A 54,447-nucleotide genomic window follows, 5' to 3' on the forward strand; every position below is an offset into this window, starting at 1 on the left:
CGATGAATGTGCGCTTCCCCTCCGGCCGCAAGCTCGAAGGCAGCGAATACGAGCGCTTCCGCCGCCAGGTCGAGAAAATCGACGGCGAGATGCGCGGCACGCCTCTGCTGGCCCTGCTCAACCGCGACTGATCAACCCTGGCTGCTTAACCTTGGCCGATCAGCCAGTCGCGTACCGCGCGCAGCAGTGGCCGGCGGAAATGTGCCTCCGGCGCCACCACATGATAGGCCCAGTCGGCGCGCCAGCTCTGCTGCCCCACCCGCACCAGATGGCCGCGCGCCAGCAGGTCGCCGAGATGCGGGCCCCGCCCGAGCGCAACACCCTGTCCAGCCAGGGCGGCCTGCAGCAGGACTGATGAATCCGTGAAGCCTATGCCGGCGGCGGGGTCCGGCGCCTCCAACCCGGCGCGGCGATACCAGCTTGCCCAGTCGAGCCAGGGCTGCGGCGGCAGCGCGGTGCCACCCGCAGCAGTGCCGGCCAGATCGACATCATGAAGCAATTGCCCGGGCGCCAGATCGGCAAGGTCGCGGCCGCCCAGCCGCATTGCCGGACTGGCGACCGGAAACACCTCCTCGTCCATCAGGTGATAGCTGGCGAGCTTCACACTGCCGAAACGCGGCGGCTGGCGTGGCCCGAAGCGGATCACCAGGTCCACGTCCTCACGATTGAAATCGGTCAGCCGCCGGTTGGTATCGAGCTTCAGCGCCACACCGGGGAAGCTGCGGCGGAAATTCTCCAGCCTGGGGATCAGCCAGCCGGACGCCAATGCTGGCAGCAGGCTGATGCTGACACGGCCGCGCCCCGGCGTTGCCACCCGCGCCGTGGCATCGGCCAGACGGTCCAGCCCGTCGCTCAGGCCCGGCAGATAGGCCTGGCCGGCCTCGGTCAGGGTCAGGCCGCTCGGGCTGCGGCGGAACAGTTGGACTTTAAGCTGCGCCTCCAGCGCCTTGACCTGCTGGCTGACAGCGGCGGGCGTGACGTTGAGTTCCTCGGCAGCGGCGACGAAGCCGCTGTTGCGGGCGGCGGCCTCGAAGGCCCGCAGGGCATTCAGCGGCGGCAGGCGGCGCGGCATGGCTCTCTTCCTTTAAAGCATGGCTCCAGGCTTAGAAAATCTAAGCCAGCTTAGGAGAAAGTCTGGTTTGCGCCAAGCCGGGGCATCGGCTACGCCAGCCATGCCCGCCAGAAAGGACCAAGCATGCTGACGCTGTATGATTATCTCGATTCCGGCAATGGCTATAAGTGCCGCCTGCTGCTGGCGCAGTTGGGCCTGCCCTACGCCCGTATCGAACTGGATATCGACAAGGGTGAGACACGTACGCCGGATTTCCTGGCCAAGAATCCCAATGGCCGCATCCCGGCGCTCGGCCTCGAGGATGGCACGGTGCTGGCGGAATCGAACGCCATCCTGTGCTATCTCGCCGATGGCAGCGCCTATCTGCCGGACGACCGGCTGCGCAAGGCGCAGGTGATGCAATGGCTGTTCTTCGAGCAATACAGCCACGAACCCTATGTGGCGACGCCGCGCTATATCATCCGCCACCTTGGCCGCCAGCATGCGCGCATGGCGGAACTGCCCGAGCGCCTGGCCAAGGGCTATGCCGCCTTGCGCGTGATGGAACAGCATCTCGGCGCCACGCCCTTCTTCGTCGGCGGGCAGTATTCCATCGCCGATATCGCACTTTACGCCTATACCCACCGCGCCAACGAAGCCGACATGGATCTCTCGGCTTATCCGGCGATCCGCGCCTGGCTGGCCCGTGTCGCGGCGCAGCCCGGCTACATCAAGATGCTTTAGCAAGAATCGGATGGCGCAGCAGCCGACCTCTTCTTAGAACCATCGTCATGCCCGCCCGAGCCCTTCGGGCCTGTGCGCCCACGAACGCCATTCGGCGTTCGCGCGCTTACAGTGACCCGGGCATCTCTCTCCACTAACGCAAAGCCCCCGGGTCAAGCCCGGGGGTGACGAGCCTTTATTATATGACCAACATCAACCGCCCGATGACAGCGCCGGAATGGGCGCTGCTGGTGATCCTCTCCCTGCTCTGGGGTGGCTCGTTCTTTTTCATCGGCGTGGCGGTGAAGGAGATTCCGCCGCTGACCCTGGTGACGCTGCGGGTGTCGCTCGCCGCTGCTATCCTGCTGCTGATCCTGCGCAGCCTGGGCATTGCCCTGCCGCGCGAAGCCCGGGTCTGGCGCGGCTTCCTGATCATGGGACTGCTCAACAACGCCATTCCCTTTTCGCTGATCGTCTGGGGCCAGAGCCATATCCCGAGCGGGCTGGCAGCGGTATTCAACGCCACCACGCCGCTTTGGGCGGTGCTGCTGGCGCATGTGGTGACCGAGAATGAGAAGCTGACCCTGGCGCGGCTGGCGGGATTGCTCAGCGGCTTGGCTGGTGTCGCCGCCATGATCGGCCCGGCAGCGCTGAAAGGCCTTGGCACGGATGTCTGGGCGCAAGCGGCAATAGTGCTGGCGGCGGTCTCGTATGCTTGCGCCGGGCTCTATGGCCGCCGCTTCGCCGCCTGGGGTGTGCCGCCGATGGCGACGGCCGGCGGACAGGTGATTGGCTCAAGCATACTGCTTACGCCGCTGGCGCTGATCATGGACCAGCCATGGCATCTGCCGCTGCCAAGTATGCACACGATCGCCGCCGTGCTCGGCCTTGCCGGCATTTCCACCGCGCTCGGCTACACGCTGTATTTCCGCATTCTCGCCACCGCTGGCACCACCAACCTGCAACTGGTGACGTTTCTCATCCCGCCCAGCGCCATGCTGATGGGCGTGCTGTGGCTGGATGAATCTGTCAGCGCCAGCCAATGGCTCGGGCTGGCGCTGATCGGTTTCGGACTCGCCTGCATTGATGGCCGGCTGCTGCGTTACTTCAAGGTCGCAAGGTAATCCAGGAACTGCTCGAAAGTGCCGCCCCAGCCCTGCTCCATGCTGGCATGGCCGCCATCGAAGCAAGCCTGCTCGGCCGGCGTCGGCTCATAGGCGCTCCAGTTCACGGTGATGCGGGTCTTGCCGTCCGGCGTTTCCTCGAAAGTGGTGATGCCAAGCGTCTGCAGCGGCCAGTCCGGCCCCATCGGATGCCGCGTCACGCCCTGGTCGGGATCGGAGAAGGACACGATGCATTCCAGCAGATAGGGCGGCTCGATGCGGCGGAAGGTCCACTTGCCCCACATGTCGCCGCCACCGCCCGGAATCTGCAGGCAGTAATGGAACACGCCGCCGACGCGCAGATCCATGGTGCAATGGGTCATCGGAAAGCCCTTCGGGCCCATCCAGTTCTTCAGATGCTCGGCCTGGGTATGCAGGCGCCACACCAGCTCGCGCGGTGCATCGACAACACGGGACATAACGAAAGTGGAACCGGACATGATGTCTCTCTCTCCTGGAAAATGTCTGGGGTGAAATTCAGTCGCGTTCAGCGTTCAGCGTTCGGCTTGCGCCTTGAGGTCGGCGAGGCCCTGGTCGAAAATCTTGTGCATCATGCTGGGGCGGCAGATCAGGCCGATCAGCTTGTGCAGATAGCCGTTGGTGCCGAACATCGCCCAGGTGACGCGGGTGGCATCGCCTTCCGGCGCCAGGGTGAATTCGGCGAAGCTGCTGGCCTTGAAGGGCCGGAGGAAGTCCAGCTTGAGCAGCAGGCGGTCCGGCACGGCCTCGAGGATTTCCATGCGGCCGGCGCCGATCTTGCGGTCGCCATCCCAGGCATAGGCGGCGCCGACGCCGCTTTCCGGCCCGGTGAAGCTGCGCTGCATGTCCGGATCCACCTTCTCCCAGGGCGACCAGGCATCCCAGCGCCGCAATTCGGCCAGATACGGCATGATCACGGCGGGCGCTGCCTTGATGCTGGTGCTGCGCTCAATGCGGAAATCATCCGGCCTTGTGGCAGCATAGAGCAGCACGGCGGCAATCAGGGCACAGAGACCAACGAGAATATAGGTCAGCATCGCTTTGCTCCTTGATGCTTGCTGGGGAGGCTTCTGGGGAAAGGCTTGCAGGCTTGCAGGCTTACTGGCTCACCAGATCGGCGAGGCGTTCCAGGCTCTGGCCGAAGCCCTCTTCCATTCCCATGCGGGCCATGAAGGCGAGATCCTCGGCATTGCCCATGCGCGCCGTCACGGTCTGGCGCGTGCGGTTGCCGCCATCCAGGGCGGCGAAACGGATGATGTGGATGGCCGGGCGCGGCATGGTCTCGATCTCCCATTCGCCGCGGCTGTTATCGGCGCCCATGGTGTAGATCAGGCTTTCGCCAGGAATGGCTTCCAGCACTTCACCCTTGATCGGCAGGCCGACGCCATCCGGTCCCATCATCACGATGTAGATTTCGCCGCCGGGCCGGGCATCGATGCGGCAGACCGGGTTGGTGTAGCCATGCGGCCCCCACCAGCGCGCCAGATGCGCGGCATCGGTCCAGGCGCGGTAGACCAGGGCGGGCGGCGCATCGAACTCGCGCACCAGCACGATGTCGTGGCCCTGCACTGCGTGATGATCGATGGGGTCAGTGCTGCTCATCGGATTTCACCTGCTGCAATTGCTGCAGATAGGTATCGAGACGGTCGAAGCTCTGATCCCAGAAGCGCCGGTAGCCTTCCACCCAGCCCGCCACCTCTTGCAGCGGCGAGGCTTCCAGCCGGCAGGGCCGCCACTGGGCCTCGCGGCCCTTGGCGATCAACCCGGCCTTTTCCAGCACCTTCAGATGCTTCGACACCGCCGGCAGGCTCATGGCGAAGGGCTCGGCAAGCTGTTTCACCGAACACTCGCCCTGGCTCAGCCGCGCCAGGATCGCCCGCCGGGTCGGATCGGCGAGGGCGGCCAGGGTCTGGCTGAGAGGATCGGTCGTCACAATTAAACCTATCGGTTAATTAACTTGATGGTTTAATATAAGCCGAAGCCGCGCCGGTCAACCGGAATCTTGGCCGGTGGCCAAAAGAAAAAGGGCGGCCTCTCAGCCGCCCTTTCCAATCAATGCGTTACGGGATGATTCAGTGCACCACCTGGCCCTGGATCAGCAGGCCGTCGGGACCGGCGGAGACCGCCACGACGCTGCCATCCTGGATCCGGCCTTCCAAGATCAGGCTGGCCAGCGGGTTCTGCAGCTCGCGCTGGATCACCCGCTTTAGCGGCCGGGCGCCATAGACTGGGTCGTAGCCGGCATTGCCGAGCCAGGCCTTGGCCTTGTCATCCAAGTCCAGCGTGATCTTGCGATCCGACAGCAGCCGGTAAAGCCGCTGCAGCTGGATATCGACGATGCCGCTCATATTCTCGCGGCTCAGGCGGCGGAACAGGATCACCTCGTCGAGACGGTTGAGGAATTCGGGCCGGAAATGCCCGCGCACCACTTCCATCACGCGGTGGCGCACCACCTCGTCGATCTCCTCGGCTTCCGCCTGGGCCAGGTATTCGCTGCCCAGATTGGAGGTGAGGATGATCACCGTGTTGCGGAAATCCACCGTGCGGCCCTGGCCATCGGTGAGGCGGCCATCGTCCAGCACCTGCAGCAGCACGTTGAACACGTCCGCATGCGCCTTCTCGACCTCGTCGAACAGGATCACCTGATACGGCCGGCGCCGCACCGCCTCGGTGAGCGAACCGCCATCGTCATAGCCGACATAGCCCGGCGGCGCGCCGATCAGGCGGCTGACCGAATGCTTCTCCATGTATTCCGACATGTCGATACGCACCATGGCGCTGTCGTCATCGAACAGGAATTCCGCCAGCGCCTTGGTCAGTTCGGTCTTGCCGACGCCGGTGGGGCCAAGGAACAGGAAACTGCCGATCGGGCGGTTCGGGTCCTGCAAACCGGCACGCGCCCGGCGCACGGCGTTGGACACCGCCACCAGGGCTTCTTCCTGGCCGACCACGCGGCTGCGCAGCTTGGTCTCCATCGCCAGCAGCTTCTCGCGCTCGCCGGCCAGCATCTTGTCCACCGGAATGCCGGTCCAGCGCGACACCACGCCGGCAATATCGCTTTCGGTGACGGCCTCGCGCACCATGCTCTTGCCGCCGGCGCCTTCTGCTTCGACCAATTGCCGCTCCAGGCCCGGAATCACGCCATAAGACAGCTCTGACGCGCGGTTCCAGTCGGCCTTACGCTGCGCCTGTTCGAGATCGAGGCGGGCGCGGTCGAGTTGCTCCTTGAGGCTCTGGGCCGAGCCGAGCTTGGCCTTCTCGCCCTGCCAGGCGGCCGAGAGCGAGGCCGATTGCTGCTCGAGTTCGGCCAGTTCTTTTTCCAGCTTGGCGAGGCGATCCTTGGAGGCCGCGTCGGTCTCTTTCTTCAGCGCCTCGCGCTCGATCTTGAGCTGCATGATGCGGCGATCGAGTTCGTCCAGCGCTTCGGGCTTGCTGTCCACTTCCATGCGCAGCCGCGAGGCCGCCTCGTCCACCAGGTCGATGGCCTTGTCGGGCAGGAAACGGTCGGTAATGTAGCGGTTGGAGAGCGTGGCGGCGGCAACGATGGCGGCATCGGTGATGCGCACGCCATGATGCACCTCGTACTTCTCCTTCAGGCCGCGCAGGATCGAGATGGTGTCCTCCACCGTCGGCTCGCCAACGAACACCGACTGGAAGCGCCGCGCCAGCGCCGCATCCTTCTCGATATACTTGCGGTATTCATCAAGCGTGGTGGCACCGACGCAATGCAACTCGCCGCGCGCCAGGGCGGGTTTCAGCAGGTTCGAGGCATCCATGGCGCCATCGGCCTTGCCGGCACCGACCAGGGTGTGCAGCTCGTCGATGAACAGCACGATCTGGCCTTCCGCCGAGGTGACTTCGGCCAGCACGGCCTTCAACCGCTCCTCGAATTCGCCCCGGAACTTGGCACCGGCAACCATGGCGCCGAGATCGAGCGCCATCAGCCGCTTGTCCTTGAGGCTTTCCGGCACGTCGCCCTTGGCAATGCGCAAAGCCAGGCCCTCGACGATGGCGGTCTTGCCGACGCCCGGCTCGCCGATCAGCACCGGATTGTTCTTGGTGCGGCGCGACAGCACCTGAATCGTCCGGCGGATTTCCTCATCCCTACCGATCACCGGGTCGAGCTTGCCGCTCTCAGCCGCCTCGGTCAGGTCGCGGGCATATTTCTTCAGGGCGTCATAGGCCTGTTCGGCGGAGGCAGAGTCCGCCTTGCGGCCCTTGCGCAAACCGGTAATCGCCTTCTCCAGGGACGCGACAGTCAGGCCCGCCGCTTTCAGCGCCTCGGCGCCAGGGGTATTGGTCAGCAGGATGGCCTGCAGCAGGCGCTCCACGGCGACGAAGCTGTCGCCGGATTTCTCGCGCAGCTTCTCGGCCTGCTCGAACAGGCGGGCGAGTTCGGGGGCCATGTAGAGCTGCCCGGCGCCCGAGCCTTCAACGCTGGGGATTTTTGCCAGCGCTTCCTCGTTCTTCGTCTTGGCGACCGCCGGCTGGCCGCCGGCAGCCTGGACCAGGCCCGTGGCCATGCCTTCCGGGTCGTCCAGCAGCACCTTCAGCAGATGTTCGGGGGTGAAGCGCTGATGCCCGCGGGCCAGCGCCAGGGTCTGCGCCGCCTGCAGGAAGCCACGGGCGCGCTCGGTGAACTTTTCCAAATCCATTGTCTACTCCTATGCAGCGGCACTTGCCGCATCCCCACCTGGGCAATGCGGGCTCGGCCCCACGGCTCAGATGTGGGGAAGCCGGCACGGCGGAACAAGGGGAGGCGCACGAAAATTTCGCTGGGTTAAGGGCTGTTTTCCCTATAGCCCCGAGGGCTTTACGGTTCGTTGACAGCCCTGGCAGCGGGTTATAGTGTGCAGCGCGAAAAAACATGGCAAGGCCGCCCGCCGGCCAATGCCCAAGCCAATTATGTCAGCAAAATAAGGTTTGACGTCCATGAAGGTTCTGGTCGCGGTCAAGCGCGTGGTGGACTACAACGTCAAGATCCGCGTCAAGGCGGACAAGACGGGAGTCGATCTCGCCAACGTCAAGATGTCGATGAATCCGTTCGATGAAATCGCCGTCGAGGAGGCCGTGCGCCTCAAGGAAGCCGGCATCGCCACCGAGGTGGTGGCCGTCTCCATCGGCCCGACGCAGGCCCAGGAAACCCTCCGTACCGCGCTCGCCATGGGCGCAGACCGCGGCATCCTGGTGAAGACCGACGCCGAAGTGCAGCCGCTGGCCGTGGCCAAGCTGCTGGCCAAGATCGCCGAGGCCGAAGGCCCGCAGCTTTTCATCGTCGGCAAGCAGGCCATCGACGACGATAGCAATCAGACCGGCCAAATGCTCTCCGCCCTGCTCAACTGGAGCCAGGGTACCTTCGCCAACAAGCTGAGCCTCGCCGACGGCAAGGCCAATGTGGTGCGTGAAGTGGACGGCGGCCTCGAGACCGTGGAACTGAAGCTGCCGGCGGTGATCACCACCGACCTGCGCCTGAATGAGCCGCGCTATGCCTCGCTGCCCAACATCATGAAGGCGAAGAAAAAGCCGATTGACGAGAAGACCCCGGAAGACCTGGGCGTGGACATCGCGCCGCGACTCAAGACGCTGAGCGTCGAGGAGCCACCGAAGCGCAAGGCCGGCATAAAGGTGCCGGACGTCGCTACCCTGGTACAGAAGCTGAAGACCGAAGCGGGAGTCATCTGATATGAGCAGCCTGGTCATTGCCGAACACGATAACGCCTCGATCAAGGCCCCGACGCTCAACACCGTGACCGCTGCCAAGGCCATCGACGCCGACGTGCATGTGCTGGTTGCCGGCCATAATGCCGGTGCCGCCGCCGCCGCCGCTGCGAAGATAGCCGGCGTGTCCAAGGTGATCCATGTCGATGCGCCGCATTACGCCAACGGCCTCGCCGAAGCCCTGGCCCCGCTGGTAACCGGCCTGGCCAAGGGTTACGCCGCCGTGCTGGCGCCGGAAACCACCTCCGGCAAGAACGTGCTGCCGCGCGTTGCCGCGCTGCTGGACGTGGCCCAGATCTCGGGCATCATCGAGGTCAAGTCGGCCGATACCTTCGTGCGTCCGATCTATGCCGGCAATGCCATGGCCACCGTGCAGTCGTCTGACGCCATCAAGGTGATCACCGTGCGCGCCACCGGCTTTGCCGCCGCTGCTGCTGAGGGCGGTTCGGCTGCCATCGAGACCGGCGCTGCCGGTGCCGATCCGGCCGTCTCCGCCTTCAAGGGCCAGGATCTGCAGAAGTCCGACCGCCCCGAACTGACCTCGGCCAAGATCATCGTGTCGGGCGGCCGTGGCATGGGCTCGGGCGAGAATTTCAAGCTGATCGAGGCCGTGGCCGACAAGCTCGGCGCCGCCGTGGGCGCCAGCCGTGCCGCCGTCGATGCCGGCTTCGTGCCGAACGACTACCAGGTCGGCCAGACCGGCAAGATCGTCGCGCCGCAGCTTTATGTTGCGGTCGGCATCTCGGGTGCCATCCAGCATCTCGCCGGCATGAAGGACAGCAAGGTGATCGTCGCCATCAACAAGGACGAAGAGGCACCGATCTTCCAGGTCGCCGATTACGGCTTGGTCGGCGACCTGTTCAAGGTGCTGCCGGAGCTTGAAGCCGAGCTTGGCAAGTAACCGGCAATACGGGAAAACCGCATGATCAAGACCATCGGGGTAATCGGCGCAGGGCAAATGGGCAGCGGTATCGCCCATGTCGGCGCGCTGGCCGGCTTCAATGTCCTGCTGCAGGACATCAATCCGGCGCAGCTCGAGAAGGCCGTGCAGACCATCACCGGCAACATGAACCGGCAGGTGGCACGCGGCAAGATCGACGAGGCGACCCGCGATGCGGCGCTGGGGCGGATCAAGACCGCCAGCGACATCAAGGTGTTCGAGGAAGCCGGCATCGTGATCGAGGCGGCAACCGAGAATGAAGCGCTGAAGAAGAAGATCCTGGTCGAACTCTGCCCGGTGCTGCCGAAGCATGTGCTGATCGCGACGAATACTTCGTCGATTTCGGTGACGCGCCTCGGCTCGGTCACCGACCGCCCGGAAAAGTTCATGGGCATGCATTTCATGAACCCGGTGCCGGTGATGCAGCTCGTCGAGCTGATCCGCGGCATCGCCACGGAAGAGGCGACCTTCCGCGAAGTGCGCGAACTGACCGTGAAGCTCGGCAAGACCCCGGCCAATGCCGAGGATTTCCCGGCCTTCATCGTCAACCGCATCCTGCTGCCGATGATCAACGAGGCGATCTACACGCTGTATGAAGGCGTCGGCTCGGTGGAAGCCATCGACACCGGCATGCGGCTGGGCGCCAATCATCCGATGGGGCCGCTGCAGCTTGCCGACTTCATCGGCCTCGACACCTGCCTGTCGATCATGCAGGTGCTCTACGAGGGCCTTGCCGACTCGAAGTACCGCCCCTGCCCGCTGCTGGTGAAGTATGTCGAGGCCGGCTGGCTCGGCCGCAAGACCAACCGCGGCTTCTACGATTATCGCGGCGAGCACCCGACGCCGACGCGCTGAGCAGTCCGCGCATGCGAATAAAAAGCCCGGCAGAGATGCCGGGCTTTTTTTATGGCGCCAGCAGCGCCTTGATCACCGCCACCGCTTCCGGTGCATCCCATTGCGCCTCGCCGACCAGGCGGGCGACCTCGCGGCCATCGCGGCCGATCAGGATCGTGGTGGGCAGGCCATAGGCGCCCCAGGCGCGGCCGGATTTCATGGAAGTGTCGAGATAGGGCTTGATGCCGGGCGTATTGATCTCGGCCAGGAATTTCTCGACCTTCTCGCGCCCGCCGCGATCCTGCGCCACCGCCACCAGGGCGAAGCCGGGGTCGTTCACCAATGTCTGCAACCGCTCCAGCGACGGCATCTCGGCGCGGCAGGGGATGCACCAGGTGGCCCAGAGATTGACCAGCACCACCTTGCCCTTGAAGGCTTCCAGGGTGATCTCGGCGCCCTTTTCATCCTGGAAAGACGCGGCCGCCACTGGTTTCGGCTGGTCCGGCACGATAAGTTTGCGCATATCGCCCTGCAGCGGCGGCAGATTGCCCGCCCAGGCCCCGTGCGGCGCCGAGGCAGCCAGCAGCAGGCATCCGATCAACCAGGCAAGCAAGCGCATTTCTGTCCTCATGGCTCGACGCATCTCCTCAAATAAGACCCCGGCAAAGCCGAAACAAGCCGCCGCCAACGATTTATGGGGCGGGCGTTTTGCCGCAGGCCCGGCGGCAATCATGCTGGAGATCAATGCCTCCATCGGCTTCGATCAGCGCCTCTATGCCCAGGACATCGCCGGCTCCAAAGCGCATTGCCAGATGCTGGTGAAGCAGGGCCTGATCACGCCCCGGGAAGGCAAGGCCATCCTCAAGGGCCTGGATACCATCAAGGCCGAGATCGAAGCCGGCAGGTTCAAGATCGACCCCAGGCTGGAAGACATCCACATGCATGTGGAGACCCGGCTGAAGGAACTGATCGGCAATGCTGCCGGACGCCTGCATACCGCGCGTTCGCGCAACGACCAGGTGGCGACCGATTTCCGCCTCTGGGTGCGCGATGCCATCGACCGCACTGACGCCGGCCTCGCCGACCTGCAGCGCCGCCTGCTGGCCCGCGCCGAGGAATACGTTGACACCGTGATGCCGGGCATGACGCATCTGCAGGCCGCCCAGCCGGTGACGCTGGGCCATCATCTGCTGGCCTATGTCGAGATGCTGGGTCGCGACCGTGGCCGCTTCCAGGATGCGCGCAAGCGGCTGAATTTCAGCCCGCTGGGTGCGGCAGCCCTGGCCGGCACCTCGCTGCCCATCGACCGCCACATGACCGCCAAGGCGCTCGGCTTCTCTGGCCCCGTGCCGAATTCGCTCGATGCCGTGTCGGATCGCGATTTCGCGCTGGAATTCCTTTCGGCGGCCAGCACCTGCGCGGTGCATCTCTCGCGCTTCGCGGAAGAGATCGTGCTGTGGTGCTCGGCGCAATTCCGCTTCATATCCTTGAGCGATGCCTTCACCACCGGCTCCTCGATCATGCCGCAGAAGCGCAATCCCGATGCCGCCGAACTGGTGCGCGGCAAGGTCGGCCGCATCATCGGCGCCCATAACGCGCTGCTGATCACGCTGAAGGGTCTGGCGCTGACCTATGGCAAGGACATGCAGGAGGACAAGGAGCCGACCTTCGACGCGGCTGACAGTCTTGAACTCTGCATCGCAGCCACGGCCGGCATGGTCAGCGATTTCAAGGCCAACAAGCCGCGCCTGGAGCAGAGCGCCGGCGAGGGTTACACCACCGCCACCGACCTGGCCGATTGGTGCGTGCGCAAGCTGGACATGCCGTTCCGCAACGCACATCACGTCGCCGGTTCTCTGGTGAAACTGGCGGAAAGCCAGGACAAGCCTCTGGAAGAACTGACGCTGGCCGAAATGCAGAGTGTGGAGAAGCGCATCACCAAGGAAGTGTTCGCCGTGCTCGGTGTGCAGAATTCGGTGAAAAGCCGCGTCTCCTATGGCGGCACCGCGCCGAAGAATGTGCGCAAGGAAATCGCGCGCTGGCGCAAACAGCTTGGGGTGAAGTGATGCGACGCACCGTTTCGCTGCTGCTGCTGTTTGCCTGCCTTGGTGTGATCGCCGCCGGCTGTGGCCGCAAGGACATACCGGATTATCCGCAGGATGCCTCCGAGCGCCCGGCCAACCTGCCGCGGCGCGGCACGCCCGTTCCTTACAATTAAAGAGTCCGCCATGACCGGCCAGCCTTGGTTTTCATATCGCGACGGCGTGCTGCATGCCGAAGGCGTCAGCCTCAAGACCATCGCCGAACAGGTCGGCACGCCGGTCTATGTCTACTCAACGGAAGCGTTGGAAAGCAGCTACCGGGCGCTCTCGGAAGCCTTCGCCGGCCTGCCGGCGCTGATCGCCTATGCCGTGAAGGCCAATGGCAACTTGGCTTTGCTGCGCCATCTTGGTGCGCTGGGTGCCGGCGCCGATGTGGTCTCGGCCGGCGAGATGCAGCTTGCCATCAAGGCCGGCATCGCGCCGAGCAAGATTATCTTCGCAGGCGTCGGCAAGACCAAGGCCGAGATGGCCCAGGCGCTGAAGGCCGGCAATACCGGCATCCTGCAGTTCAACGTCGAGTCCGAGCCGGAATTGCGCGCGCTCTCAGAAGTCGCCACCTCGCTCGGCGTCACCGCGCCAGTCGCGATCCGCGTCAATCCCGATGTGGATGCCAAGACGCACAAGAAGATCACCACCGGCAAGGCCGAGAACAAGTTCGGCATCCCGATCGAGCGGGCGCGCGAAATCTATGCCGAGGCCGCCAAGCTGCCGGGCATCAAGCCGGTTGGCGTGCATGCCCATATCGGCAGCCAGCTCACCGATCTTGATCCCTATGATGCCACCTTCGAGCGCCTGGCCGAGCTGGTGCGCGACCTGCGTGCTGCCGGCATCAACCTCACCCGCGTCGATCTCGGCGGTGGCCTCGGCATCCGCTACAACGACGAGACGCCGCCCGATCCCAAGGCCTATGCCGACCTGGTGCGCAAGCATATCGCGCCGCTGGGCTGCGAGCTGGCGCTGGAACCGGGCCGCTTCATCGTCGGCAATGCCGGCCTGCTGCTCAGCACGGTGACGTATGTGAAGCCGGCGGAAGGCAAGCGGTTCCTGATTCTCGATGCCGGCATGAACGACCTGATCCGCCCAGCTTTGTATGAGGCTTATCACGGCATCGTGACAGTGGATGAACCCACGGACGCGGCGCGGTTTCCCGCCGATATCGTCGGCCCGGTCTGCGAGAGCGGCGATACCTTCGCCGAAGAACGGCCGATGCCCGAGGTGAAGGATGGGGATTTGCTCGCCATTCTTTCCGCCGGTGCGTATAGTGCTGCCATGGCATCGACGTACAATGCGCGCCCGCTGGCGCCCGAGGTGATGGTGAAAGGCAGCCAGTTTGCCGTGGTCCGCCGCCGCCCTACCCTTGAGGACATGACGGCGCTGGAAAGCCCTGCCCTATGGCGAGACCCGACGACAGCCTGACGCAATCGTCCGCCCCAAGCCCCGAGACAATCCAAGCCTCGGGGACCGACCCGCTCGCCTCGCTCAATTCTCGCCTGCGCCTCAGCCTGTGGGCCGTGTTCTGGGAAAATGTCTGGCCCCGGCTGTTTCCGGCCGGCTTGGTGCTGGCCGGCTTCCTGATCCTGGTCGGCTTCGATATCTGGCGCTACACGCCGCTGTGGCTGCATTGGCTGCTGTTGCCAGCCTTCGCCATCGGCTTCGGTGTTGCACTCTACCTGCCCTTCCGCGGCTGGCGCCGCCCCGGCGATGCCGAGGCCCTGCGCCGGCTGGAAACCACCAACGGCCTGGAGCACCGCCCGCTCGGCCAGCTTGCCGACAAGCTCGCCGCCGGGCAGCAGGACCCGATTGCCGAGGCGTTGTGGCAGGCGCATCGCCGCCGCCTGGCCGCCCGCATCGGGCAGCTCACCGTCACGCCACCGCAGGCCGGCTGGTGGCGTATCGATCATTGGGGCCTGCGCGTGGCGCTCGGCCTGCTGCTGGTGGTGGCCTGGGCAAGCCCTGGCGAGCCGCTGCAGCAGCGCTTCCGCGATGCGCTGCAGCCCGGCACGGCGACGCCGCCCGGCGCCACCCTGGCGCTGGATGCCTGGATCACGCCGCCGCTCTATACTGGCCGGCCGCCGATTTTCCTCAGCCGCGACGGCAAACCGGTGGCCAGCGCCGAAGGCCTGAACGTGCCGACCGGTAGCCTGCTCAAGCTGCGCCTGCAGGCCAGCCAGCCGATCTACGGCCTCAAGCTCGGCAATCAGGTGCATGCGCTGAAGCAGATCGACGAGCGCAATGCCGAGGTCGACCTGACGCTGAACCTCAATGAAATCGGCGGCCAGGTCACGCTGTCGCTGCTCCGCCGCGACCACAGCGTGGCCGACTGGGCGCTGAAGGTGCTGCCTGATACGGCGCCGAAGATCGCCTTCGCCGATCCGCCCAAGACCGTGGCGCCGGATCGCCGCCAGCCGCAGCTCGAGATCGCGCTGAACGCCGAGGATGATTACGGCGTGCAGAAGATCGAGGTGGAGATCCGCCACGCCAACAGCGAGGAAAGCTGGCTCGCCGACTGGCCGGCGCCGCCTGCTCTGGCCGGCGGTTTCTCCGACAAGCGGCCATTCGATTTCGTCGATCATCCGCTCGCCGGCCAGGTGGTGACGCTCAACCTGATCGCCACCGATGCGCTGGGCCAGCAGGGCCGCAGCGAGCCGGTGCAGGCGACCCTGCCGGCGCGGCGCTTCACCCATCCGGTCGCCAAGGCGCTGATCGAGCAGCGCCGCCTGCTGGCGCTGAAGCCTTCTGACGCACCACGCGTCGCCACCGCCTTGCGCGCCCTGAGCCTGGCACCGGAAAGCTACCGCGACGACACCGCCGTGCATCTCGGCCTGCGCATGGGTGCTGCCCGTTTAGGCCTCAACCGCACGCCGGAAGGCCGCGCCGAGGTTTCCGCCCTGCTGTGGCAGACCGCGTTGCGCATCGAGGACGGCAAGTCGAATCTCGCCGAACGCGATTTCCAGGCCGCCTATGACCGGCTGCAGGACGCCATGGAGCGCGGCGCCGAGGACAATGAAATCCTGCGCAAGATGCAGGAACTGCGCGAGGCGATGGAACGCCTGATGGAAGAGAAGATGCGCGAGGCGATGGAGCGTCTGGCGCGCGGCGAGGAGCCGGAGGAGTTGTCCGAGGAAGACGAGGCGATGTCGTCCGAGGATTTCCAGGACATGATGGATCAGGCCGAGCAGATGGCGCGCCAGGGTGACCGCCAGAGTGCGCAGGAAATGCTTGAGCAGATGCAGCGCATGATGGAAGCGATGAAGAACATGCGCATTGGCCGCGCGCCGCAGAACGGCAAGCAGGGCCAGCAGCAGGGGCGCCAGCAGGGCCGCCGTGGCAACGGCATGGGCCAGCAGCAGATGGGCGAACTGAACGACATGATGCGGCAGCAGCAACAGTTGCTCGACCGCTCGTTCCGCCGCAGCCAGCAATTCGGCCGTAATGGTCAGCCGGGCCAGCCCGGCGGCGACAACGAGGCCGATGCGCGCCAGCAGGAAGACCTGCGCCGCCGGCTGGGCGAAATGATGAATCGCTTCGGCGAGCGCGGCCAGCCGATCCCGGATGCGCTGGGCCGCGCCGATCGCGCCATGCGCGATGCCCGCGAGGCGCTGCGCCGGGGCGAGCCGGGGGATGCCATGCAGGGCCAGAATGATGCGCTGGACCAGATGCGCCAGGGCATGCGCGACATGCAGAATGCCAATCGCGGCGAACCCGGCGGCCAGGCCGATGCCGCTGACAGCCGCCAGAATAATCGCAACCGCGACAGCCGCGATCCCTTTGGCCGCCCCACCGGCGGCATCGAGAATCCGGGCGAGTCGACCCGCGTGCCGGAAGCTGGCATGACCGCCATCGAACGCGCCCGCCGCATCCTCGAGGAATTGCAGCGCCGCGCCGGCGACCGCGACCGCCCGGCGCTGGAGCGCGAATATCTCGACCGCCTGCTGCGCCGCTTCTAGGCGCCGGCCGCTCCTGTCTGGTCAGGCCGCCCGTTGCGTCAGCCCACCGGCTGGCCCAGTGCCTTATCCACGCCGGCGGAGAGATCGACCATGCTGAAGGGTTTCTGCAGCATGCCCCTGGAGAGATCGGCTAAGTCGGCGGCGCGGCGGCGTTCGACGGCATAGCCCGACATCATAAGCACCGGCAGATCGGGATAGTCGCGCGCCACTTTCAGGGCCAGCTCGAAGCCATCCATGTTCGGCATGCTGATATCGGTGAGCAGTAGGTCGAAGCGCGCCCTGCCGAGCTTGACCAGGGCCTCGGCGCCATCGCTGACGGTGACGACTTCGTGGCCGCGCAGCTCCAGCACGCGGCGAACGAATTCCCGCACCGGCACTTCATCTTCGGCCACCAGAATACGCGCCATCTTTCCTCGCCGCCGGGCCCCTCCCTACTAGCACTTACTGGGCTAGCACCTACTGGGCGTCGGGGCGCCACTCCCGGCTGCTCGCCGCCGGGGCTTTCTGAAAACAGCGTGGGCGCGCGGCTTTTTGCGGGTTTTCAGGCCCGATTCGGCTGCGCGCCAAGCTGATGCAGGCTAGCACCCGAGACTCGCGAATCAAGAAAAAATATTTCAATTAATGACAGCAGGCCGCAATTTACGGGCACCGGGCCCGGTTCCGTGGCTGGAACCCGGAACCTGCTGCTGTGCCGGCCCGATCTAATGCCCCGGAAGCGGCGCGAAGGCGACTTCGAGGTCGAGCACTTCTTCCTTCTGGCCCGGCAGCTTCACCGAGAAGGTGAGGCGCGCGCCGGCGGCGACCTTGTCGTCCTCCAGCGTGAGCGTATAGGCGTTGAGTTCCTTGCCCGCCGCGCCACGCATCGAAACCCGGATCGGCGGCACCGGCCGGGTGCGGTCGGAGACGTTCACCACCTCGCCAGATACCTCGATCTTGCTCTCGCCACTATCCAGCACCACGGCGGATTTCAGGCTGTGCAATTCCACGCCCAGCCACTGCGCCGGCTCTACATGGATGCCGACCTTCTCATAGATCTTGGCCAGCGGCGGATACATCCCGACCAGTTCGGTGCGCGCGGCATAGCCACCGCCCAGCACGGCACCGAGCAGGATCAGCAGCAGCAGCCAGCCGACCCACAGCATCGGGCGCCGCTGCTTCTTCTGCGCCGAGGCGCCACGGCCCAGGCCCTGTTCGGCCAGACGGGCACGGCGGCGTTCGATGGCGGCTTCCGCCGCATCGGGCTCGCCTTCGGCATCGTCGAAGGGCGAACGGATCGGCGGCGGCTCCGGGTCCGGCTCGCTTTCCGGCAGCGCGAAGGTATCCGACGGGAACATCTGCTCCGGCGTCGGTGGCGGCGGTGGGGGTGGCGGCGGAGGCGGCGGGGGTGGTGGTGGCGGTGGGGGCGGCGGCGGTTCCGGCGGCGGCGGGGGTGCCGGCGGCTCCGGCTCAGGCAACGGCTCCTGGCGCCAGATGTGGCGGCAGACGCTGCACCTCACCTTGCGTTCCATGCCCCCGAAGGAGGCCGCATCGACGCTGAAACGCGTGGCGCAGTTTGGGCAGGTGAGGATCATGCCATACAACTGGCCGCTTGTGCTGCGCCGTTGCCCTTTTGCGTTTTGCTATTTTCCCTTATAGGACGGACAGGTCTGCGCTTGCAAGCATAGGACCTGACCGGGTTTTTTCTGGAGATGCGGGCGCCGTGGTGCGGTTTCAGAATGTCGGGATGCGGTATGGGCCCGGGCCGGAGGTGCTGCGCGACGTCAGCTTTGACCTCGCGCCCGGCTCGTTCCACTTCCTGACCGGCCCCAGCGGCGCCGGCAAAACCTCGCTGCTGAAGCTGATGTATCTGGCCCACCGCCCGAGTCGCGGCCTGATAACCATGTTCGGCCAGGATGTGGCGGCAGCCGGCCGCGACACCCTGCCGCTGCTGCGCCGCCGCATCGGCGTGGTGTTTCAGGATTTCCGTCTGCTTGATCATCTGAGCGCCCTGGACAACGTGGCGTTGCCGCTGCGCATCGCCGGGGTGCCGGAAAACCGGGTTGTTGAGCATTGCACCGAGCTTTTGGCCTGGGTCGGCCTGGGCGACCGGCTGGAGGCCCGCCCGGCCACGCTTTCGGGCGGCGAGAAGCAGCGCGTCGCCATCGCCCGGGCGGTTATTGCCAGGCCAAGCCTGCTCCTGGCCGACGAGCCAACCGGCAATGTCGATCCCGACATGGCGCAGCGCCTGATGTATCTGTTCGTCGAATTGAACAAGAGCGGCACGGCGGTGGTGCTGGCGACCCACGATATTCACCTGCTGGACCGTTTCCGCTTCCCGATCCTGAAGCTGCACGGCGGCCAGGTGCAGGTGCAGCCGGTGGGGGCGGTGGCATGAACCAGGCCACGCCCAAACCCGCACCGATCAAGACCGGACGGCCGCCTTCCGATCTGCAGCTTGCAGCCGATGCCTCGGCGCGCTTCCTGCCCTGGGCCCTGGCGGTGATGGTGTTCCTGGCTGCCCTGGCCCTGGCCGGCGCTCTGGCGCTGGACGGCACGGTGTCGTCCTGGCGCCAGGGGGTATCCAGCCGCCTCACGGTGCAGCTTGCCGACCGCCCCGGCGGTACGGCCATGGCGCAGCGCGTGGAGGCGGCGCTGGCCGCTTTGCGGGCGACGCCGGGCGTGCGCCGCGCCGAGGCCCTTGGCCGCAGCGACGTGGAAGCCCTGCTGCGCCCCTGGCTCGGCGAAGCGGCCGCCGGCGCCGGGCTGCCGCTGCCCGGCGTGATCGATGTCGAACTCGACCCCAATGCCTCGCTCTCGGTATCGGCCCTGGCCGCCCAGCTTGAGCGCGCCGCCCCCGGCGCGCGGCTCGACGACCCGAAGCCCTGGCTGGATCAACTGGTGCGGCTGGCGCGGCTGCTGCAGGGCCTGGGCCTCAGCATCGTGCTGCTGGTCGGCCTGGCGATGGCGGCCATGGTGATCTTCGCCACCCGTGCGGGCCTGGCGGCACGGCGCGGCACCATCGAACTGCTGCACCTGATCGGCGCCGAGGATGCCTATGTGGCGCGGCAATTCCAGCGCCATGTCTCGCGCCTGGCCTTCCTGGGCGGCAGCGGCGGCTGGCTGGCGGCGGCGGTGATATTGCTGCTGATCCAGGTGCTGGCGGCGAATGTCGGCAGCGGCCTGCTGCCCGGCTTCTCGCTCGCCTGGTGGCATTGGTTCCTGCTGCTGCTGCTGCCTTTGAGCGCCCAGGTGCTGGCGGTGATCACCGCGCGCCTGACCGTGCTGGGCGATTTGAAACGGATGCTGTGAGATGCTGATTCTGCTCGACCGCGATGGGGTGCTGAACGAGGACCGCGCGGACTACGTGAAGTCACCCGCCGAATTCGTGCCGATTGTCGGCATCGGCCCGGCCATCGCCAGCTTCAATGCGCGCGGCTGGCCGGTGGTGCTGTGCACCAACCAGGCCTGCATCGGCAAGGGCATCATCGACGAAGCGATGCTGGGCCGCATCCACGATCATCTGCGCGACCACATTGCCCGGGATGGCGCGCGCATCGACCATATCCTGTTCGCGCCGGATCCGCCCTGGGCGCAGACCGAGCGGCGCAAGCCCGGTCCCGGCATGCCGCGCGAAGCGATGGCGATGTTCCGCCACGCTGCCGCCGACACCGTGTTCATCGGCGACACCGATACCGACATGCAGGCCGCCAAGGCCGCCGGTTGCCGCCGCATCCTGGTGCGCAGCGGCAAGGGCGCCGCGACGTTGGCCAAGGGCCTGAGCGACAGCGTGCTGCCAGTGGCGGTGTTCGACAATCTGGCAGAGGCGGCGGAACGGCTGCTGGCCGAGGGAATCGAGGTGGCCCCGCTATGACCTTGATGCGCCGGCTGCTGCTTGTTGTCCTGGTGCTAGGCCTGCTGCTGGTCGGCGGCCTGATGCGCTTCGTCGATACGGTGGCCAAGCTGCCCGAACCGCCGCTGGACCAGCGCACCGATGGCATCGTGGTACTGACCGGCGGCAGCGCGCGGCTCAGCACCGCCATCCGGCTGCTTGATGCCGGCCTGGCCGAAAGGCTGCTGATTTCCGGCGTCAGCACTGGCGCCAGCAAGGCCAGTCTGGCGCAATCCTTGAGCCAGAGCCTGCCGGAGCATCTGCTGGCGCGGCCCGACCGCCCCGGCATCGACGTGCCGGCGCTGTTCGAATGCTGCGTCGATCTCGGCTTCGAGGCCACCGACACGGCCGGCAACGCGGTGGAGGCCCTGGCCTGGGCGATGGGCCGCGACATGCATTCGCTGCGGCTGGTGACGGCGAATTACCACATGCCCCGTGCCCTGGTGGAGTTCCGCCGCCTGGCCGGCAACACCACTATCCTGCCGCATCCGGTGCGCCCGGATTTCCTGCGCGTGGAAGCCTGGTGGCGCCGCCGCGCCGACGGCCTGTTCCTGCTTGGCGAATACAGCAAATATGTCGCTGCCCTGATCCGCATGCGCATCGAGGATCAGATCGACGACTGGCTGAAGGCGGATTCCTGATGCTGCTGCTGATCCGCTCGCTGCTGTTCCAGGCCAGCTTCCTGCTGTTCACCGCCACCGTGGCGATCCTCAGCATGCCGCTGCTGGCGTTGCGCTGGCAGAGCATGGTCAAGCCGATCAGCCGGTTCTGGGCGCATGGCGTGAATGTGCTGCTCAAAATCATCGCCGGTATCGATTGCCGCTTCGAGGGCCGCGAGAACCTGCCCCAGGGGCCGTTCATCCTGGCGGCCAAGCACCAGTCGCTGTGGGATACCTCCGTGGTTCTGGCGCTGTTCGACAATCCCTGCATCGTCATCAAGCAGGAATTGCTGCGCATCCCGGTCTATGGCTGGTTCACCAAGGTGCTGGGCATGGTGCCGGTGGACCGCGATGGCGGCGGCGCAGCCCTGAAGCAAATGCTGCGCGCCTGCCGTGCGGCTGCCGAAGCGGGCCGAGTATTGATCATCTTCCCCCAGGGCACCCGCACCCTGCCGGGCGAGGCAGCGCCCTACCAGCCCGGCGTGGTGGCGATCTACCGCGAAACCGGTTTGCCGGTGGTGCCGGCGGCGCTGAATTCCGGCTTCTTCTGGCCGAAACATGGCTGGCGCCGGCCGCCCGGCGTGATCCGGCTGCAATTCCTGGAACCGATCCCGCCCGGCCTCAAGCGCGAGGCCTTCATGGCTGAACTGACCGGCCGGATCGAGACCGCCAATGCCCGGCTGGAAGCCGAGACGCGGGAATCGTTACAGAAACAATAATAGAACATTCTGTTGACTCGAGGCGCCCGGGCGGTACCATATCCCCATGCCGCTGACCGCACCAATTTCCCAGCAGATCTGGGACATGAAATATCGCCTGAAAGGCCCGGACGGGCATCCTCTGGATCACACCATCGAGGATACCTTGCGGCGTATTGCGGCTGCCCTGGCGGTGCCGGAAGCCGATCCCAAGGCCTGGGAAGGCAGCTTCTATGAGGCGCTGTCCGATTTTCGCTTCCTGCCGGCCGGGCGCATCGTCGCCGGGGCCGGCACCGGGCGCAAGGTGACGCTGTTCAACTGTTTCGTCATGGGCAGCATCCCGGACGACATGAGCGGCATCTTCGAGCATCTGAAGGAAGCCGCGCTGACCATGCAGCAGGGCGGTGGCATCGGCTACGATTTCTCGACGCTCAGGCCGCGCGGCGCGCTGGTCAAGGGCGTCGGTGCCGATGCCTCGGGTCCGTTGAGCTTCATGGATGTGTGGGACGCCATGTGCCGCACCATCATGTCCGCAGGTCATCGCCGCGGCGCCATGATGGCGACGATGCGCTGCGACCATCCCGATATCGAGGCCTTCATCGCCGCCAAGCAGGAGCCGGGCCGGCTGCGCATGTTCAATCTCTCGGTGCTGGTGACCGATGCCTTCATGCAGGCGGTGCGGCAGAACCAGCCCTGGGAACTGCGTTTCAACGGCACCACCTATAAAACCGTGCAGGCCCGCGATCTGTGGGAGCGCATCATGCGCGCCACCTACGCCTATGCCGAGCCGGGCGTGATCTTCATCGACCGCATCAACCGGCGCAACAACCTGCATTACTGCGAGACCATCAGCGCCACCAATCCCTGCGGCGAGCAGCCTTTGCCGCCCTATGGCGCCTGCCTGCTCGGCTCGCTGAACCTGGCACGCCTGGTGCGGCAACCCTTCGAGGAAGACGCTGCGCTGGATCTCGACGAGCTGCGCCGCCTGACGGCGATTGCCGTGCGCATGATGGACAACACCATCGACGTGTCGAACTTTCCGCTCGAAGCCCAGGCCGCCGAGGCGCGGATGAAGCGCCGCATCGGGCTTGGCGTCACCGGGCTTGCCGATGCGCTGATCCTCTGCGGCGCGCGCTATGGCTCGCCAAAGTCACTGGCGCTGATCGAGACCTGGCTTCGCGAAATCCGCGATGCCGCCTACCGTGCCTCGGTGGAACTGGCGCGCGAGAAAGGCCCCTTCCCGCTATTCGATGCCGAGGCCTATCTCGCCGGCGAGACGGTGAGCGAACTGCCCGACGACATCCGCGCCGGCATTCGCGCGCATGGTATTCGCAACGCGCTGCTGACCTCGATCGCGCCGACCGGCACCATCTCGCTGTTCGCCGACAACATCTCTTCGGGCCTTGAGCCGGTTTTTGCCTTCAGCTACAGCCGCAATGTGCTGATGCCGGATGGCAGCCGCCGCGAGGAGGAAGTAAGCGACTATGCCTTGCGCCTCTACCGCCAGATCAAGGGCGAGGATGCGCCGCTGACCGAAGCCTTCGTCGATGCCCAGGTGCTGCAACCCGCCGACCATGTGCGGGTGCAGGCTGTGGTGCAGAAATACATCGACAGCTCGATTTCCAAGACCATCAACCTGCCGGAAGACATCGCCTTCGAGGCGTTCAAGGATGTCTACGCGCTGGCCTATGACAGCGGCTGCAAGGGCTGCACCACCTATCGCCCGAATGAAGTGACCGGGTCGGTGCTGAGCGTGAAGAAGGCAACCGGCAAGGTAGCAACGAAAGCACAGCAGGCGGAACTGCCGCTGGTCCCGGCGCAGCGCCCAGCCGCCGTGGCGGCCAGCAATGCGACGCCGCCTACTGCCCTGAGCGGCAGTGGCGTGGTCTACATGACACGGCCGCTGGACCGCCCCGAGGCGCTCCCCGGCAAGACCTACAAGATCACCTGGCCGGATTCCGAGCACGCCATGTACATCACGGTGAACGACATCGTGCAGGATGGCCGCCGGCGGCCTTTCGAGATGTTCATCAATTCCAAGAATACCGAGCATTACGCCTGGACCGTGGCGTTGACCCGCATGATCTCGGCGGTGTTCCGGCGTGGCGGCGATGTCAGCTTTGTGGTCGAGGAACTGAAGGCGGTGTTCGATCCGCGCGGCGGCCACTGGATGGGCGGGCGCTACATCCCCTCGCTGCTGGCCGCCATCGGCGAGGTGATCGAGCGCCACCTGATCGATATCGGCTTCATCAGCGGCCCGGAACAGCCGGCCGGCGACATGGTGGTGATCCCGCTGGTGGCGCAAAACACCGGCGAAGCAGCGCCGCGTTCTATGGCCGGGCTGCGGCAATGCCCAAAATGCGGCCAGCCCAGCCTGATCAAGGCCGAGGGCTGCGACACCTGCACCGCCTGCGGCTATAGCAAGTGCGGCTGACCTCGCTATAGTTGGGGCCGAGGAAACCCCAGCTTTGCCTGAAATAAGCAATCGTGCCTGAGATACAACGCCGCCATTTCCTGCCCGGAACGCCGATCTTCACGCAAGGGGATGAGGGCGACTGCCTTTATTTCGTCGAGGAAGGCCGCGTGCGCATCTGGCGCAGCGAGGGCGGCAAGACCGTGGTGCTGGCGGAAGTGGAGCGCGGCGGCCTGTTTGGCGAGATGGCGCTGATCGACGATCAGCCGCGTTCGGCCAATGCCACCGCCATGGACGAGACCTTCGTGCAGATGGTGCCTGGCGTGCTGCTGAAGGTGAAGCTGGAACGCGCCGATCCGTTCCTGCGCAAGCTGATCAACATCCTGACCCGCAACCTGCGCCAGACCACTGAGCCGCTGCCCCGGCTGCTGCCACAGGACACCTTCTATTTCGACGTTTCCGGTAAGGACAAACAGGCATGACTATCCGGGCAGGCATGAGCGCGAACATCCGGGCGGTGTTGTGGGATTTCGGCGGCGTGATCCTGAGCAGCCCGTTCGAGGCCTTCCGCCGCTTCGAAGCCGAACGCGGCCTGCCCAGGGATTTCATCCGCGGCGTCAATAGCCGCAATCCCGACAGCAATGCCTGGGCCCGTTTCGAACGCGGCGAGACTGATGCCGCCGGCTTCGGTGAATTATTCCTGGCCGAGAGCACCGCCTTGGGCCACGCCCTGCATGGCAGCGAGATCCTGCCGCTGATCTCCGGCGACTTGCGCCCACGCATGGTGGCGGCGCTGAAGCAGGTGAAAACCCGCTTCAAGGTCGCCTGCCTGACCAATAACATGCCGCTGGGCCATGGCCCCGGCATGGCCTTGCGTGCCGACCGCGCCGCTGCGATTGCCGAGGTGATGACCCTGTTCGATGCCGTGGTGGAATCGAGCAAGATTGGCGTCCGCAAGCCCGAGCCGGCCTTCTACCAGGCGGCCTGCGACCTACTCGGCATCCAGCCCACGGAAGCGGTATTCCTCGACGATCTCGGTATCAACCTGAAACCGGCGGCGGCCATGGGCATGCGCACCATCAAGGTGGGCGACCCGGATGTGGCATTGCAGGAACTCAGCCGCCATATCGGCATGGAGTTTCCATGAGCAGCGCCCTCGACCAGCTTAGCCGTGATTACGGCACCGTCACCGACCTGATCCGCGCCCATGCCACCGAGCGGCCGCAGCGCATCGCGCTGATCGAAGGCGAGCGGCAACTGGATTTCGCCGCGCTGGATGCACTGATGGACCGCATCGCCGCCGCGCTGCAGCGCGATGGCATCGGCCCAGGTGGCGCCATCGCCATTGCTGCCGGCACGTCGATTGAATATGCCGCCGTGTTCCTCGGTGCGCTGCGCGCTGGCGCGGCCGTGGCGCCGCTGGCGCCGTCTTCCACGCCTGAGAGTCTGGCGGCGATGACCGCCGATGCCGATGCGGCGATCCTGTTCCTTGATGGCGCCAATGAGGCAGCCATGTCTGGCGTGATGCCTCAGGTGAAGGCACGCCGCGTGCGCCTGGATACGGCTGCATTCGAGGCCTGGCTGGCACCTTTGGGCGCAAAGCCTGCAGCCGTGGACGTGCATCCCGATGCACCGTTCAACATCATCTATTCTTCCGGCACCACCGGCACGCCGAAAGGCATCATCCAGCCGCACAAGATGCGCTGGTCGCATGTGCAGCGCGCTGCGATCAACGGCTACAATACCGAGCGTACAGTGGCGCTGCTGTCCACGCCGCTCTATTCCAATACCACGCTGGTGATCTTCTTCCCGGCGCTCGGCTGGGGCGGCACCGTGGTGCTGATGCCGAAATTCGAGGTGAAGGCCTATCTCGATTTGGCGCAGCAGCATCGCGTCACCCACACCATGCTGGTGCCGGTGCAATACAGCCGCCTGATGCAGCATCCGGATTTCGACCGCTACGATCTTTCCAGCTTCGAGGCCAAGTTCTGCACCAGCGCGCCGTTCAATGCCGCGCTGAAGGCCGATGTGGTGAAACGCTGGCCGGGCAAGCTGATCGAGTATTACGGCATGACCGAAGGCGGTGGCACCTGCATCCTGCAGGCCCATGCCTTTCCCGACAAGCTGCACACCGTCGGCCAGCCGGCGCCGGGCCACGATATCCGCCTGATCGACGAACAGGGCAACGAAGTCGCTCCCGGCGAAGTCGGCGAGATTGTCGGCCATTCCGGCACGGTCATGGTCGGCTACCACAAGCAGCCGGGCAAGACCGCCGAAGCCGAATGGTATGACAGCCAGGGCCGCCGCTTCATCCGCACCGGCGATATGGGCCGCTTCGATGCCGATGGCTTCCTGACGCTGATGGACCGCAAGAAGGACATGATCATTTCCGGCGGCTTCAACGTCTATCCGAGCGACCTTGAACTGGTGCTGCGCAGCCACGCCGATGTGGCGGAAGCCGCCGTGGTCGGCATGCCATCGGAACGCTGGGGCGAAACGCCGGTGGCCTTCGTGGTGCTGAAGCCCGGCGCCACCGCCAGCGCCGATCAGTTGCTTGCCCATGCCAATGCGCAGCTCGGCAAGACGCAGCGGCTGGCAGCGGTGGAAATCCTCGACAGCCTGCCGCGCAGTGCTATCGGCAAGGTGCTGAAGCGCGAATTGCGCGACAGCTTCAGCCGTAAACTGGCCTAGACCATCCCCGCCCTTCGGGCTGCTGCTGCCGGCATTTTGCCGGGCAAAGCTGCATACGCCCATACTATCGTAATATAATATAATTTCTCTTTAAACACACCAAATACTAGTGTCTACTGGTTGTGTATCCATTTTCTTGGCAACTTTTCATCCATTACGGGAGGAATCCATGTCCACCAGCCCCACCGGCACCGGCAAACCCTCTTCCGGCTTCGGCGCCCTGCCGCCGGTTCCCGTGCCGATCATCAACCGCCCGCTGTCCAACCTCGCGGCCGATACTGCCGCCGCCAAGGCAATGGCCCAGGCGGCAATCAATGTCGAACTGTTCACCATCCCGCTCTATATGGCGGCGATGACCTCGCTGCAGGGCGTGCATGAGATCAATGCCAGCGGCATTTCCTACTACGAAGGCCGCGCCTGGCCGGGCATGAGCACGTCGGCCACCGCCACGACGCCAAACCAGCAGGCCTATAATGCCATCTTCGCGGTGTTCATCGAGGAGATGCTGCATCTCCAGCTCGCCGCCAATATCGCTTCCGCGCTCGGCGTGCAGCCGAGTTTCACCAGCGCGGCTTTGCAGACCAGCAATGGCGGCTGGACCTGCTATGGCGCCAGCAACACCGTGATTCCGCATATCGTGAACCTCACCGACCTGGTGGCGCCCTATAACACCCTGGCGGTGAATCTGGCGGCGCTGACCGTGCCGCAGACGCAGCTTTTCGAACTGATCGAGCAGGATCACGCGACGGCGCTGAACAATATCCAGCCGGCGGCGCGCACGAAGTATTTCCCCACCGCGCCTTTCGCCGGCTGGACCGCGACGATGACCGAGCAGGACCTGCCGCTCTTCGGCACCATCGGCTGGATGTACTACTGCTACATGCAGTACATCACCATGGTCTATACCGATGGCCAGACGCTGTTCGAGAAGATGTTCGTGGCCGGCAGCGTGCAGCAGGACATGTTCAACAGCACCAGCACGTCGCATCACGCGGAATATCCGCTGATGTCGGCCACGGTGAGCGCCTCTCAGCCGCTCGCCGCGCTGGCCCAGGCGGTGGACATGATCCTGGGCATCACCAGCCAGGGCGAAGGTGCCGGCCAGAGCGGCGCCAGCCTGGCCCGCCTGCTGCCACCGAAGGCGCGCGCCGCGCTACGCAGCGTGAAGGCGCCGCAGGATGATGGCGGCGTCGATCCGGTATTCCAGCCCGACGAACAGAACCTCGCCTTCGACTATCCGTCCTACAATTCCGATGGCAGCCAGGCACCGCAATCGGCCGATGCCACGGCGCGCGGCACCTGGGGCGCCACCACGCATTTCGAAATCTTCACCCAGTTGCAGAGTCTGGTGGCGGCCGGCGGCGTGGTCACCTTCCCGGCCTGGTTCGCCGCCGGCAATAGCTGGACAGCGGCCTTGCTCACCACCACACCGCCCAATCCCAGCCCGCCGACCAATATCCCGAGCACGCAACAGGTGGCCGATGCGCTGAACGCGCTGAGCGGCGAGGCCAGCCTGCTCAATACCGTGGTCACCGGCGCCATCGCCGGCGTTACCATGGGCCTGAACCTCTACTGGCAGAGCCAGTCCGCTGGCTTCCCCTATCCGGCGATGGTCGGCGCCGGCGACCGCATGACCATGTGCTGGGCGGCAAACAGCGAGCCTAATCTCTCGCAGGGCCTGACGCCGACGCCCGAACCGGGCCGCTCGCCCAGCGCCTGCCAGGGCCTCAACTACCAGAGCCCGCCGGCCAACCCGAGCTGCGGCACTGTCTCGGTGTTCCATTCCTGTCGCGGCACCAATGCCTGTTCCGGCCAGGGCGGCTGTGGCTTCGCGCAGCCGGATACCGGCAGCCCGCAGACCTGTTCCGCCGTGGCGGCGCGGCGTGTGCGCAAGCCGCGCATGTCGGCACGGCCTGCTGCCTGCGGCAGCCCGGTGGGCGGCACCTGTGGCGGCCCGACACCGCCACCGCCAGGACCGACGGTGTATTCAGCGCCGGGCGACAATGCCTGCCAGACACTGGGCGGCTGCGCCGTGCCGATCTCGGCCTCGCAGCTCTATCCGGAATCCGGCACCATGCAGGTCTACAACCTGTTTGGCGACACGCCGCAGAAGCTCGGCACGATTCCCTTCGCGTTGGGCGACGCGGTGTTCGACATCGCCTGGGAAGCCTATTCCCAGGTGATGCAGACCAAGGGCATCACACCGACCAAGCCGGCGCCCTCGAACCTGCGTGTGGCGCTGCCTCCCTCGACCTGATGCGGGCTGTCTCTCCCAGACTGGGCCTGCCGCAGCTCGGCTATGGCCTCGGCCTGCGCCAGGAGCATCTACCGGCCATCATGGCCAAGGGTGCCCGGGTCGACTGGTTCGAGGTCATCACCGAGAATCTGCTCGGGCATCGCGGCTATCTCCGCCAGGCGGTCAACCGCCTGGCGGAGACCACGCCGATTGTGCTGCATGGCGTGACGCTGTCGATCGGCGGCAGCGATCCACTCGATCTCGAATACCTGCGCGACGTGAAACGGCTGGCGGCCGAACTGCACGCACCATGGGTTTCCGATCATCTCTGCTGGACCAGCCTGGGCGGCCATAACAGCCATGACCTGCTGCCACTCCCGCTCACCGAAGCCTCGCTGCGCCATGTCACCGCGCGGGTAGCCGAAGCTCAGGATGTGCTGGGCCAGCGCCTGGTGCTTGAGAATCCCAGCAGCTACCTGCGTTTCCGCCAGGACAGCATGCCGGAATGGGAATTTCTTGCCCGGCTGGCGGAAGCCGCCGATTGCGGCCTGCTGCTGGATGTCAACAACGTCTATGTCTCGGGCCGCAATCATGGCTTCGATCCAGAAGGTTACATCCGTGCCCTGCCGTCGGCGCGCATCGTGCAACTGCATCTCGCCGGCGCCACCGATTGCGGCACGCATCTGATCGATACCCATGACCATCCGGTGCGCGATGAGGTCTGGACGCTCTACCGCCTGGCGCAACAGCTTACCGGCGGCGTCGCCACCTTGCTGGAATGGGATGCGCAGCTGCCGAGCTATGACGACCTGCTGGCGGAACTCGCCAAGGCCTGGGCGGCCTGAATGACACCGGATCTGGCCCAGCTTCAGCATTGGTTCCTGCTGCGGCTGCTGCGGCCCGACATCACGCTGCAGCCAGACACCGCCGAGATCGTGGCACCGCCACCGGCTGGTGATGCCGAGACACGCCTGGAAATCTATGTCGATGCCTACCGGCTGCGGCTGCTGCAATGCCTGCAAGCGGATCATCCCGGCCTGGCGCGGCTGCTGGGCGAGGCATTGTTCAACCAGCTTGCCGAAGCCTATATCCGCAGCATGCCGCCGCGCGCCCATAGCCTCTATGCGCTCGGCGCCGCTTTCCCCGGCTTCCTGCGCAAGACGCAGCGTGGCCAGCGGCGCGATGCCTCCCTCACGCTGGCGCTCGACCTCGCCCGTTTCGAGCGGCACTGGAACGAAGCTATGCGTGCCGAGGGCCTGGAGGATATCCGGGCGAAAACCATCACCGCGCATCCCGCCATGCTGCTGCATCTACCGCCCAGCACGCGACCGCTGCTGCTGCGCCAGCCGCTGGCAGTGCTGCAAAGCTGGATCGCCGCCGCGCCGGATGGCGACAGCCGCATTGCCACCTCACATAACGCGCCGCTGCATTACGCCATGATCGCGCGCCGCGACTGGCGGCTGGCGGCGCATGAGATCGAGGATTGGGCTTTCCATGCCCTGCGTGCCGCGCAAAGCGGGCCGCGCAGCCTGCATGATTGTGCCGTGATCGCCGGCCGCCGGCTCAGGCGCGAGCCGGCCGCGATCCTGGCGAAGCTGCTGCTGTGGGCGCCGCTGGCGCAGCAGGCGCAGATACTGGCCCTGCGCGATTAGAACGTCGCGCTTACCAGCGCAGCAGGTCGAAGCGCACCAGGCGGTAGGGCATCGGGGCTAGGCCGTTCTTCAGCCGCAGTGGATGTTCAATCATCTGCACCAGGGCCATCGCGGCGAAAGCGCCGATGAATGACAGTGCCAGATTGGCCAGCATGGCGATGGAGGTCCAGAAGCTGGCAAGGTCTTCCGGCAGATAGGCCGGCAGCGCCCCGGCGACACCCTGGCCCAGGCCGAAGCCGCAGACCAGCGCCAGCACGTTGCAGCCATAGCGCGCCAGCCGGCGGCCCTCGCTGGGGCCGGTTTCATAGCGCACCGCCGTGATGGCGCCGAACAGCGAGAACAGCAATGTGCCGGCCAGCAGTGCGAGATTCACTTCCTGCATTATAGACGCTCCCGCTTCGGCATCACGAATGCCCCAGCACCGGGTGCGGCTTGTACGGCTCTTCCAGGAAGGCCATCTCATCAGCGCTCAAGGTGATTTTCAGCGCCGCCAGCGCATCGTCGAAATGGCCCGGCTTGCTGGCGCCGATGATCGGCGCGGTGACGCCGGGCCTGCCCAGCAGCCAGGCCAGAGCCACCGATGCCGGCTTGGCGCCGCGCTTCTGCGCCAGTTCCGACACGCGCTCGGCGATGGTGAAATCACCCGGCTGGTAATACATGCGCTGCGCGATGTCGTCGGTCTTGGCGCGTTCGGTATCACCCCAGCCCTGCTTCAGGCGGTTGCCGGCGAGGAAGCCGCGCGCCAGCGGCGACCACGGAATGACGCCGATACCGTTGGCGCGGCAGAGCGGCAGCATCTCGCGCTCCTCCTCGCGGTAGACCAGATTGTAATGGTTCTGCATCGCCACGAACCGCGCCCAGCCATTCGCCTTCTGGCGATGCAGTGCATCCATGAACTGCCAAGCATACATCGAGGAGGCGCCGATATAGAGCGCCTTGCCGGCGCGCACCACATCGTTTAGCGCCTCCAGCGTCTCGTCGATCGGCGTGTTTGGATCGTAGCGGTGGATCTGGTAGAGATCGACATAATCGGTGCCAAGCCGTTTCAGCGAGGCATCGATGGCCGCCATGATATGCTTGCGCGACAGGCCGCGGCGGTTCGGGCCGGAGCCCATCGGGTTATACACCTTTGTCGCCAGCACGGTTTCGCTGCGCTTGGTGAATTTCTTCAGCATGCGGCCGGTGATTTCCTCCGACACACCGATGGAATAGACATCCGCCGTATCGAAGAAATTGATGCCGGCTTCCACCGCCTGGCGGAAGAACGGCTCGCTTTCCGCCTCCGGCAATACCCAGGAGCGCCATTTCGGATCGCCATAGGTCATGCAGCCGAGGCAGAGGCGCGACACCATCATGCCGGTGGTTCCAAGGCGCAGCATATCCATCGGTCAGGTTCCCTTCGTTTTCGCCAGATTCGTTTTAGTCTGGCGGGCGCAGAGCTTCTGCACATCCTGCTGCAGTAAATGCAGCGGCCCGTCATTTATGCCCAGCGCATCGAGATGCGCCACGGTGTTGCGCAGGTAATCGGCATTGGGGCCGCGCTGGCCGCAGGATTGCGCGATGACGCGTGCCGCCTGTTTCTCGCTTAAGCGCCCGGCATATTGCACATGGTGCGGATCGGCGACAAAGGCCAGCACGCGGCGGCGCTCGCCATTGATTGCCGCATTATGGAAGCCGGGCCGGTAGACGCCGGTGAGCATCTCGCGGCGGTAGAGATAGTCGATCACCGGGGCCTCGTCGGCCTTGCGCACGCGAAAGGCACGGCCGACACAGGAGCCGCCGGGCTTCAGCCCCAGCACCAGGCCCGGCGCTTCCGGCGTGCCGCGATAGCGGTGCGACCAGACGCAGAAGGCGCGGTGATAACCCCAGAGCCGCGCCGTCACCGCATCGAGATGCGGAAAGCCTGGATCCCACATCAGCGAGCCATAGCCGAACACCCACAGGGCCTCGCCCTTCGGCACGCTGACACGCGGAAAGGCCGGCGCCGTTTCGCCCGGCAGCGGCGGTTCGGCATCGAAGGGGATGGCAGGACGTTTCGGCATCAGCGTTTCAGATTCACCAGAGCGACGCCGAGCATGGTAACGCCCATGCCGAACAGGGCCAACAGGCTGAGCGTCTCACCGAACAGGAAATATGCCACCACCGCCGTGCAGGGCGGCACCAGGAAGAACAGGCTGGAGACCTGGGCGGCGGCACCGCGCCGGATCAGCACAAACAGCAGCGAAATGGCGCCGAGCGACAGCACGATGCAGAGCCAGCCGAGCGCGAACAGGAATTCTCCGCTCCAGATCACCTGCCGCGTCTCGAAGGCCAGCGCGAACGGCGCCAGCGCCAGGGTGGTGACGGCATACTGGATGGCATTGCCGCTACGCAGGTCGAGCCGCGGGCAGAAGCGTTTCTGATACAGCGTGCCGAGCGTGATACCCAGCAGGCCCAGTACCGAGAGGCCGTAGCCGAGCGCGCTGCCGACCCCAAGATCGAGCTTGGTCCAGACCACCAGCACCACGCCACCCAAGCCCAGCACCAGGCCGGCCCATTGCCGCGCCGTCACCTGCTCACCCAGGAACGGCCCTGCGGCGGCGGCCACCAGCAGCGGCTGGATACCGACAATCAGCGCCGAAATACCGGCCGGCACGCCGTGATGGATCGAGGCAAAAACGCCGCCGAGATAGACCGCCTGCAGCAGCAGCCCGGCCAGCGCGATATGGCCGGCCTCGGCCCAGCTTTTCGGCCAGGGCGCGCGGGTGACAGCCGCGAACAAGGCCAGCAGCACGGTGACGCTGGCGAAACGGATGATCAGGAACGTGATCGGCTCGGCATAGGGCAGACCGAGCTTGGCGCCGATGAAACCGGTGGACCACAGCAGCACGAACACGGCAGGCATGGCGGCAAGCGCCAAGGTAGCAACAGACCCGGTGGCGACCGTGCCATTTGTACGGGAACTGGTCATGAGGGCGAGGCGTTTCCTTGAGTTTTGCCGGATCATCGCGCCGATATGCCGCGCCCGCAAGCCATGGAGGCAGCAGGGCAGCGCGGCTATACTGCGACCATGCGCCTACGCTTCGTTTTCCTCGCCGGTGCCATCCTTGGCGGCCTGCTCGGCTATTACGCGGTCTGGAGCCTGCTGATCGGCCGCGTCGAGGCCGGCGTGCAGGCTTTCCAGGCGGCACAGCGCGCCCAGGGCCGCGATTTCACCTATGCCTCGATGCAGCGCGGCGGCTTCCCCTATCGCCTCAGCCTGCGGCTGGATGGCATCAGCTTGACCGAGCCAAAGCCGGCGGGCTGGCGCGTCGAAGCGGAAACGCTAGTGGCGCATCAGCAATTGTGGAGCAGCCAGCATATCGTGTTCGAGTTGTTCGGCCGCCAGGCTTTCACCTGGCGTGACGGCAGCGGCAGCCATGTGCTGAGCCTGGTGCCGGAGCGCGGCCGCGCCAGCCTGGTGCTGGATGGCGCCGACCGCTGGCTGCGTTTCGCCGCCGACATCCAGGGCGCGCGTTTCGGCGATGCCTTGCAGGGTTTCGAGGCACAGCGGCTGCAGGTGCATCTGCGCCAGGCCGGCAATGTGCCGCCAATGCAGGATGTGGCGTTGCAGGTCAACGGCCTGACGCTGCCGGCAAGCTTCGATGGCCCGCTTGGCCGCAGCGTGCAGGAACTCAATCTGGTAGGCCGCCAGACCGGCCCCTGGGTCGGCAACAGCCTGGAAGATACCCTGGCCGGCTGGCGCGATGCCGGCGGCGTCATCGAGTTCAACACCGTGGTGCTGAACTGGAATGCCGTGAAGCTGAGCGGCGACGGCTCGCTGACCATCGACAAGCAATTCCGTCCGCTCGGCGCCATGGGCGGCAAGCTGCTGGGCGCCCCCGCCGGCATCGACGCGCTGGTGGCCGCAGGCAAGATGCAGCCGCGCGAGGCAGCCGCGGCCAAGGCCGCCCTGGTGGCTTTGCACAAGCGGGACCCGGCGGGCACCGAGCCTTATCTGCCGCTGCCGCTGACCGCACAGGACGGCAGATTGAGCATTGCCAATGTGCCGCTGTTTCCGCTGGAGCCGCTTCTCAATACGAAGAAATAGCCTACTTCTTGTCCGCTGAACCGGTGCGGCCGAAATCTGGCGCGTTGGTTTCCTGGCCGGCATCGATGATGGCGCGGCGGATGGCGCGGGTGCGGCTGAACAGCTTGAACAGCGTATCGCCATCATCCCAGCGGATCGCGCGCTGCAGCGCGGTGAGATCCTCGGTGAAGCGTTGCAGCATGTCGAGCACCGCTTCCTTGTTGTTGAGGAAGACGTCGCGCCACATGGTGGGATCGGACGCCGCGATGCGGGTGAAGTCGCGGAAGCCGCCGGCGGAATATTTGATCACTTCCGACTGCGTCACCATCTGCAGGTCATCGGCGGTGCCGACGATATTGTAGGCGATCAGATGCGGCACATGGCTGGTGATCGCCAGCACCAGGTCATGGTGCCGCGCATCCATCACTTCCACCTTGCTGCCGAAGGCCGACCAGAAACTGGAGAGCCTGGCCAGCGCCGCCGCGTCGCTGCCCTCTGGCGGCGTCAGGATGCACCAGCGGCCCTTGAACAGGGCGGCGAAACCGGCGGCGGGACCGGAATGCTCGGTGCCAGCCACCGGATGGCCGGGAATGAACTGCACGCCGGCGGGCAGATGCGGCGCTACATCGCGGATCACCGACTGCTTCGAGGAACCGACATCGGAAACGATGCAGCCGGCAGAGAGGCCCGGCGCCATCGCTTGCGCCACGCCGGCATAGGCGCCAAGCGGCACGCAGATGATCACCAGATCGGCGCCGCGCACCGCTTCCGCCGCATCGGCATAAGCCTCGTCGACCACGCCAAGCTGCAGTGCCTGCTCGCGATGTTGCGCCGATTGATCGGCGGTGACGATGCGCTCGGCCTGGCCAAACTCACGCGCCGCGCGGGCAATGGAGGAACCGATCAGGCCGATGCCGATGATCGCGAGACGCTTGAACGGCAGAGCAGCCTGGCTCATTTCACGAAATCGGCCAGCGCCGCCAGCACGCGGTCATTCTCTTCCACGGTGCCGAGCGTGAGGCGCAGGCAATCGGCCAGGCCATAGCCGGCCATGGCGCGCAGGATCAGGCCACGGCCGCGCAGGAATTCATCCGCCTGCTTGGCTTGCTCCACGCCCTTGGGGAAACGCATCAGCAGGAAGTTGCCGACGCTCGGCACCACCTTGAGGCCAATGGCTTCCAGACCCTTGGTGACGCGCGGCAATTCGGTGTCGTTATGGGCACGGGCCTTGTCGATATGCGCCATATCGGAGAGCGCGGCGGCGCCGGCGGCCTGGGCCGGGGCGTTGACGTTGAACGGGCCGCGCACCCGGTTCAGCACCGAGATGATGCTTTCCGGCGCATAGGCCCAGCCGAGCCGCAGAGCGGCAAGGCCGTAGATCTTCGAGAAGGTGCGGGTCATGATGGTGTCATCGCGCTCGCGCACCAGTTCCTCGCCCGAGGAATAGTCGTTGCGGCTGACATATTCGGCATAGGCCGCATCCACCACCAGCAGCACACCATCGGGCAGCCCTTCGCGCAGGCGGCGCAGTTCGGCCGCCGAGATATAGGTGCCGGTCGGGTTGTTCGGATTGGCGAGGAAGACGATGCGGGTGCGCGGGCTGACCTTGGCGAGCAGCGCATCGACATTGGTGGTGAGGTTGGTTTCCTCTGCCGTCACCGGCGTGGCGCCGCGCGCCATGGCGGCAATCGGATACATCAGGAAGCCGTGGCGGGAATACAGAACCTCGTCGCCCGGGCCGCAATAGGCATTGCAGATCAGCGCGATCAGCTCGTCCGAACCATTCGAGCAGATGATATTATCGGCCGGCAGGCCATGATGCTGCGCAATCGCCTGGCGCAGCTTGTCGACGGCGCCATCGGGATAGCGGTGCAGTTCATCGGCCACCGCCTTGTAGGCGGCAATCGCCTTCGGGCTCGGCCCGAGCGGGGTTTCGTTGGACGACAGCTTGCGCACATCGGTCACGCCCGCCACGGCGGCTTCGCCGCCCTTGTAGGGGGTGATATTGAGGATGCCGGCATTGGGCTTGGGCGCGGTCACGGGCTCACTCCTTCACGCAACTGGTTCCGCCATCGGCACCGCATAGGCGCCGATCACGGTGAGATCCTGGATCATATCCGGCGCGGCGGCACGCAAGCCCGCCAGCGCCGTGCTGGTTTCATCGTGGAATCCGGCGATATCCAGCAGCAGGCGGGCATCCTGGCCGCCGCTGGTCTGCTGCGCCAGCACCTGGCCGGCAATGCCAGCCTGGGTCAGCAGACTGCCGAGCCGCGCCAGGCTGAGGCCGGCGCCAATCATCTGCAACACCACCAGGCTGCGGTCGTCGCCCGAAGCCTCCGGCGGACAGCGGCCAATCACCAGCGCCTTGAGGTCTGCCAGCCGGCCGCGCGGATTGGGCAGGAAGGGCAGCTTGGCCAGCACGCGCGGGGTTTCGGCGCCATTGTTGGCCAGCATCGGCCACCACGGGTCCTTTTCGCCATCTTCCGGCAGCGGCATCACGCCAATGGTGGCGGCCTGGGCGGAAATCTCGCGCATCGCCGAGGTGGCGGTGGCGCAAAGCAGCATCGGCACGGTGGAGCCGTAATGGTCGCGGGCGAGATCCCAGCGCGCCACCGACTTGTTCGGCGCCAGCACCGCCACGCGCACCGCCGCCTGCAGGTCGTAGAGCGCGCCGATCAATTCGCGGTTGATGCGCACCAGGGCCTGACCGGGCAACGGCCCATGCTGGCGTGCCAGCAGCCGGCGCAGAATCTGCGCCTCGCGGCCGCAACGCAGGAAGAAGCGGTTGTCGCCGCCGCTGGCCCGCTTGGTCACCGCCACCTTCTCAACGGCTTCGGCGCGGCGCCGCAACAGGTCCTGGATCTGGTCGTCCAGGACATCGATCTCGTGCCTCAGGTCGGCGAGGCTGGCGATATGCTCGGTCATAGGGAAACTTTGGTGAACAACATGGGGGGTCAAAAAGCCGGATAGTCTTATTCGCTGCCCGCCCCAAATGCAAAGAAAACATTGACAGTACATGCCATTGTTCTTAAGCATCCCCCTCCGCGCCGACCGTGGCGCGGTCCCCTGGAATTTCCAGCACTTATTGGTTGGAAGGCGATGACGGCGGAAGCTTCCCAGATTACCAGGCCCGACCCGGTCGGCCCTGGTCACCAGGTGTCGCTTGGCGAGACGCTGCCACTCAAGCTCGATTGCGGTATCGAGCTGGGGCCGTTCACGCTCGCCTACACCACCTATGGCCGGCTGAATGCCGACAAGTCGAATGCCATCCTGATCTGCCACGCGCTGACCGGCGACCAGCATGTCGCCAACACGCACCCGATCACCGGCAAGCCCGGCTGGTGGCTGACACTGGTCGGCCCCGGCAAGGTGATCGATACCGACCGCTTTTTCGTCATCTGCTCCAACGTGCTTGGCGGCTGCATCGGCTCGTCCGGGCCGGCCGAGATCGATCCCGCGACCGGCAAGCCCTGGGGCCTGCGCTTCCCGCTGATCACCATCCGCGACATGGTGAATGCCCAGGCGATGCTGATCGACCATCTCGGCATCCGCGACCTGTTCGCGGTGATCGGCGGCTCGATGGGCGGCATGCAGGTGCTGCAATGGGCTGCGAGCTACCCCGACCGCGTGTTCGCGGCGTTGCCGATCGCCTGTGCCGCGCGCCATTCGGCGCAGAACATCGCCTTCCACGAAGTCGGCCGCCAGGCGATCTATTCCGACCCCGACTGGCGCAACGGCGCCTATCACGACCATGGCACCACGCCGGCCGCCGGCCTGGCGGTGGCGCGCATGGCAGCGCATATCACCTATCTCTCGGAAGCAGCTTTGCACCGCAAGTTCGGCCGCAACCTGCAGAACCGCGAGCAGATCACCTATGGCTTCGAGGCCGAGTTCCAGGTGGAAAGCTACCTGCGCCACCAGGGCTCGACTTTCGTGGAGCGTTTCGACGCCAATTCCTATCTCTACATCACCCGAGCGATGGATTATTTCGACCTCGCGGCCCAGGCCGGCGGCAACCTCGCCGCCGTCTACCAGGGCAGCAAGACGCGCTTCTGCGTTGTCTCCTTCACCTCCGACTGGCTGTTCCCGACCTCCGAGAACAAGGAAATCGTGCGCGCGCTCAATGCCGCCGCCGCCAATGTCAGCTTTGTCGAGATCGAGACCGACAAGGGCCACGATGCCTTCCTGCTGGATGAGCCGGAGATGTTCCGCACGCTCAAGGGCTTCATCGATGGCTGCGCCGAGACACGCGGCCTCAACGGGGTACGGTCATGAGCGCCGCGCCTGACAAGGCGATTCCCGCCGCCCGCACCCGCGATATCCGCCGCGACCTGCTGCTGATCGCCGAGATGGTGGCACCGCAGAGCCGCGTGCTCGATGTCGGCTGCGGCGATGGCATGCTGCTGGAATATCTCTCGCGCGAAAAGAAGGTGGATGCGCGCGGCATCGAGGTGCGGCAATCGGGCGTCAATGCCTGCGTGGCGCGCGGCCTGTCGGTGATCCAGGGCGATGCCGATACGGATCTCGGCGACTATCCTGATGCCGCCTTCGACTATGCCATCCTCAGCCTGACCCTGCAGGCGACGCGCAACCCGCGCCGGGTGCTGCGCGAATTGCTGCGCATCGGCAAGCATGCCATCGTGTCCTTCCCGAATTTCGCCTATTGGCGCGTGCGGCTGCAATTGCTGCTGGATGGCCGCATGCCGATGACGGCGGCGCTGGACGATCCCTGGTACGAGACGCAGAACATCCATCTCTGCACCATCCGCGACTTCGACGAGCTGTGCCAGCGCGACGGCATCGTGGTGGAACAGCGCATTGCCGTGGATGGCCAGGGCAACCGCGAAGGCTGGCGCCTGCAGGGCGCTGCCGCCAACGTGTTCGGCGCCCAGGCGGTGTATCTGCTGCGCCGCCGCGCCGGATGAGCAGCGCGCATAACCAAGCGCTGGCTCAAGCCCTGGCGCTGCATCAGGCCGGGCGCCTGACCGAAGCCGAAACTGCCTACCGCGCAGCACTCGAACAGCCCGGCGTGCCGCGCACCGAGGCGCTGAAGAATTACGGCTTCCTGCTGCACCGCCTGCACCGCTTCCGCGAGGCGGTGGCGATTTTAAGCGAAGCCGTGAAGCTGAACCCCCAGGATGCCCCCCAGGATCCCGACGTACTGCTGGCCTTGGGCCATTGCGCCCGAGAAGCCAACGACCACCGCACGGCAATGACTGCCTTGCGCGCGGCGGCGAAAGTGGCGCCGGAACGGCAGGATATCGCCGAGGCGCTCTCGGCTTACTTGAGCCGCCTGATCCCGGCCTGGCATTTTCCGATGCTGGCCGACACGGCACGCAACCAGGCTTACGAAAAGGCCATCGCGAAAGCCGCGAGCGGGGCGGAACGCGTGCTGGATATCGGCACCGGCTCCAGCCTGTTGAGCCTGTTCGCGGCCCGCGCCGGCGCGAAAAGCGTCACCGCCTGCGAAGCGCATCCGATGATCGCCGAAACGGCGGCCGAGATCGTGGCACGCAACAACCTCGCCGACCGTATCCGCATCATCGCCAAGCGCTCCACTGAACTGGATGCCGTGCGCGACCTCGGCGGCATGGCCGATCTGGTCGTCTCGGAAGTACTCGATGCCGGCTTGCTCGGCGAAGGCGTGCTGGCGACACTCCGCGATGCGCTGAAGCGCCTGGCCAAACCCGGCGCCAAGGTGATCCCGGCCTATGCCGATGTGCATGTCCAGGCACTCGAGATTCCGCAGCAGCGGACCGTGCAGCCGCTGCGCTCCATTGCCGGCTTCGATCTTTCGCCCTTCGACCGTTTCCGCAACCGCGCCGGCCATAGCACGCTGCGGCTGGAGCAGGTGGCGCATGGCGCGCTCAGCGCGCCGGCGACACTGACGCGCGTCGATTTCCGCACTCCGCCCGATTGGTCAACGCCGGATATACGCCGCGTGACGCTGCCGATCACCGCGCCGGGCAAGCTGCAGGCCTTCGCGCTGTGGTTCACGCTGTGGGTGGATGAGGAAACCCCGGTCTCGACAGGGCCGGCGCATCTGAGCAACGGTCTGCCCTGCATGGATCACTGGGGCCAGGCGATCCTGTGGCAGGCGGAAGACCGTGCGGTGACGGCTGGCGACAGCATCGAAGCCGACTTCACCTGCGCCGATACGTTTTTCGATCTAAAGCTCGTCTAGCGTCTGGCGAGCGGTAGATGGCTGCGGCTGCAGCACAAAGCTGCGCTGGCGCACGCGCTGCCTTTTCAGCATCGCCGGCAGGATCACCTGCTTTTCGGCTTCCAGCAACAGCACGCCGGAAAACCGCGACCACAGCCATTCTCCGGTCGCTTCCCAAGCTGGCACGGTACGCAGCATGAAGCTGCGTTCGGAGGGCGGGAACCATAGCGCGCCCCGGCTTTGCAGCGGCGAGAATTGCGCATCGCGCATCAGCCGGGTGAGCTGCGGCGGTGTGTAGGGATGGCCATGGCCGAACGGCGTGGCATCGATATGCGCCCACAGCCCGCGCCGGTTCGGCACCACCACCAGCAGCCTGCCCTGCGGTGTCAGCACGCGCCACACCTCGCGCAGCATGGCGCCGACATTGTCGGCATTCTCCAGCGCATGCACCAGCAGGATGCGGTCGACGCTGGCATCGGGCAGCGGCAACTCCTCCTCATCCACCAGCATGACACGGCCGGGTGTCGGCTGGCCGGGCAGGCCGCGCGGCCAGCGCACCACGCCCTGCGGACCCGGCATTGCCGCCAATACACGTTCGGCCTCGGCCTCGAACAGCCGCAGATACGGCGTGGCATAGCCCAGACCGAGCAGCCGCAAACCGCGAATATCTGGCCACAGCGCCCGCAGGCGCTGACGCAGCAGGCGGCGCACCGCCTGGCCGAGCCGGCTGCCATAGAATTCGCGCAGGTCGATCACATCGGGGCGCAGCATGAAGGCACTTTAGCACGAAGGCACTTCAGCACGGGAGCCTTCCGGCATAGAATGGCATCATGACACTCGAAATCGTGCAAATTCCCGTCCTTAACGACAATTACGTTTACCTGCTGCGCGACAACGCCAGCGGCAAGACCGCCGTTGTCGATCCCGCCGTGCCGGAACCGGTGCTGGCGGCACTGCAACAGCGCGGCTGGACGCTCGATGTGGTGCTGAACACGCATCACCACGGCGATCATGTCGGCGGCAACCTGGCTTTGCAGGCGGCTACCGGCTGCGCCATCGTCGGGCCGCGCGCCGAAGCACCGCGCATCCCCGGCATCGCCTTGCAGCTTGGCGAGGGTGACAGCTATGCGCTCGGCGACAGCGTGGCGCAGGTATTCGATGTGCCGGGCCACACTGCCGGCCATATCGCCTATTGGTTCACGGCAGCCGGCGCGCTGTTCTGCGGCGACACGCTGTTCGCGCTCGGCTGCGGCCGGCTGTTCGAGGGCACCGCGGCGCAGATGTGGACCAGCCTGTCGAAATTCCTCAGTCTCCCGGATGCGACGCGGATCTATTGCGCGCATGAATACACCGAGAGCAATGCGCGCTTCGCCGTCACCGTGGAACCGGGCAACGGCGCCCTGCTGGCGCGCTATGATGCGATCAAGGCCACGCGCGCCAAGGGATTGCCGACCGTGCCATCGACCTTGGGCGAGGAGCGCGCCACCAATCCCTTCCTGCGGCCGATGAGTGCCAATCTGCGCACCACCCTGGGCCTTGAAAGTGCCGACGACGTGGCGGTGTTCGCCGAGACACGCAAGCGCAAGGACGGATTCCGCGGCTGAACACTGGCGCGGCTAAGCCGGCTATTCCAGGTATTTCGGCAGCAGCCGGGCATAGCTGGCATCGCGCATAGTCGTCATGCGGTGCCACAGGGCCTCCACCTTGTCGCTATGGCGCGCATAATATGCTGGCGCCACCGGCATGTAGAAATCTGCTTCTTCCAAGGCAGGCTGCAGCTTTTCGATGCGGCGGCCGTTGACGTTGCCGGCGAAACTGTCGCCGATCACATCCAGCGTCGCCACGGCGCTGAAACGGCCAGCCGCCAACATGCTGAAAAGCTGCTTCGTCGTGGAAAATTCCAACACCTCGGCGCCGAGATCGCGCAGCAGACTGCCCATCGCCATGCCACTCGGCATACCCACCGTGGCGCCAGCCGGACTCAGGCGCCGACCATCCCATTGCAGCGCACCGCCTTCGAGGCGATAGAAGGACTGCGTCAGCCGCACCAGCCAGCGATCCGGATCGATGGCGCCATTGCGCATCGGGAAACGCAGATCGGCCAGGCGTTCCGGCGTCACGCGCATGCCAAGGATGACATCGGCGCGGCCGAAACGCACTTCGTCGATGATGCGCCGCGCGGTGATGCGGCGGAAGCTGAGTTGGAAATCATTCCCGGCGGCTTCGCGCAACAGGTCAATGACAAGGCCGGGCGGCTTTGCCATCTCTGATCCGCTGCCCATCAGATAGGGTGGTGCGCTGGTGTCGAGATAGACAGCACGCAATTCCTCTGCCACCGCCGGCCCGATGCCAAGGCAAAACAGAAAAGCAGAAAGAATAAAAAACAGCCGCTGCATTGCCGTCCGTGCGTTTCACCCCGGCTGTGAGTGTAGAACCGGCAGCAGGTAAATTAAAGCGGGCGGCGCCCATGAGCTTCACAGCGGGCAGCGCAGCGCCCCCCGGGCGTCACAATGGGCGACGCGCTTTCAGCGCGGCGCCCAGGGTTCCATCATCGAGATAGTCGAGTTCGCCACCCACCGGCACGCCATGGGCGAGCCGGGTAACAGAAACACCCGCCGGCACCAGGCGGTCGGTGAGATAATGCGCCGTGGTCTGACCTTCCACCGTCGCATTGGTGGCAATGATCACCTCGCGCACCCGGCTTGAGCCGCCGACGCGGGCCAGCAGGCCATCGATATTGAGATCATTGGGGCCGCGGCCATCCAGCGCCGAGAGGGTGCCGCCGAGTACATGATAGCGGCCGCGAAACACGCCGGAGCGTTCCAGCGCCCAGAGATCGGCGACGCTTTCGACAACACAAAGCAAAGCCTCGTCGCGGCGCTGATCGTTGCAGATGGCACAAGGGTCGTGGCTATCGAGATTGCCGCAGACCGAGCAGGCCTTCACGCTCTCGGATACTGCCTGCATCGCCTGGGTCAGCGGTCGCAGCAGGGCATCAGGCTTGTTCAGCATGTGCAGGGCAGCACGGCGGGCAGAGCGCGGCCCCAATCCAGGCAGGCGCGCCAGAAGCTGAATCAGCCGCTCGATTTCCGCGCCAGCCATACAGAAGTGTTAGCCGAAAGGCAGCTTGAAGCCCGGCGGCAGCGGCAGGCCGGCGGTGAGCTTCTGCATCTGCTCCTGGGTCTCGCGCTCGACCCGCGCCTTGGCATCGGCATGGGCGGCTTTCAGCAGATCTTCCAGCACTTCGGCCTCATCCGGCACCAGCAGGCTGGGGTCGATCTTGACGCCGCGCAGCTCGCCCTTGCCGTTCAGCACCAGGCTGACCATGCCGCCGCCGGCCGAGCCGGAAACCTCGCGGCGCTCCAGTTCGGCTTGCATTTCCGCCATGCGGCCTTGCATTTCCTGCGCCTGCTTCAGCATCTGGCCGAGATTTTTCATAGCGTCGCCTTAATCCAGCTCATCCCTAATCCAGCTCATCAAGCGGATCGATATCGTTGTCACTCATATAGGCCGGACCGTCCGCTTCACCAGGGGTGTCAGCCACGACTTCCTGCACCGGCGGCCGGGCCAGACTGACTTTCAGTTCCGCGCCCGGAAACGCCGCCAGCACTGCCTGCACCAGCGGATGCGCCTCGGCCTGGGCACGGCGCGCGGAAGCGGCATGCGATGCCTTCTCCGCCAGAGTCGGTTCGCCGGGCTGGTTCGACAACGCGATGATCCAGCGTTCGCCGGTCCAATATTGCAGCTTCTCGGCCACCTGGGCGGCGAGATTGCGCGCGGCCAGCGGCTGCTGGCGCCATTCAATGCGGCCCGGCTCGAAATGCACCGGATGCACATAGTTTTCCAGTTCGGCGCCAAGCAGGCCTTCACGCATCTCGCCGAACAGGGCGACCAGGGCGGCGAAAGTCTGCGGCATCGCCGCCAGGGCAACACTCTGATTCTGCTGCGCCTGCGCCAGCGGGCCGGTCACCGGGTTGGGTTGGGCCGCTGGCGACACGGCCTGTGCCGCCATCGCCGAGGCGCCGCCGCCATTGGCTCCGCCGCGCGAAACCGGCGTCATGCCGGCACCGCCCCCGGAACCACCCCCGGCGCCACCCTTGTCGCGCCATTCCTTCACCAGCTCGCCGGGGCTTGGCAGGTCGGCGGCATAGCCAAGCCGCACCAGCACCATTTCGGCGGCAGCCAAAGGTGCGGGTGCACCGCGCACTTCCTGCAAACCCTTCAACAGCATCTGCCAGGTGCGCGCCAGCACCGGCATGCCGAGCTTGGCCGCCAGTTCCTTGCCGCGTCGGCGCTGTTCCTCCGGCAGGGTGATGTCATCGGCGGATTCGCCAACCACTTTAAGCCGCGTCAGCCAATGGCTGAGTTCGAGTAGATCCTGGATCACCACCGCCGGATCGGCACCAAGCGCGTATTGCTGCGCCAGATTCTCCAGGGCGTCGGGCAGCCGGCCGTGCAGCAGATGCTCCAGCAGCACGAAAACCTGGCCACGATCGGCAAGGCCCAGCATGTCGCGCACCAAGGCGGCATCGGCCTGGCCGGCGCCATGGGCTATCGCCTGATCGAGCAGCGAGAGGCCGTCGCGCACCGAGCCTTCGGCGGCGCGCGAGATCAGCGTCAGCGCCTCGTCGGTGAGGCTGGCTTCTTCCTTCGCCGCAATGCCCTTGAAATGCTCGGCCAGCACCGCGATTTCGACGCGCTTCAAGTCGAAACGCTGGCAGCGCGACAGCACCGTTACCGGCACCTTGCGGATCTCGGTGGTGGCAAAGACGAATTTCACATGCGGCGGCGGCTCCTCCAGGGTCTTGAGCAGGCCATTGAAGGCCGCCGTGGAGAGCATGTGGACTTCGTCGATGATGTAGACCTTGTAGCGCGCCATGGCCGGCGCGTAGCGCACCGCCTCGATGATCTCGCGGATATCGCCGATGCCGGTGCGCGAGGCGGCGTCCATTTCCAGGATATCGGGGTGGCGGTCCTCGGCGATGGCGCGGCAATTGTCGCAGACGCCGCAGGGGTTCACCGTCGGGCCGCCCTGGCCGTCCGGCCCGGTGCAGTTCAGCGCACGGGCGATGATGCGGGCGGTGGTGGTCTTGCCGACACCGCGCACGCCGGTGAGGATGAAGGCCTGGGCGATGCGGCCGGTGGCGATGGCGTTGGAAAGGGTGCGGACCAGGGCATCCTGGCCGATCATCTCGGCGAAGTTGCTGGGCCGGTATTTCCGCGCCAGCACGCGATAGGGGGCCGGATTGCTCGACATGCGTGCCTGGACTATGGCGGAGGGTGGGAGGCTGGACAACGACCCGAGCGGAAACTCGTTGCGGCTGCTTCCTTCCGGACCTGACCGGGTTGGCGAGGCGCCCGTCCGCCGCCAACCTCCCGCGCCCCTTATCCCGCATCAGGCCGCGTAACGCAACAGGCAGGAAATCCTAGATCATTTGGGCGTGTAGCGGCGCCGGGGCGATTGCCGGTTCCAGGCTGATATGCCAACCTGCGCAGATGGTTAGCTCTATCATTCCGTTCTCCGGCTCAGCCCTCGACCGTGCCGGCAACCACCGCCGCGATTCAGACTGGCTCAAGGCACAGCTTGGGGCCGAGAACAGCCGCTTCCTGCTGCTGCATGAGCTCAAGCCGCTGATCGCGCTGGAGGGCGGCGCCCGGCTGGCCTGGTTCCCGCAGCGCTATGCCGCCGCGCTGGCGGATTGCCCGACCCTGCTGCTGGGCCTGGAGAACGGCGTGGCGCATTTCGCCATCGACGTGGATGCGGTGCCTGGCATCGAGGGCCTGGCCGACGAGCAGAACAAATTCATCGACGTGCGCTCCATCGCGCCGCAGCTCAGCCTGCCCGAAGCCGCCATCCTGGCCCAGGCGCGCAGCATGACCGACTGGCACCGCCGCCACCGCTTCTGCGCCCAATGCGGCGCACCGAGCGTGGCGGAAGATGCCGGCTATAGCCGCCGCTGCAGCAACGAGGCCTGCAAGGCGCAGCATTTCCCCCGCACCGATCCGGTGGTGATCATGCTGGGCGTGATGGGCGACCGCATCCTGCTCGGCCGCCAGCGCCAGTTTCTGCCCGGAGTCTATTCCGCGCTCGCCGGTTTCATGGAACCCGGCGAGACCATCGAGGAAGCGGTGCGGCGCGAACTGGCCGAGGAAGCCGGCCTGGCCACCGCCGAGGTGCGCTACATCGCCTCGCAGCCCTGGCCGTTCCCCTCTTCACTGATGATCGGCTGTGTCGCTGAGGCAACTTCCGATGCGTTGACCGTGGATCTTCACGAACTTGAAGACGCGCGCTGGTTCCATCGCGATGAAGTGGCGGTGATGCTGCGCGCCAGCACCGACATGAACGCGCCGTTGCGCATGCCGCCACCGCTCAGCCTGGCGCATCAGATCACCAAGCGGTTCCTCGCCGGCGCCTAAGCAGCACTCGCATTCCGTGCAGGAGTTCCAGCGTTATTCCCGATGAAATTTCTGAAATCTGTTTTTTTGTGACTTCCGCTGCGCTGACACTGCATTACACTCTCGGCAATATTATTGCCGCGCCCGATCTTGGGTTTACGCATCAGGGGATTAGTGTCATTGCCCGATAGCAACACCTCGCATACCGCGCTGGTCGCGCGGCTGGCGGAGGACGACGATAGTCTGCTTGAGAATCCCTCGCCGCTGATCGATGCCATGCTCATCGAGCGGCTGTTCCAGTATAGCTGGCCGACGCGTTATCTGCCCTATGTGGTGCTGTTCGCCGGCTTTGCTGCCTTTCGCCAGGAAGTCGACTGGATCGAGGCGGTTGGCATCACCCTGCTCTACACGCTCGGCACGTGGTGGCTGGACCATCAGCGCTATGGCTTTGCCGAGGATACCAACCGCCAGCAACGCTGGCAGTATTGGGCACAGCGCTTCACCATCGGTTCCAGCGTCACCGGCGCCGCCTGGGGCATCTTCTTCTGGCTGCATGCCGGCACCCAGGATTATGCCCAGCAGGCGGTGCTCTGCGTCATGTGGTCGGGTCTGGCCTTGTCGAATTCCAACACCCGCGCGCCGCATCTGCCGGCTTTCTACGCCTTCTTCGTCATGCTGGCGCTACCGCTCTTCGCCCGTGTGCTAATTGATGGCGGCACGCCGCAATATGTCATGGGGCTGTTCGGCATCGTGCTTGCCATCACGTTCTGTATCCGCGCCCATTCGACCCATCGCCAGGAACGCGTTTCCCTGGCGCTGCGGCTGCGCAATGCCGAACTGGTGGCGGATATAGACCGTGCCCGCGCCGAGGCCACCGCCGCCCATGTCGCTGCCGAGCAAGCCCTGGCGGCACGCGCCCAGAGCTACGCCACTGCCGAGCGGCTGGCCGGTTTCGGCAGTTGGGAATGGACGCTGGAAGACGATCACCTGATGTGGTCCGACAACATGTTCCGCATGCTCAACCTGTCGCCTTCGGCGGCGCCGGCGGCGGTGGACGTGCTGGTCGACTCGACGCATTTCGCCGACCGCCAGTTGGTGACGCAGTTCTTCACCACCTTGCGCCGCGAGGGCCGCCCGGCAGAAGTGGAATTCCGCGTCGGCGATCAGGAAGGGCAATATGGGCCGCGCACCTGGCGCAAGATGCGCCTGATGGGCATTGCGCGGCGCGACAGCACCGGGCGGATCGTGGCGCTTTGCGGCACGCTGCGCGACCTGCGCGAGGAAGCATCACGCCAGCCGCCGGAAAAGGCGCCCCCTGCTGTTTCGTAACGAGCCGGCTGTTTCCTGATCAGTCGCCTGATCAGTCGATAGCGTAGACGCTGAGCCGCACCTGATTGGCCAGGCGCTGCCCCTTGCCATAGGCGAGCGTGCGTACCAGCCATTGCAGTTCCGGCGCCGCGCTCTCGAAACGCAGGGAGGTGCGGAAGTAATACAGCGCCGGATCCACCGGCTCGCCCGCCGCAAGTTGCGCCATCACACCGGGCGGGCCATGGCGCAGACCACGGCTCCACACCTCGATGCCGGCACCCGTTTCAGTCTGCAGCAGGTAACGTGCATCGATATCGGCCACGCCGTCGCCGCGCAGCCATTGCCAATCGGCACCGCCGGCCAGCACTGCGCCCTTGACGCGGCCGCTGAAGCGCCCGCCGACGATCGGCACGCAGCGGCGCTCGCCGCCGCCTGGCAAATGCCCGATGCTCTGCGGCGCGGCAAGATCGATTTCAAGCGTCAGGATCGGTGCATTGGTCATGCGCCATCATGGCGTCGAGGCTGCGTGATGTTCAAGCCTTCACATCAACACCGATGCCGCCGAGATCAAGCGCAGCACCGCCGCTGGGCAGCGAGGCGGCATTCAGCGCCGCCAGCGCCTGCTCGGCCTCGTTGAAGGCCCTGTCGGCCTTGGCTGCATCCTTCTTGTCGGCAAGCGGATTGAACAGCGCCAACCGCGCCTTTTCCAGCAGCTTCTTGAGCTGCTTCATCAGGCCGCGCGCCTCGGCCTTGATGCTGTCGAGCGCCTGCCGCTCGGCCTGGGCTTCCTTGGCATCCTGTAGGGCGGGATCGCTAGCCGCCGCGCTCAGCGCCTCCTTGATCATCGCGGCGGCCTGATCGGCAGCCATTTCCGGCCGGCCTTCGGCAAGCGTGCCGGTCTTGGCGGCAGGATCGAGTTTTTCCGTGTCCTTGGGCTGTTGTGCCATGGCAATGGCACCACTACCCTGGCCGGCCTCGCGCAGCGCGCCGGCAAGATCGCGCGCCAACTGCTTCACTTCGTTGGCAATCGCCTTGGCCGCCTTGGCATCGCCGCGCGCGGCAGCAGAGGCCGCCGCCATTTCCAGCGCCTTGAGCCGGGCCTTGAGCTGCTCCAGCTTGCGCCGTGCCGCATCCAGCTTGGAGGATTTGCTGGCGCGCTTCATCGCCTGCAGCACTTCCTCGAGCTTGGTCTCGGCTTCCGAACGCGCGCGCGGCTGGCGCAGCTTTTCCAGCGCGGCTTTGCCGGCGGCGAGAACAGGGTTTTGTTCAGCAGGAGCATTCTGGGGAGCGCCACTGCTGTTGCTGGCGCTCTTGAATGCCGGGAGTTTCGATGCAGCGCCCTGCTTCCATGCTGAAGCCTGGGTGCTGCCGGTGCCGTCGACCATTCTGGCCTCCATCATCCGGTTAGCAGTGTTATGGTCCCGCTGCTTTCTGGCGGCAGGACCGGACTCCAGTCTGCAACTGGAGCGTTAAGGATAGCTTAGCGCGGATTTACCCTTCGGCGACAAAAAAATGGCGTGGCCGGGGTTGCCGGGCCACGCCTAGTCTGGGGGAAGAGAAACTAGAGGAACGCGTACTAACTCTGGGGGAAAACTGGCTCTGGGGGAAAAGTCAGAAGGGGACCTCTGACGGGAACGCTACTGGGTGATCTTCCAGGTGCCGTCCGGCTGGCGGCAGGCGGTGCCATAGCCCTGCTGGCTCTGGCCACCGACGCTGATCGTCTGCTGGAACTCACGGCAATAATCGCCGCTGGCGGTCTGGTAAGCGGGCTGCGGCACCACGGTGCCGTAATTGCCGCTATCGGGGTTGCGCCAGGTCACGGCGGTGCCGGAACGGGCGGTTTCAAAGGCGCGCTGGTTGGCTTGGCCAAGATACTGGCGATCCGCGTTATCGAGCGACTTGCCGACCTCGGAGCCGAGCAGCGCGCCAAGCATGGTGCCGGCGGCAACGCCGACCAGACGGCCGGTGCCCTTGCCGAACTGCGCACCGGCTACCGCGCCGCCAACACCGCCAAGCACGGCACCGGCATTCTGTTTCGGACCCTGGTCGGCACAGCCAGCGGCCAGCACCGCGACGAGGCCGAGCGCCACCCACTTGCCGGCGCGACCACCTGCACGCAATGCCGGGCGGCCCGGCTGGGCGACAGCAATGGCGGGAAGGGTGGTATGGGCGGTCATGGCTTCAGGGTCCTTTGATTTCGTTGCCCGGGGTGTTGAGTTCCGATGGGAACCGCCCTCGGGATGGCTAGGAGGTTCGGCCCGGAATACGGCGGGATTGCGGCGGGGGTTGGGAATTGTTGCGGCATGCGCTACATAAGCCACATGGGACTTCCGGGGGCGGAAAAGCCACTTTTTTGAGGCCAGCATGGACGCGTTCACCGACCCGATTGCACATTTTGAAACCTGGTTTGCCGAAGCCAAGCTTTCCGAGCCGAACGATCCCAGTGCCATGGCGCTGGCGAGTGTGGATCAGGATGGGCTGCCGAACCTGCGCATGGTGCTGTTGAAGGATGTCGGTGCCGATGGCGTGGTGTTCTACACCAACTTCGAAAGCGCCAAGGGCCGCGAACTGCTCGAGCATCCCAAGGCGGCTGCCCTGTTTCACTGGAAAAGCCTGCGCCGCCAGGTGCGGTTCCGCGGCCCCATAAGCGTGGTGAGCGATGCCGAGGCCGATGCCTATTTCGCCTCGCGCCCGCGCGACAGCCGCATCGGCGCCTGGGCCTCGGCGCAGTCGCGGCCTTTACAGGGCCGCTTCGAACTGGAGGCTGCCGTGGCAAAATATGCCGCCAAGTTCGCCATCGGCGAGGTTCCCCGTCCGCCGCATTGGTCCGGGTTCCGCCTGGCGCCGCAGAGTATCGAATTCTGGGCCGACCGGCCGTTCCGACTGCATGACCGGCTGGTCTATCACCGCGACGGCAATAATGGCTGGCGCACCGAACGGCTGTATCCCTGATGAGCAACGCCGCCAATCAGCGGCTGCTGCGGCTGGCGACCTACGCCTCTTTCAGCGTCGCACTGATCCTGGTGGCGGCGAAGGCTTTCGCCTGGTGGCAATCGGGCTCGCTGGCCTTGCTGTCCAGCCTGCTCGATTCCGGCCTCGATGCCCTGGCCTCGCTGCTGAACCTGCTGGCCGTGCGCACGGCCCTCACCCCTGCCGATCATGAACACCGCTTCGGCCACGGCAAGGCGGAAGCCTTGGCCGGTCTCGGCCAGGCAACGCTGATCGGTGGCTCTGCCTTGTACTTGGTGAGTGAAGCCGTGCAAAAACTGCGCACACCTTCGCCGCCGGAACATTCCGAAATCGGCATCGCAGTCATGGTCGGTTCTATCCTGCTGACTGCCGCACTGGTGCTGTTCCAGCGCCATGTGGTGCGCCGTACCGGCTCCCTGGCGGTAACCGCCGACCGGCTGCATTACGTCAGCGACCTGCTCACCAACCTCACCGTCATCGCCGCTTTGGCGCTGGCCTCGCGGCCCGGTTTAGACTGGGTGGATCCCGCCGGTGCGCTGCTGGTGGCCATGGTGATCTTCAAGAGCGCCGCCGATATCGTGCGCCAGGCGCTGGATCAGTTGATGGACCGCGAACTGACCGATGCCGAGCGCGCCAGCATTCGCGACACCGTGCTGCGGCATCCGGAAGCCAAGGCGATGCACGACCTGCGCACCCGCGCCTCGGGCCAGCACACCTTCATCCAATTCCATCTTGAACTCGATCCCGATCTCACCTTGCGCGCGGCACACCGCATCTCCGAGGAAATCATCGCCGAATTGCAGCAACTGTTTCCCGGCGCCGAGGTGATCCTGCGCCAGGACCCGGCCGGTGTGATCGAGGACAGGCCGCATTTTGCCGGCAGCTAGGCCCCGCTCCTAAAGGTTGAGCCGGGCTGCCGGGGCCGTTACGCTACCGGCCAAATCCTTGGGGGAAATCTGATGCCGTACCGCCTGTTCCGCGCCGCGCCGCTGTTGCTGCTGGCCGTCACGCTCCTGTTTGCAGCCGCACCGGCGCAAGCCGCCGCCATCGATGCGCGAGGCATGAGCATCCTGTGGGTGCTGCCTTTTGCCGGCATCCTGCTTTCCATCGCGCTGCTGCCACTGCTGACGCCCAGCCTGTGGCATCATCATTTCGGCAAGATCTCCGCCTTCTGGGCGCTCTGCTTCATCCTGCCCTTCGCCTTGCGCGACGGCAGCGGCGCCACCGCCCATGTGTTGCTGGAAGTGGCCCTGCATGAATACATCCCCTTCATCATCCTGCTGCTGGCCTTGTTCACCGTGGCCGGCGGCGTGCGCATCACCGGCAACCTCAACGGCTCGCCGAGCCTCAACACCGCCATGCTGCTGGTCGGCACCGTGATCGCGAGCTGGATGGGCACCACCGGCGCTTCGATGCTGCTGATCCGGCCGCTGATCCGCGCCAACGACAACCGCAAGCATAATGTGCATGTGGTGGTGTTCTTCATCTTCCTGGTTTCGAATATCGGCGGCTCGCTCACGCCGCTTGGCGATCCGCCGCTGTTCCTCGGCTTCCTCAAGGGCGTCGATTTCTTCTGGACCACCTCGCATCTGTTCATGCCGACCCTGGTCAGCACCGTGGTGCTGCTCGGCCTGTTCTACGTCATCGACAGCTACTATTTCCGCAAGGAAGGCATCGTGCCGGCGGACCCGACACCCGACAGCCCGATCGGCATGCAGGGCGGCGTCAATCTGGTGCTGCTGGCAGCCATCGTGCTGGCGGTGCTGATGTCCGGCACCTGGAAACCCGGCGTGACCTTCAGCATCTTCGGCGTCGACGTCGAATTGCAGAACCTGGCACGCGACATCGCCCTGCTGGCCATCACCTTCGCCTCGCTGAAACTCACCGAGGCCGAAACGCGCAGCGGCAACGGTTTCTCCTGGGGCCCGATCCTGGAAGTAGCCAAGCTGTTCGCCGGCATCTTCATCACCATCATTCCAGCCATCGCCATCCTGCGCGCCGGCAAGGATGGCGCCCTGGCCGGACTGGTGGCGCTGGCCTCCAACCCGGACGGCACGCCGAACAACGCGATGTATTTCTGGCTCGCCGGCTCACTGTCCAGCTTCCTCGACAACGCGCCGACCTATCTGGTGTTCTTCAACATGGCGAGCGGCGACGCCGCCACGCTGATGGGGCCGCTTGGCGCCACGTTGGCGGCGATCTCGGCCGGCGCGGTGTTCATGGGTGCCAACAGCTACATCGGCAACGCGCCGAATTTCATGGTCAAGGCCATCGCGGAAGAGATGAACGTGAAAATGCCGAGTTTCTTCGGCTACATGGCCTGGAGCTGCTGTATCCTGCTGCCGCTCTTCGGGCTGCTTACCCTGCTGTTTTTCCGGTCTTGAAATGGGGATATAAATTTCCCATATACAGGGGACAAGCATAGACCAGCAAAGCGGGGGGCCGATGCGCATCCGAATCACCACGGGCATCGGCCTTTCTGCCTTCAGCCTGTTCCTGGCAATGCCGGCTCAGGCGGCGGCCATTGATGGCAGCAGCCTCAGCCTGCTCTGGGGCCTGCCTTTCGCCGGCATCCTGCTTTCCATCGCCTTGCTGCCGCTGCTGGCCAGTCATTTCTGGCATCACCATTACGGCAAGATCGCCGCCTTCTGGGCGCTGGCCTTCCTGATTCCCTTCGGCCTGCGCGAAGGCATCGGCCCTGCGATGCATGCCGTGCTGGAAGTGGCCCTGCATGAATACATTCCCTTCGTGGTGCTGCTGCTCAGCCTCTTCACCATCGCTGGCGGCGTGCGCATCACCGGTAATCTTCACGGCTCACCGGCCTTGAATACAGGCATCCTGGCGCTGGGTACCCTGCTGGCAAGCTGGATGGGCACCACCGGCGCCGC

57 protein-coding genes, 1 other RNA gene and 1 pseudogene (2 of these 59 only partly in view) are annotated in these 54,447 nt (G+C 65.5%); 33 read left to right on the forward strand and 26 right to left on the reverse strand.

Annotation, left to right across the window (positions count from 1 at the left end; translation table 11 throughout):
* On the forward strand, positions 1 to 131 hold the 3' end of the coding sequence (locus V6B08_RS01770) for a peptidoglycan DD-metalloendopeptidase family protein (RefSeq protein WP_341977482.1). Its footprint begins 1,324 nt before the window's first position; 131 of the gene's 1,455 nt are visible here — the last part of the coding sequence; its start codon lies off the left edge, out of view; it ends in the stop codon at positions 129 to 131.
* 14 nt (positions 132 to 145) lie between these two features.
* Here the strand turns inward: V6B08_RS01770 and V6B08_RS01775 are convergent, their stop codons facing one another.
* Positions 146 to 1,072, reverse strand: a complete 927-nt coding sequence (locus V6B08_RS01775) for a LysR substrate-binding domain-containing protein (protein WP_341977484.1) — start codon at positions 1,070 to 1,072, stop codon at positions 146 to 148.
* A gap of 123 nt (positions 1,073 to 1,195) precedes the next feature.
* On the opposite strand from V6B08_RS01775, the gene V6B08_RS01780 reads away from it, so the two are divergent.
* Both V6B08_RS01780 and V6B08_RS01785 read left to right on the forward strand, forming a co-directional pair.
* On the forward strand, positions 1,196 to 1,795 hold the full coding sequence (locus V6B08_RS01780; protein WP_341977486.1) for a glutathione S-transferase family protein: 600 nt from the start codon (positions 1,196 to 1,198) through the stop codon (positions 1,793 to 1,795).
* Between the two features lie 182 nt (positions 1,796 to 1,977).
* Positions 1,978 to 2,898 carry a DMT family transporter gene (locus tag V6B08_RS01785; RefSeq protein ID WP_341977488.1) on the forward strand — a complete coding sequence of 307 codons (921 nt, stop codon included), beginning with the start codon at positions 1,978 to 1,980 and terminating at the stop codon, positions 2,896 to 2,898.
* On the opposite strand, the gene V6B08_RS01790 is transcribed toward V6B08_RS01785, so the two are convergent.
* The 5 genes from V6B08_RS01790 to clpB all read right to left on the reverse strand — a co-directional run bounded on the left by V6B08_RS01790 (position 2,877) and on the right by clpB (position 7,571).
* Positions 2,877 to 3,377 carry an SRPBCC family protein gene (locus V6B08_RS01790; RefSeq protein ID WP_341977490.1) on the reverse strand — a complete coding sequence of 167 codons (501 nt, stop codon included), beginning with the start codon at positions 3,375 to 3,377 and terminating at the stop codon, positions 2,877 to 2,879. The genes V6B08_RS01785 and V6B08_RS01790 overlap by 22 nt on opposite strands.
* 54 nt (positions 3,378 to 3,431) lie before the next feature.
* A complete protein-coding gene (locus V6B08_RS01795) occupies positions 3,432 to 3,953 on the reverse strand; it encodes an SRPBCC family protein (protein ID WP_341977492.1) in 522 nt (173 codons plus the stop codon).
* A 61-nt stretch (positions 3,954 to 4,014) separates the two neighbouring features.
* Positions 4,015 to 4,518, reverse strand: coding sequence for an SRPBCC family protein (locus tag V6B08_RS01800; RefSeq protein WP_341977494.1), 504 nt, complete (start codon positions 4,516 to 4,518; stop codon positions 4,015 to 4,017).
* Positions 4,505 to 4,849, reverse strand: coding sequence for an ArsR/SmtB family transcription factor (locus tag V6B08_RS01805; RefSeq protein WP_341977496.1), 345 nt, complete (start codon positions 4,847 to 4,849; stop codon positions 4,505 to 4,507). Before V6B08_RS01805 ends, V6B08_RS01800 begins: the two co-directional genes overlap by 14 nt.
* Before the next feature lie 139 nt (positions 4,850 to 4,988).
* Entirely contained in the window at positions 4,989 to 7,571 is a 2,583-nt protein-coding gene (clpB, locus tag V6B08_RS01810; protein WP_341977498.1) for an ATP-dependent chaperone ClpB, read from the reverse strand.
* Between the two features lie 277 nt (positions 7,572 to 7,848).
* Here clpB and V6B08_RS01815 point away from each other — a divergent pair, with 277 nt between their 5' ends.
* From V6B08_RS01815 to V6B08_RS01825, 3 genes are read left to right on the forward strand one after another with little or no spacing between them, the layout of a single operon-like run.
* Positions 7,849 to 8,598, forward strand: a complete 750-nt coding sequence (locus tag V6B08_RS01815; protein WP_341977500.1) for an electron transfer flavoprotein subunit beta/FixA family protein — start codon at positions 7,849 to 7,851, stop codon at positions 8,596 to 8,598.
* 1 nt (position 8,599) lies between these two features.
* A complete protein-coding gene (locus V6B08_RS01820) occupies positions 8,600 to 9,535 on the forward strand; it encodes an electron transfer flavoprotein subunit alpha/FixB family protein (RefSeq protein ID WP_341977502.1) in 936 nt (311 codons plus the stop codon).
* Positions 9,536 to 9,556: 21 nt separating this feature from the next.
* Positions 9,557 to 10,429: a 3-hydroxybutyryl-CoA dehydrogenase gene (locus V6B08_RS01825; RefSeq protein WP_341977504.1), complete on the forward strand. Its 873-nt coding sequence runs from the start codon at positions 9,557 to 9,559 to the stop codon at positions 10,427 to 10,429.
* A 49-nt stretch (positions 10,430 to 10,478) separates the two neighbouring features.
* Here the strand turns inward: V6B08_RS01825 and V6B08_RS01830 are convergent, their stop codons facing one another.
* A complete protein-coding gene (locus V6B08_RS01830; protein ID WP_341977506.1) occupies positions 10,479 to 11,027 on the reverse strand; it encodes a TlpA family protein disulfide reductase in 549 nt (182 codons plus the stop codon).
* Between the two features lie 10 nt (positions 11,028 to 11,037).
* On the opposite strand from V6B08_RS01830, the gene argH reads away from it, so the two are divergent.
* The 4 genes from argH to V6B08_RS01850 are packed head-to-tail and all read left to right on the forward strand — an operon-like array spanning position 11,038 to position 16,457.
* A complete protein-coding gene (gene argH / locus V6B08_RS01835; protein WP_341977508.1) occupies positions 11,038 to 12,474 on the forward strand; it encodes an argininosuccinate lyase in 1,437 nt (478 codons plus the stop codon).
* Positions 12,474 to 12,626: a hypothetical protein gene (locus V6B08_RS01840; protein ID WP_341977511.1), complete on the forward strand. Its 153-nt coding sequence runs from the start codon at positions 12,474 to 12,476 to the stop codon at positions 12,624 to 12,626. Before argH ends, V6B08_RS01840 begins: the two co-directional genes overlap by 1 nt.
* A gap of 10 nt (positions 12,627 to 12,636) precedes the next feature.
* Positions 12,637 to 13,926, forward strand: coding sequence for a diaminopimelate decarboxylase (lysA, locus tag V6B08_RS01845; protein WP_341977513.1), 1,290 nt, complete (start codon positions 12,637 to 12,639; stop codon positions 13,924 to 13,926).
* The gene (locus tag V6B08_RS01850; protein WP_341977515.1) at positions 13,902 to 16,457 is read left to right on the forward strand and encodes a TIGR02302 family protein; all 2,556 of its coding nucleotides are present in this window, start codon (positions 13,902 to 13,904) and stop codon (positions 16,455 to 16,457) included. Before lysA ends, V6B08_RS01850 begins: the two co-directional genes overlap by 25 nt.
* A gap of 38 nt (positions 16,458 to 16,495) precedes the next feature.
* Here the strand turns inward: V6B08_RS01850 and V6B08_RS01855 are convergent, their stop codons facing one another.
* From V6B08_RS01855 to V6B08_RS21925, 3 genes and pseudogenes are all read right to left on the reverse strand, one after another.
* On the reverse strand, positions 16,496 to 16,864 hold the full coding sequence (locus tag V6B08_RS01855; RefSeq protein WP_341977517.1) for a response regulator: 369 nt from the start codon (positions 16,862 to 16,864) through the stop codon (positions 16,496 to 16,498).
* Between the two features lie 294 nt (positions 16,865 to 17,158).
* Positions 17,159 to 17,791 (reverse strand): hypothetical protein, encoded by a 633-nt coding sequence (locus V6B08_RS01860; RefSeq protein WP_341977519.1) that lies wholly within the window; start codon positions 17,789 to 17,791, stop codon positions 17,159 to 17,161.
* 141 nt (positions 17,792 to 17,932) lie between these two features.
* A pseudogene (locus tag V6B08_RS21925) lies at positions 17,933 to 18,028 on the reverse strand (MJ0042-type zinc finger domain-containing protein); the annotation flags it as partial.
* A 128-nt stretch (positions 18,029 to 18,156) separates the two neighbouring features.
* Between V6B08_RS21925 and ftsE the strand changes: the two are divergent.
* From ftsE to V6B08_RS01920, 12 genes are all read left to right on the forward strand, one after another.
* On the forward strand, positions 18,157 to 18,831 hold the full coding sequence (gene ftsE, locus V6B08_RS01865; RefSeq protein ID WP_341977521.1) for a cell division ATP-binding protein FtsE: 675 nt from the start codon (positions 18,157 to 18,159) through the stop codon (positions 18,829 to 18,831).
* Positions 18,828 to 19,745, forward strand: a complete 918-nt coding sequence (locus tag V6B08_RS01870; RefSeq protein WP_341977523.1) for a cell division protein FtsX — start codon at positions 18,828 to 18,830, stop codon at positions 19,743 to 19,745. The genes ftsE and V6B08_RS01870 overlap by 4 nt, the downstream gene beginning before the upstream one ends.
* A gap of 1 nt (position 19,746) precedes the next feature.
* Positions 19,747 to 20,307: a D-glycero-alpha-D-manno-heptose-1,7-bisphosphate 7-phosphatase gene (locus V6B08_RS01875; protein WP_341977526.1), complete on the forward strand. Its 561-nt coding sequence runs from the start codon at positions 19,747 to 19,749 to the stop codon at positions 20,305 to 20,307.
* Positions 20,304 to 20,966 (forward strand): YdcF family protein, encoded by a 663-nt coding sequence (locus tag V6B08_RS01880; RefSeq protein ID WP_341977528.1) that lies wholly within the window; start codon positions 20,304 to 20,306, stop codon positions 20,964 to 20,966. The genes V6B08_RS01875 and V6B08_RS01880 overlap by 4 nt, the downstream gene beginning before the upstream one ends.
* The gene (locus V6B08_RS01885) at positions 20,966 to 21,703 is read left to right on the forward strand and encodes a lysophospholipid acyltransferase family protein (protein WP_341977530.1); all 738 of its coding nucleotides are present in this window, start codon (positions 20,966 to 20,968) and stop codon (positions 21,701 to 21,703) included. The genes V6B08_RS01880 and V6B08_RS01885 overlap by 1 nt, the downstream gene beginning before the upstream one ends.
* 85 nt (positions 21,704 to 21,788) lie before the next feature.
* Positions 21,789 to 24,116 carry an adenosylcobalamin-dependent ribonucleoside-diphosphate reductase gene (locus V6B08_RS01890; protein WP_440588785.1) on the forward strand — a complete coding sequence of 776 codons (2,328 nt, stop codon included), beginning with the start codon at positions 21,789 to 21,791 and terminating at the stop codon, positions 24,114 to 24,116.
* A 53-nt stretch (positions 24,117 to 24,169) separates the two neighbouring features.
* Positions 24,170 to 24,577, forward strand: coding sequence for a cyclic nucleotide-binding domain-containing protein (locus tag V6B08_RS01895; protein WP_341977535.1), 408 nt, complete (start codon positions 24,170 to 24,172; stop codon positions 24,575 to 24,577).
* A gap of 14 nt (positions 24,578 to 24,591) precedes the next feature.
* Positions 24,592 to 25,242: an HAD-IA family hydrolase gene (locus V6B08_RS01900; protein ID WP_341977537.1), complete on the forward strand. Its 651-nt coding sequence runs from the start codon at positions 24,592 to 24,594 to the stop codon at positions 25,240 to 25,242.
* A complete protein-coding gene (locus V6B08_RS01905; RefSeq protein ID WP_341977539.1) occupies positions 25,239 to 26,786 on the forward strand; it encodes a class I adenylate-forming enzyme family protein in 1,548 nt (515 codons plus the stop codon). Before V6B08_RS01900 ends, V6B08_RS01905 begins: the two co-directional genes overlap by 4 nt.
* Positions 26,787 to 26,955: 169 nt before the next feature.
* Positions 26,956 to 29,043 (forward strand): ferritin-like domain-containing protein, encoded by a 2,088-nt coding sequence (locus V6B08_RS01910; protein ID WP_341977541.1) that lies wholly within the window; start codon positions 26,956 to 26,958, stop codon positions 29,041 to 29,043.
* Positions 29,043 to 29,867: an MNIO family bufferin maturase gene (bufB, locus tag V6B08_RS01915; protein ID WP_341977543.1), complete on the forward strand. Its 825-nt coding sequence runs from the start codon at positions 29,043 to 29,045 to the stop codon at positions 29,865 to 29,867. The genes V6B08_RS01910 and bufB overlap by 1 nt, the downstream gene beginning before the upstream one ends.
* On the forward strand, positions 29,868 to 30,674 hold the full coding sequence (locus tag V6B08_RS01920) for an HvfC/BufC family peptide modification chaperone (protein WP_341977545.1): 807 nt from the start codon (positions 29,868 to 29,870) through the stop codon (positions 30,672 to 30,674). It begins immediately after the preceding gene.
* Between the two features lie 10 nt (positions 30,675 to 30,684).
* Here the strand turns inward: V6B08_RS01920 and V6B08_RS01925 are convergent, their stop codons facing one another.
* From V6B08_RS01925 to V6B08_RS01940, 4 genes are read right to left on the reverse strand one after another with little or no spacing between them, the layout of a single operon-like run.
* A complete protein-coding gene (locus V6B08_RS01925) occupies positions 30,685 to 31,056 on the reverse strand; it encodes a hypothetical protein (protein ID WP_341977547.1) in 372 nt (123 codons plus the stop codon).
* Positions 31,057 to 31,078: 22 nt separating this feature from the next.
* A complete protein-coding gene (locus V6B08_RS01930) occupies positions 31,079 to 32,059 on the reverse strand; it encodes an aldo/keto reductase (RefSeq protein WP_341977549.1) in 981 nt (326 codons plus the stop codon).
* A 3-nt stretch (positions 32,060 to 32,062) separates the two neighbouring features.
* On the reverse strand, positions 32,063 to 32,716 hold the full coding sequence (locus V6B08_RS01935) for a gamma-glutamylcyclotransferase (protein WP_341977552.1): 654 nt from the start codon (positions 32,714 to 32,716) through the stop codon (positions 32,063 to 32,065).
* Positions 32,716 to 33,624, reverse strand: coding sequence for a DMT family transporter (locus V6B08_RS01940; protein ID WP_440588786.1), 909 nt, complete (start codon positions 33,622 to 33,624; stop codon positions 32,716 to 32,718). The genes V6B08_RS01935 and V6B08_RS01940 overlap by 1 nt, the downstream gene beginning before the upstream one ends.
* Positions 33,625 to 33,669: 45 nt before the next feature.
* On the opposite strand from V6B08_RS01940, the gene V6B08_RS01945 reads away from it, so the two are divergent.
* Positions 33,670 to 34,743 (forward strand): DUF2125 domain-containing protein, encoded by a 1,074-nt coding sequence (locus V6B08_RS01945; protein ID WP_341977554.1) that lies wholly within the window; start codon positions 33,670 to 33,672, stop codon positions 34,741 to 34,743.
* 1 nt (position 34,744) lies between these two features.
* On the opposite strand, the gene V6B08_RS01950 is transcribed toward V6B08_RS01945, so the two are convergent.
* Genes V6B08_RS01950 through V6B08_RS01960 form a run of 3 tightly spaced genes read right to left on the reverse strand, consistent with a single transcriptional unit; the run spans position 34,745 to position 37,647 of the window.
* Positions 34,745 to 35,680: a prephenate/arogenate dehydrogenase family protein gene (locus V6B08_RS01950; RefSeq protein WP_341977556.1), complete on the reverse strand. Its 936-nt coding sequence runs from the start codon at positions 35,678 to 35,680 to the stop codon at positions 34,745 to 34,747.
* On the reverse strand, positions 35,677 to 36,762 hold the full coding sequence (gene hisC / locus V6B08_RS01955; RefSeq protein ID WP_341977558.1) for a histidinol-phosphate transaminase: 1,086 nt from the start codon (positions 36,760 to 36,762) through the stop codon (positions 35,677 to 35,679). The genes V6B08_RS01950 and hisC overlap by 4 nt, the downstream gene beginning before the upstream one ends.
* Before the next feature lie 12 nt (positions 36,763 to 36,774).
* Positions 36,775 to 37,647, reverse strand: a complete 873-nt coding sequence (locus V6B08_RS01960; protein ID WP_341977560.1) for a chorismate mutase — start codon at positions 37,645 to 37,647, stop codon at positions 36,775 to 36,777.
* A gap of 174 nt (positions 37,648 to 37,821) precedes the next feature.
* Between V6B08_RS01960 and metX the strand changes: the two genes are divergently transcribed.
* From metX to V6B08_RS01975, 3 genes are read left to right on the forward strand one after another with little or no spacing between them, the layout of a single operon-like run.
* Positions 37,822 to 38,997 (forward strand): homoserine O-acetyltransferase MetX, encoded by a 1,176-nt coding sequence (gene metX / locus V6B08_RS01965; RefSeq protein ID WP_341977562.1) that lies wholly within the window; start codon positions 37,822 to 37,824, stop codon positions 38,995 to 38,997.
* Positions 38,994 to 39,647: a methionine biosynthesis protein MetW gene (gene metW, locus V6B08_RS01970; RefSeq protein WP_341977564.1), complete on the forward strand. Its 654-nt coding sequence runs from the start codon at positions 38,994 to 38,996 to the stop codon at positions 39,645 to 39,647. The genes metX and metW overlap by 4 nt, the downstream gene beginning before the upstream one ends.
* Positions 39,644 to 40,906, forward strand: coding sequence for a 50S ribosomal protein L11 methyltransferase (locus V6B08_RS01975; protein WP_341977566.1), 1,263 nt, complete (start codon positions 39,644 to 39,646; stop codon positions 40,904 to 40,906). The genes metW and V6B08_RS01975 overlap by 4 nt, the downstream gene beginning before the upstream one ends.
* Here the strand turns inward: V6B08_RS01975 and V6B08_RS01980 are convergent.
* Positions 40,892 to 41,656 (reverse strand): class I SAM-dependent methyltransferase, encoded by a 765-nt coding sequence (locus V6B08_RS01980; protein WP_341977568.1) that lies wholly within the window; start codon positions 41,654 to 41,656, stop codon positions 40,892 to 40,894. The genes V6B08_RS01975 and V6B08_RS01980 overlap by 15 nt on opposite strands.
* A 59-nt stretch (positions 41,657 to 41,715) precedes the next feature.
* Between V6B08_RS01980 and gloB the strand changes: the two genes are divergently transcribed.
* The gene (gene gloB / locus V6B08_RS01985) at positions 41,716 to 42,489 is read left to right on the forward strand and encodes a hydroxyacylglutathione hydrolase (RefSeq protein ID WP_440588787.1); all 774 of its coding nucleotides are present in this window, start codon (positions 41,716 to 41,718) and stop codon (positions 42,487 to 42,489) included.
* Between the two features lie 21 nt (positions 42,490 to 42,510).
* Here the strand turns inward: gloB and V6B08_RS01990 are convergent, their stop codons facing one another.
* From V6B08_RS01990 to ffs, 5 genes are all read right to left on the reverse strand, one after another.
* The gene (locus V6B08_RS01990) at positions 42,511 to 43,149 is read right to left on the reverse strand and encodes a substrate-binding periplasmic protein (protein ID WP_440588788.1); all 639 of its coding nucleotides are present in this window, start codon (positions 43,147 to 43,149) and stop codon (positions 42,511 to 42,513) included.
* 241 nt (positions 43,150 to 43,390) lie between these two features.
* The gene (gene recR / locus V6B08_RS01995; protein ID WP_341977572.1) at positions 43,391 to 43,987 is read right to left on the reverse strand and encodes a recombination mediator RecR; all 597 of its coding nucleotides are present in this window, start codon (positions 43,985 to 43,987) and stop codon (positions 43,391 to 43,393) included.
* Positions 43,988 to 43,996: 9 nt separating this feature from the next.
* The gene (locus tag V6B08_RS02000) at positions 43,997 to 44,323 is read right to left on the reverse strand and encodes a YbaB/EbfC family nucleoid-associated protein (RefSeq protein WP_341977574.1); all 327 of its coding nucleotides are present in this window, start codon (positions 44,321 to 44,323) and stop codon (positions 43,997 to 43,999) included.
* Positions 44,324 to 44,348: 25 nt separating this feature from the next.
* Entirely contained in the window at positions 44,349 to 46,142 is a 1,794-nt protein-coding gene (locus V6B08_RS02005; RefSeq protein WP_341977576.1) for a DNA polymerase III subunit gamma/tau, read from the reverse strand.
* 22 nt (positions 46,143 to 46,164) lie between these two features.
* An RNA gene (gene ffs, locus V6B08_RS02010) (signal recognition particle sRNA small type) lies at positions 46,165 to 46,263 on the reverse strand.
* A 118-nt stretch (positions 46,264 to 46,381) separates the two neighbouring features.
* On the opposite strand from ffs, the gene nudC reads away from it, so the two are divergent.
* Both nudC and V6B08_RS02020 read left to right on the forward strand, forming a co-directional pair.
* A complete protein-coding gene (nudC, locus tag V6B08_RS02015; RefSeq protein WP_341977578.1) occupies positions 46,382 to 47,302 on the forward strand; it encodes an NAD(+) diphosphatase in 921 nt (306 codons plus the stop codon).
* Between the two features lie 159 nt (positions 47,303 to 47,461).
* Positions 47,462 to 48,610 carry a hypothetical protein gene (locus V6B08_RS02020; protein ID WP_341977580.1) on the forward strand — a complete coding sequence of 383 codons (1,149 nt, stop codon included), beginning with the start codon at positions 47,462 to 47,464 and terminating at the stop codon, positions 48,608 to 48,610.
* A 31-nt stretch (positions 48,611 to 48,641) separates the two neighbouring features.
* On the opposite strand, the gene V6B08_RS02025 is transcribed toward V6B08_RS02020, so the two are convergent.
* From V6B08_RS02025 to V6B08_RS02035, 3 genes are all read right to left on the reverse strand, one after another.
* Entirely contained in the window at positions 48,642 to 49,091 is a 450-nt protein-coding gene (locus tag V6B08_RS02025; RefSeq protein ID WP_341977582.1) for a DUF3237 domain-containing protein, read from the reverse strand.
* A 31-nt stretch (positions 49,092 to 49,122) separates the two neighbouring features.
* Complete coding sequence (locus V6B08_RS02030) at positions 49,123 to 49,974, reverse strand: hypothetical protein (RefSeq protein WP_341977585.1); 852 nt, start codon at positions 49,972 to 49,974, stop codon at positions 49,123 to 49,125.
* A gap of 252 nt (positions 49,975 to 50,226) precedes the next feature.
* Complete coding sequence (locus V6B08_RS02035; protein WP_341977587.1) at positions 50,227 to 50,766, reverse strand: RT0821/Lpp0805 family surface protein; 540 nt, start codon at positions 50,764 to 50,766, stop codon at positions 50,227 to 50,229.
* 187 nt (positions 50,767 to 50,953) lie between these two features.
* Here V6B08_RS02035 and pdxH point away from each other — a divergent pair, with 187 nt between their 5' ends.
* The 4 genes from pdxH to V6B08_RS02055 all read left to right on the forward strand — a co-directional run.
* Positions 50,954 to 51,541: a pyridoxamine 5'-phosphate oxidase gene (gene pdxH / locus V6B08_RS02040; RefSeq protein ID WP_341977589.1), complete on the forward strand. Its 588-nt coding sequence runs from the start codon at positions 50,954 to 50,956 to the stop codon at positions 51,539 to 51,541.
* Positions 51,541 to 52,446, forward strand: coding sequence for a cation diffusion facilitator family transporter (locus V6B08_RS02045; protein ID WP_341977591.1), 906 nt, complete (start codon positions 51,541 to 51,543; stop codon positions 52,444 to 52,446). Before pdxH ends, V6B08_RS02045 begins: the two co-directional genes overlap by 1 nt.
* 72 nt (positions 52,447 to 52,518) lie before the next feature.
* Entirely contained in the window at positions 52,519 to 53,943 is a 1,425-nt protein-coding gene (locus tag V6B08_RS02050) for a sodium:proton antiporter (protein ID WP_341977593.1), read from the forward strand.
* Positions 53,944 to 54,004: 61 nt separating this feature from the next.
* Positions 54,005 to 54,447 carry the 5' end (the start) of a sodium:proton antiporter gene (locus V6B08_RS02055; protein WP_341977594.1) on the forward strand. It continues 970 nt past the right edge of the window, so only the first 443 of its 1,413 coding nucleotides appear in the window; the start codon lies at positions 54,005 to 54,007; the stop codon falls past the right edge of the window.

The sequence above is a fragment of the Ferrovibrio sp. MS7 genome (assembly GCF_038404985.1).
Taxonomy (GTDB): Bacteria; Pseudomonadota; Alphaproteobacteria; order Ferrovibrionales; family Ferrovibrionaceae; genus Ferrovibrio; species Ferrovibrio plantarum.

Excerpts from the sequence above, each read along its gene's own strand:
- V6B08_RS01855 (WP_341977517.1), bottom strand. The coding sequence starts at position 16,864 with ATGGCGCGTATTCTGGTGGCCGAAGATGAAGTGCCGGTGCGGGAATTC.
- V6B08_RS01975 (WP_341977566.1), top strand. The coding sequence starts at position 39,644 with ATGAGCAGCGCGCATAACCAAGCGCTGGCTCAAGCCCTGGCGCTGCAT.
- V6B08_RS01815 (WP_341977500.1), top strand. The coding sequence starts at position 7,849 with ATGAAGGTTCTGGTCGCGGTCAAGCGCGTGGTGGACTACAACGTCAAG.
- metX (WP_341977562.1), top strand. The coding sequence starts at position 37,822 with ATGACGGCGGAAGCTTCCCAGATTACCAGGCCCGACCCGGTCGGCCCT.
- lysA (WP_341977513.1), top strand. The coding sequence starts at position 12,637 with ATGACCGGCCAGCCTTGGTTTTCATATCGCGACGGCGTGCTGCATGCC.
- V6B08_RS01870 (WP_341977523.1), top strand. The coding sequence starts at position 18,828 with ATGAACCAGGCCACGCCCAAACCCGCACCGATCAAGACCGGACGGCCG.
- V6B08_RS01780 (WP_341977486.1), top strand. The coding sequence starts at position 1,196 with ATGCTGACGCTGTATGATTATCTCGATTCCGGCAATGGCTATAAGTGC.
- clpB (WP_341977498.1), bottom strand. The coding sequence starts at position 7,571 with ATGGATTTGGAAAAGTTCACCGAGCGCGCCCGTGGCTTCCTGCAGGCG.
- argH (WP_341977508.1), top strand. The coding sequence starts at position 11,038 with ATGGCTCGACGCATCTCCTCAAATAAGACCCCGGCAAAGCCGAAACAA.
- metW (WP_341977564.1), top strand. The coding sequence starts at position 38,994 with ATGAGCGCCGCGCCTGACAAGGCGATTCCCGCCGCCCGCACCCGCGAT.
- V6B08_RS01885 (WP_341977530.1), top strand. The coding sequence starts at position 20,966 with ATGCTGCTGCTGATCCGCTCGCTGCTGTTCCAGGCCAGCTTCCTGCTG.
- V6B08_RS01945 (WP_341977554.1), top strand. The coding sequence starts at position 33,670 with ATGCCGCGCCCGCAAGCCATGGAGGCAGCAGGGCAGCGCGGCTATACT.
- V6B08_RS02050 (WP_341977593.1), top strand. The coding sequence starts at position 52,519 with ATGCCGTACCGCCTGTTCCGCGCCGCGCCGCTGTTGCTGCTGGCCGTC.
- V6B08_RS01825 (WP_341977504.1), top strand. The coding sequence starts at position 9,557 with ATGATCAAGACCATCGGGGTAATCGGCGCAGGGCAAATGGGCAGCGGT.
- V6B08_RS01890 (WP_440588785.1), top strand. The coding sequence starts at position 21,789 with ATGAAATATCGCCTGAAAGGCCCGGACGGGCATCCTCTGGATCACACC.
- V6B08_RS02005 (WP_341977576.1), bottom strand. The coding sequence starts at position 46,142 with ATGTCGAGCAATCCGGCCCCCTATCGCGTGCTGGCGCGGAAATACCGG.
- V6B08_RS01800 (WP_341977494.1), bottom strand. The coding sequence starts at position 4,518 with ATGAGCAGCACTGACCCCATCGATCATCACGCAGTGCAGGGCCACGAC.
- V6B08_RS01905 (WP_341977539.1), top strand. The coding sequence starts at position 25,239 with ATGAGCAGCGCCCTCGACCAGCTTAGCCGTGATTACGGCACCGTCACC.
- V6B08_RS02045 (WP_341977591.1), top strand. The coding sequence starts at position 51,541 with ATGAGCAACGCCGCCAATCAGCGGCTGCTGCGGCTGGCGACCTACGCC.
- gloB (WP_440588787.1), top strand. The coding sequence starts at position 41,716 with ATGACACTCGAAATCGTGCAAATTCCCGTCCTTAACGACAATTACGTT.
- V6B08_RS01820 (WP_341977502.1), top strand. The coding sequence starts at position 8,600 with ATGAGCAGCCTGGTCATTGCCGAACACGATAACGCCTCGATCAAGGCC.
- V6B08_RS01860 (WP_341977519.1), bottom strand. The coding sequence starts at position 17,791 with ATGTTCCCGTCGGATACCTTCGCGCTGCCGGAAAGCGAGCCGGACCCG.
- V6B08_RS02035 (WP_341977587.1), bottom strand. The coding sequence starts at position 50,766 with ATGACCGCCCATACCACCCTTCCCGCCATTGCTGTCGCCCAGCCGGGC.
- V6B08_RS01935 (WP_341977552.1), bottom strand. The coding sequence starts at position 32,716 with ATGCCGAAACGTCCTGCCATCCCCTTCGATGCCGAACCGCCGCTGCCG.
- V6B08_RS01880 (WP_341977528.1), top strand. The coding sequence starts at position 20,304 with ATGACCTTGATGCGCCGGCTGCTGCTTGTTGTCCTGGTGCTAGGCCTG.
- V6B08_RS01950 (WP_341977556.1), bottom strand. The coding sequence starts at position 35,680 with ATGAGCCAGGCTGCTCTGCCGTTCAAGCGTCTCGCGATCATCGGCATC.
- nudC (WP_341977578.1), top strand. The coding sequence starts at position 46,382 with ATGGTTAGCTCTATCATTCCGTTCTCCGGCTCAGCCCTCGACCGTGCC.
- V6B08_RS02000 (WP_341977574.1), bottom strand. The coding sequence starts at position 44,323 with ATGAAAAATCTCGGCCAGATGCTGAAGCAGGCGCAGGAAATGCAAGGC.
- V6B08_RS01775 (WP_341977484.1), bottom strand. The coding sequence starts at position 1,072 with ATGCCGCGCCGCCTGCCGCCGCTGAATGCCCTGCGGGCCTTCGAGGCC.
- V6B08_RS01920 (WP_341977545.1), top strand. The coding sequence starts at position 29,868 with ATGACACCGGATCTGGCCCAGCTTCAGCATTGGTTCCTGCTGCGGCTG.
- V6B08_RS01980 (WP_341977568.1), bottom strand. The coding sequence starts at position 41,656 with ATGCTGCGCCCCGATGTGATCGACCTGCGCGAATTCTATGGCAGCCGG.
- V6B08_RS01960 (WP_341977560.1), bottom strand. The coding sequence starts at position 37,647 with ATGACCGAGCATATCGCCAGCCTCGCCGACCTGAGGCACGAGATCGAT.
- V6B08_RS01900 (WP_341977537.1), top strand. The coding sequence starts at position 24,592 with ATGAGCGCGAACATCCGGGCGGTGTTGTGGGATTTCGGCGGCGTGATC.
- V6B08_RS01850 (WP_341977515.1), top strand. The coding sequence starts at position 13,902 with ATGGCGAGACCCGACGACAGCCTGACGCAATCGTCCGCCCCAAGCCCC.
- V6B08_RS01790 (WP_341977490.1), bottom strand. The coding sequence starts at position 3,377 with ATGTCCGGTTCCACTTTCGTTATGTCCCGTGTTGTCGATGCACCGCGC.
- V6B08_RS01785 (WP_341977488.1), top strand. The coding sequence starts at position 1,978 with ATGACCAACATCAACCGCCCGATGACAGCGCCGGAATGGGCGCTGCTG.
- V6B08_RS01840 (WP_341977511.1), top strand. The coding sequence starts at position 12,474 with ATGCGACGCACCGTTTCGCTGCTGCTGCTGTTTGCCTGCCTTGGTGTG.
- V6B08_RS01830 (WP_341977506.1), bottom strand. The coding sequence starts at position 11,027 with ATGCGCTTGCTTGCCTGGTTGATCGGATGCCTGCTGCTGGCTGCCTCG.
- pdxH (WP_341977589.1), top strand. The coding sequence starts at position 50,954 with ATGGACGCGTTCACCGACCCGATTGCACATTTTGAAACCTGGTTTGCC.
- V6B08_RS01990 (WP_440588788.1), bottom strand. The coding sequence starts at position 43,149 with ATGGCAAAGCCGCCCGGCCTTGTCATTGACCTGTTGCGCGAAGCCGCC.
- V6B08_RS02025 (WP_341977582.1), bottom strand. The coding sequence starts at position 49,091 with ATGACCAATGCACCGATCCTGACGCTTGAAATCGATCTTGCCGCGCCG.
- V6B08_RS01940 (WP_440588786.1), bottom strand. The coding sequence starts at position 33,624 with ATGACCAGTTCCCGTACAAATGGCACGGTCGCCACCGGGTCTGTTGCT.
- bufB (WP_341977543.1), top strand. The coding sequence starts at position 29,043 with ATGCGGGCTGTCTCTCCCAGACTGGGCCTGCCGCAGCTCGGCTATGGC.
- V6B08_RS02030 (WP_341977585.1), bottom strand. The coding sequence starts at position 49,974 with ATGGTCGACGGCACCGGCAGCACCCAGGCTTCAGCATGGAAGCAGGGC.
- V6B08_RS01795 (WP_341977492.1), bottom strand. The coding sequence starts at position 3,953 with ATGCTGACCTATATTCTCGTTGGTCTCTGTGCCCTGATTGCCGCCGTG.
- V6B08_RS01875 (WP_341977526.1), top strand. The coding sequence starts at position 19,747 with ATGCTGATTCTGCTCGACCGCGATGGGGTGCTGAACGAGGACCGCGCG.
- V6B08_RS01910 (WP_341977541.1), top strand. The coding sequence starts at position 26,956 with ATGTCCACCAGCCCCACCGGCACCGGCAAACCCTCTTCCGGCTTCGGC.
- V6B08_RS01930 (WP_341977549.1), bottom strand. The coding sequence starts at position 32,059 with ATGGATATGCTGCGCCTTGGAACCACCGGCATGATGGTGTCGCGCCTC.
- V6B08_RS01925 (WP_341977547.1), bottom strand. The coding sequence starts at position 31,056 with ATGCAGGAAGTGAATCTCGCACTGCTGGCCGGCACATTGCTGTTCTCG.
- recR (WP_341977572.1), bottom strand. The coding sequence starts at position 43,987 with ATGGCTGGCGCGGAAATCGAGCGGCTGATTCAGCTTCTGGCGCGCCTG.